The organism is Bradyrhizobium sp. HKCCYLRH3097 (assembly GCF_051167875.1).
GTDB lineage: Bacteria > Pseudomonadota > Alphaproteobacteria > Rhizobiales > Xanthobacteraceae > Bradyrhizobium.
This window is the reverse complement of record NZ_JBNPTX010000009.1, coordinates 1-57671: the sequence shown is the minus strand read 5'-3', so window position 1 is coordinate 57671 and position 57671 is coordinate 1. Positions and strand designations below refer to the sequence as shown.

General features: G+C 65.6%; 43 protein-coding genes (1 of these 43 running past the window's edge). 13 read left to right on the top strand and 30 right to left on the bottom strand.

Annotated elements, in window-relative coordinates; genetic code table 11:
• From ACQR0U_RS21580 to ACQR0U_RS21555, 6 genes are all read right to left on the bottom strand, one after another.
• Positions 1 to 1091 carry the 5' portion of a PepSY-associated TM helix domain-containing protein gene (locus ACQR0U_RS21580; protein ID WP_434872255.1) on the bottom strand. Its footprint begins 40 nt before the window's first position, so only the first 1091 of its 1131 coding nucleotides appear in the window; its start codon is at positions 1089 to 1091; its stop codon lies beyond the left edge, outside the window.
• Between the two features lie 339 nt (positions 1092 to 1430).
• Complete coding sequence (locus ACQR0U_RS21575) at positions 1431 to 2882, bottom strand: aldehyde dehydrogenase (RefSeq protein ID WP_316164874.1); 1452 nt, start codon at positions 2880 to 2882, stop codon at positions 1431 to 1433.
• 9 nt (positions 2883 to 2891) lie between these two features.
• Positions 2892 to 3641: an ABC transporter ATP-binding protein gene (locus ACQR0U_RS21570; RefSeq protein ID WP_315717418.1), complete on the bottom strand. Its 750-nt coding sequence runs from the start codon at positions 3639 to 3641 to the stop codon at positions 2892 to 2894.
• Positions 3634 to 5301 (bottom strand): branched-chain amino acid ABC transporter ATP-binding protein/permease, encoded by a 1668-nt coding sequence (locus tag ACQR0U_RS21565; protein ID WP_315752512.1) that lies wholly within the window; start codon positions 5299 to 5301, stop codon positions 3634 to 3636. Before ACQR0U_RS21565 ends, ACQR0U_RS21570 begins: the two co-directional genes overlap by 8 nt.
• Entirely contained in the window at positions 5298 to 6173 is an 876-nt protein-coding gene (locus ACQR0U_RS21560) for a branched-chain amino acid ABC transporter permease (RefSeq protein WP_315752511.1), read from the bottom strand. Before ACQR0U_RS21560 ends, ACQR0U_RS21565 begins: the two co-directional genes overlap by 4 nt.
• Positions 6174 to 6250: 77 nt before the next feature.
• Positions 6251 to 7465, bottom strand: a complete 1215-nt coding sequence (locus ACQR0U_RS21555) for an amino acid ABC transporter substrate-binding protein (RefSeq protein WP_315752510.1) — start codon at positions 7463 to 7465, stop codon at positions 6251 to 6253.
• A gap of 162 nt (positions 7466 to 7627) precedes the next feature.
• On the opposite strand from ACQR0U_RS21555, the gene ACQR0U_RS21550 reads away from it, so the two are divergent.
• The gene (locus ACQR0U_RS21550) at positions 7628 to 8578 is read left to right on the top strand and encodes a helix-turn-helix domain-containing protein (RefSeq protein WP_315752509.1); all 951 of its coding nucleotides are present in this window, start codon (positions 7628 to 7630) and stop codon (positions 8576 to 8578) included.
• 1062 nt (positions 8579 to 9640) lie between these two features.
• Positions 9641 to 12709, top strand: a complete 3069-nt coding sequence (locus ACQR0U_RS21545; RefSeq protein WP_315752508.1) for an ATP-binding protein — start codon at positions 9641 to 9643, stop codon at positions 12707 to 12709.
• Between the two features lie 8 nt (positions 12710 to 12717).
• Here ACQR0U_RS21545 and ACQR0U_RS21540 read toward each other — a convergent pair whose 3' ends face one another.
• The 3 genes from ACQR0U_RS21540 to ACQR0U_RS21530 form a co-directional block, all read right to left on the bottom strand.
• On the bottom strand, positions 12718 to 15837 hold the full coding sequence (locus ACQR0U_RS21540) for an NAD(P)-binding protein (protein WP_434872245.1): 3120 nt from the start codon (positions 15835 to 15837) through the stop codon (positions 12718 to 12720).
• Positions 15838 to 16194: 357 nt separating this feature from the next.
• Positions 16195 to 17574: a sensor histidine kinase gene (locus tag ACQR0U_RS21535; RefSeq protein WP_315752601.1), complete on the bottom strand. Its 1380-nt coding sequence runs from the start codon at positions 17572 to 17574 to the stop codon at positions 16195 to 16197.
• Positions 17574 to 18296 (bottom strand): response regulator transcription factor, encoded by a 723-nt coding sequence (locus ACQR0U_RS21530; protein ID WP_316175882.1) that lies wholly within the window; start codon positions 18294 to 18296, stop codon positions 17574 to 17576. Before ACQR0U_RS21530 ends, ACQR0U_RS21535 begins: the two co-directional genes overlap by 1 nt.
• 408 nt (positions 18297 to 18704) lie before the next feature.
• On the opposite strand from ACQR0U_RS21530, the gene ACQR0U_RS21525 reads away from it, so the two are divergent.
• Entirely contained in the window at positions 18705 to 20984 is a 2280-nt protein-coding gene (locus tag ACQR0U_RS21525) for a polysaccharide biosynthesis tyrosine autokinase (RefSeq protein WP_316170932.1), read from the top strand.
• Positions 20985 to 21050: 66 nt separating this feature from the next.
• Here ACQR0U_RS21525 and ACQR0U_RS21520 read toward each other — a convergent pair whose 3' ends face one another.
• From ACQR0U_RS21520 to ACQR0U_RS21510, 3 genes are all read right to left on the bottom strand, one after another.
• Complete coding sequence (locus tag ACQR0U_RS21520; protein ID WP_315827765.1) at positions 21051 to 21311, bottom strand: hypothetical protein; 261 nt, start codon at positions 21309 to 21311, stop codon at positions 21051 to 21053.
• Positions 21312 to 21430: 119 nt separating this feature from the next.
• Entirely contained in the window at positions 21431 to 22465 is a 1035-nt protein-coding gene (gene opgC, locus ACQR0U_RS21515; protein ID WP_316226559.1) for an OpgC domain-containing protein, read from the bottom strand.
• Positions 22466 to 22633: 168 nt separating this feature from the next.
• The gene (locus ACQR0U_RS21510; RefSeq protein WP_315827763.1) at positions 22634 to 23842 is read right to left on the bottom strand and encodes a WecB/TagA/CpsF family glycosyltransferase; all 1209 of its coding nucleotides are present in this window, start codon (positions 23840 to 23842) and stop codon (positions 22634 to 22636) included.
• Positions 23843 to 24136: 294 nt separating this feature from the next.
• Between ACQR0U_RS21510 and ACQR0U_RS21505 the strand changes: the two genes are divergently transcribed.
• Positions 24137 to 25528: an O-antigen ligase family protein gene (locus tag ACQR0U_RS21505; RefSeq protein ID WP_315729371.1), complete on the top strand. Its 1392-nt coding sequence runs from the start codon at positions 24137 to 24139 to the stop codon at positions 25526 to 25528.
• Positions 25529 to 25558: 30 nt separating this feature from the next.
• Here ACQR0U_RS21505 and ACQR0U_RS21500 read toward each other — a convergent pair whose 3' ends face one another.
• Positions 25559 to 27610: a right-handed parallel beta-helix repeat-containing protein gene (locus ACQR0U_RS21500; protein ID WP_315717404.1), complete on the bottom strand. Its 2052-nt coding sequence runs from the start codon at positions 27608 to 27610 to the stop codon at positions 25559 to 25561.
• Between the two features lie 181 nt (positions 27611 to 27791).
• Between ACQR0U_RS21500 and ACQR0U_RS21495 the strand changes: the two genes are divergently transcribed.
• The 3 genes from ACQR0U_RS21495 (at position 27792) to ACQR0U_RS21485 (ending at position 31076) form a co-directional block, all read left to right on the top strand.
• Positions 27792 to 28742 (top strand): glycosyltransferase, encoded by a 951-nt coding sequence (locus ACQR0U_RS21495; RefSeq protein WP_315717403.1) that lies wholly within the window; start codon positions 27792 to 27794, stop codon positions 28740 to 28742.
• A 76-nt stretch (positions 28743 to 28818) separates the two neighbouring features.
• The gene (locus tag ACQR0U_RS21490; protein ID WP_434843888.1) at positions 28819 to 30090 is read left to right on the top strand and encodes an acyltransferase family protein; all 1272 of its coding nucleotides are present in this window, start codon (positions 28819 to 28821) and stop codon (positions 30088 to 30090) included.
• A 209-nt stretch (positions 30091 to 30299) separates the two neighbouring features.
• Positions 30300 to 31076 carry an SDR family NAD(P)-dependent oxidoreductase gene (locus tag ACQR0U_RS21485; RefSeq protein ID WP_434843889.1) on the top strand — a complete coding sequence of 259 codons (777 nt, stop codon included), beginning with the start codon at positions 30300 to 30302 and terminating at the stop codon, positions 31074 to 31076.
• Positions 31077 to 31122: 46 nt separating this feature from the next.
• On the opposite strand, the gene asnB is transcribed toward ACQR0U_RS21485, so the two are convergent.
• The 11 genes from asnB to ACQR0U_RS21430 all read right to left on the bottom strand — a co-directional run bounded on the left by asnB (position 31123) and on the right by ACQR0U_RS21430 (position 44967).
• Positions 31123 to 33063 carry an asparagine synthase (glutamine-hydrolyzing) gene (gene asnB / locus ACQR0U_RS21480; RefSeq protein WP_434843890.1) on the bottom strand — a complete coding sequence of 647 codons (1941 nt, stop codon included), beginning with the start codon at positions 33061 to 33063 and terminating at the stop codon, positions 31123 to 31125.
• A gap of 112 nt (positions 33064 to 33175) precedes the next feature.
• Positions 33176 to 34207 carry an NAD-dependent epimerase/dehydratase family protein gene (locus tag ACQR0U_RS21475; RefSeq protein ID WP_434843891.1) on the bottom strand — a complete coding sequence of 344 codons (1032 nt, stop codon included), beginning with the start codon at positions 34205 to 34207 and terminating at the stop codon, positions 33176 to 33178.
• A complete protein-coding gene (locus ACQR0U_RS21470) occupies positions 34204 to 35262 on the bottom strand; it encodes a Gfo/Idh/MocA family protein (RefSeq protein ID WP_316203720.1) in 1059 nt (352 codons plus the stop codon). The genes ACQR0U_RS21475 and ACQR0U_RS21470 overlap by 4 nt, the downstream gene beginning before the upstream one ends.
• Positions 35262 to 36596: a glycosyltransferase family 4 protein gene (locus tag ACQR0U_RS21465; protein WP_434872244.1), complete on the bottom strand. Its 1335-nt coding sequence runs from the start codon at positions 36594 to 36596 to the stop codon at positions 35262 to 35264. The genes ACQR0U_RS21470 and ACQR0U_RS21465 overlap by 1 nt, the downstream gene beginning before the upstream one ends.
• A 107-nt stretch (positions 36597 to 36703) precedes the next feature.
• Positions 36704 to 38203, bottom strand: a complete 1500-nt coding sequence (locus ACQR0U_RS21460) for a lipopolysaccharide biosynthesis protein (RefSeq protein ID WP_315752497.1) — start codon at positions 38201 to 38203, stop codon at positions 36704 to 36706.
• Between the two features lie 187 nt (positions 38204 to 38390).
• On the bottom strand, positions 38391 to 39548 hold the full coding sequence (locus ACQR0U_RS21455) for a glycosyltransferase family protein (protein WP_434843893.1): 1158 nt from the start codon (positions 39546 to 39548) through the stop codon (positions 38391 to 38393).
• Between the two features lie 61 nt (positions 39549 to 39609).
• Positions 39610 to 40929 carry a DUF4910 domain-containing protein gene (locus tag ACQR0U_RS21450; RefSeq protein ID WP_434843894.1) on the bottom strand — a complete coding sequence of 440 codons (1320 nt, stop codon included), beginning with the start codon at positions 40927 to 40929 and terminating at the stop codon, positions 39610 to 39612.
• Between the two features lie 24 nt (positions 40930 to 40953).
• Positions 40954 to 41922 (bottom strand): phytanoyl-CoA dioxygenase family protein, encoded by a 969-nt coding sequence (locus ACQR0U_RS21445; protein WP_315752494.1) that lies wholly within the window; start codon positions 41920 to 41922, stop codon positions 40954 to 40956.
• Between the two features lie 103 nt (positions 41923 to 42025).
• Entirely contained in the window at positions 42026 to 42568 is a 543-nt protein-coding gene (locus tag ACQR0U_RS21440) for a dTDP-4-dehydrorhamnose 3,5-epimerase family protein (protein WP_315752493.1), read from the bottom strand.
• Positions 42569 to 42609: 41 nt separating this feature from the next.
• Complete coding sequence (locus ACQR0U_RS21435; RefSeq protein ID WP_315752492.1) at positions 42610 to 43872, bottom strand: class I SAM-dependent methyltransferase; 1263 nt, start codon at positions 43870 to 43872, stop codon at positions 42610 to 42612.
• Between the two features lie 57 nt (positions 43873 to 43929).
• Complete coding sequence (locus ACQR0U_RS21430) at positions 43930 to 44967, bottom strand: NAD-dependent epimerase/dehydratase family protein (protein WP_315717391.1); 1038 nt, start codon at positions 44965 to 44967, stop codon at positions 43930 to 43932.
• A gap of 378 nt (positions 44968 to 45345) precedes the next feature.
• On the opposite strand from ACQR0U_RS21430, the gene ACQR0U_RS21425 reads away from it, so the two are divergent.
• Positions 45346 to 46446 (top strand): hypothetical protein, encoded by a 1101-nt coding sequence (locus ACQR0U_RS21425; protein WP_316193678.1) that lies wholly within the window; start codon positions 45346 to 45348, stop codon positions 46444 to 46446.
• A gap of 97 nt (positions 46447 to 46543) precedes the next feature.
• Here the strand turns inward: ACQR0U_RS21425 and ACQR0U_RS21420 are convergent, their stop codons facing one another.
• Together ACQR0U_RS21420 and ACQR0U_RS21415 are read right to left on the bottom strand one after the other, a co-directional pair.
• Positions 46544 to 47197 (bottom strand): PIG-L deacetylase family protein, encoded by a 654-nt coding sequence (locus ACQR0U_RS21420; RefSeq protein WP_315717389.1) that lies wholly within the window; start codon positions 47195 to 47197, stop codon positions 46544 to 46546.
• Positions 47194 to 47991, bottom strand: coding sequence for a glucose-1-phosphate cytidylyltransferase (locus ACQR0U_RS21415; RefSeq protein ID WP_315717387.1), 798 nt, complete (start codon positions 47989 to 47991; stop codon positions 47194 to 47196). Before ACQR0U_RS21415 ends, ACQR0U_RS21420 begins: the two co-directional genes overlap by 4 nt.
• Positions 47992 to 48473: 482 nt before the next feature.
• On the opposite strand from ACQR0U_RS21415, the gene ACQR0U_RS21410 reads away from it, so the two are divergent.
• The gene (locus ACQR0U_RS21410; RefSeq protein ID WP_315752488.1) at positions 48474 to 49946 is read left to right on the top strand and encodes an undecaprenyl-phosphate glucose phosphotransferase; all 1473 of its coding nucleotides are present in this window, start codon (positions 48474 to 48476) and stop codon (positions 49944 to 49946) included.
• A gap of 207 nt (positions 49947 to 50153) precedes the next feature.
• On the opposite strand, the gene ACQR0U_RS21405 is transcribed toward ACQR0U_RS21410, so the two are convergent.
• From ACQR0U_RS21405 to ACQR0U_RS21395, 3 genes are all read right to left on the bottom strand, one after another.
• Entirely contained in the window at positions 50154 to 50537 is a 384-nt protein-coding gene (locus ACQR0U_RS21405; protein WP_316170943.1) for an H-NS histone family protein, read from the bottom strand.
• Positions 50538 to 51533: 996 nt separating this feature from the next.
• The gene (locus ACQR0U_RS21400) at positions 51534 to 51941 is read right to left on the bottom strand and encodes a hypothetical protein (RefSeq protein ID WP_315717384.1); all 408 of its coding nucleotides are present in this window, start codon (positions 51939 to 51941) and stop codon (positions 51534 to 51536) included.
• Between the two features lie 442 nt (positions 51942 to 52383).
• Positions 52384 to 52653 carry a hypothetical protein gene (locus ACQR0U_RS21395; RefSeq protein WP_315827888.1) on the bottom strand — a complete coding sequence of 90 codons (270 nt, stop codon included), beginning with the start codon at positions 52651 to 52653 and terminating at the stop codon, positions 52384 to 52386.
• Positions 52654 to 53375: 722 nt separating this feature from the next.
• Here ACQR0U_RS21395 and ACQR0U_RS21390 point away from each other — a divergent pair.
• The 4 genes from ACQR0U_RS21390 (at position 53376) to ACQR0U_RS21375 (ending at position 56899) form a co-directional block, all read left to right on the top strand.
• Positions 53376 to 54485 (top strand): polysaccharide biosynthesis/export family protein, encoded by a 1110-nt coding sequence (locus ACQR0U_RS21390; RefSeq protein WP_315717382.1) that lies wholly within the window; start codon positions 53376 to 53378, stop codon positions 54483 to 54485.
• A 221-nt stretch (positions 54486 to 54706) separates the two neighbouring features.
• Positions 54707 to 55009, top strand: coding sequence for a hypothetical protein (locus tag ACQR0U_RS21385; RefSeq protein WP_315717381.1), 303 nt, complete (start codon positions 54707 to 54709; stop codon positions 55007 to 55009).
• Between the two features lie 118 nt (positions 55010 to 55127).
• Positions 55128 to 56009, top strand: coding sequence for a sterol desaturase family protein (locus ACQR0U_RS21380; RefSeq protein WP_315827753.1), 882 nt, complete (start codon positions 55128 to 55130; stop codon positions 56007 to 56009).
• Positions 56006 to 56899, top strand: a complete 894-nt coding sequence (locus ACQR0U_RS21375) for an alpha/beta hydrolase family esterase (protein ID WP_315813941.1) — start codon at positions 56006 to 56008, stop codon at positions 56897 to 56899. Before ACQR0U_RS21380 ends, ACQR0U_RS21375 begins: the two co-directional genes overlap by 4 nt.
• Before the next feature lie 62 nt (positions 56900 to 56961).
• On the opposite strand, the gene ACQR0U_RS21370 is transcribed toward ACQR0U_RS21375, so the two are convergent.
• Positions 56962 to 57381, bottom strand: coding sequence for a DOPA 4,5-dioxygenase family protein (locus tag ACQR0U_RS21370; protein WP_315827751.1), 420 nt, complete (start codon positions 57379 to 57381; stop codon positions 56962 to 56964).
• Positions 57382 to 57671: the final 290 nt, after the last annotated feature.

Here is a 57671-nt window from a genome sequence, read left to right as displayed (position 1 = left end):
CCGGACACCTTCCTGCGGAAGCCCCGCCGCTTGGCGGCCCACAGATAGAGTCCGCTGCACAGCACGACGATCGTGATGAGATCGAGAACGGCCCAGATGATCTTCAGCGGCAACCCGCCATAGTCACCGAAATGCAGCGGCCGCGATACCTGCAACGCGGTGAGATACCAGGCGAGCTCGGGCGCGACCATCTTGCTGCTGTCCTGGGCATCGACCAGGACCGGCTTGAACATGCGCGCAGTAAACGGCGTGCGGCCCTTGGTCCAGATCATCAGATGCTGCGGGCTGCCGAACCGCGTCGTCGTCGGCAAGGTGATGGACGTCACCAGCCGGTCCGGAAACGCGGTGCGGACGGCGCCAACGGCGGCCTCGACCGATTTCGCTTCCGCCAGCGGCTTGCCCTGATAGGGCGCGAGCAGTGCCGGCATGGTCTTCGCGCGCCAGAGGTCGAACAGCGGCACCGCCAGCGTGTTGATGGTGCCGGTCAAGCCGACCGCGAGCGCCCAGCTCACCGTGACGATACCGAGCAGATTGTGCAGGTCGAGCCATTTGAGCCGCGCCGAGCGATCCCGCACCGTGCCGAACTGCAGGCGACGCATGAACGGCCAGTATACGACGACGCCCGAGACGATGGACGCTGAGAACACCAGTCCCATCAGTCCGAGAAAGAGCTCGCCCGGCAGGCCGGTGAACATGTCGCGGTGGATGCGCAGGATCACGTCCATGACGTCCTGATGCGGCGCTTCCTCGCCGAGAACGACGCCGGTGCGCGCATCCACGGTGAGCCGATGAAACTGCCCAGGCACCAGAATGGCGGTCGGCGACATCGCGACCACGATCAGCGGCTCCGCCTGCTTCAGGCTCACGAACAGCGCATGCTGCTCCGGCAACTGCTGCCTGGCCGCCGCGATCAGGCGGTCGAGCGGCAACAGCGGCGTGTCGGCCGGCATCGCCGGCGCAGCGATCTCATCCTCGAAGAGATGATCGATCTCCTCATGGAAGATCAGCGGAAGCCCGGTCAGGCACAGCATCAGCAGAAAGATCATGCTGATCAGCGACGTCCACGTGTGAACCTGAACCCACAGCCGCATGCGCCCGAACCCACCCTTCGTCATCGACGTTGCACGTGATGAGCCGAACGTCCGGCAAGAGAAGGGCCGCAGCAAACTGAATCGGTCTAAAGCCGTTGGAATTTCTTTAAGGTAGCGCGCCTGTCCGCCGCAACCAGCGGAGCTGCAACGTGAATTTCGATCGCACCTCGCACCGTCGGTGCTCACGGACGGCGCGTGTCGCTGCCGTGAGGGCGCGCGCCGAAGTCGCCCTTGCGCGATGCCCGGATACATATGGAATCGCTTCCGCGTGGCCGCGCGGAATACGACCGGCTCTGGCTGCATCCGACGATGCGCCAGGGCCGGGCCGCAAACGCCGTCTCAGAATGGATAGTGCCGTTCGCCGGTCTGCACCGTGATCCAGCGCAGCTCGGTGAACTCGTCGATCGCGGCCTTGCCGCCGAAGCGGCCATAGCCCGAGGCCTTGACGCCGCCGAACGGCATCTGCGGCTCATCATGCACCGTCGGCGCGTTGACGTGGCAGATGCCGGACTCGATTCGCTTGGCGACAGCGAGCGCGCGGGCGATGTCGCGGCCGAACACCGCCGACGACAGGCCATATTCGGTGTCGTTGGCGACGCGCACGGCCTCGTCGACGCCGCTGACGCGCACGATGGTGACGACGGGACCGAAGCTCTCCTCGCCATAGATGCGCATCGCCGGCGTGACGTGATCGACGATGGTCGCGGGCATGATCGTCCCGCTGCCGCGGCCGCCGGCGGCCAACACGGCACCCTTGGCCACCGCGTCCTCGATCAGGCCGCCGACACGGTCGCAGGCGGCGGCGCTGACCAGCGAGCCCAGCACCACATCGCCCTTGCGCGGATCTCCGTAAGGCAGGCTGTTGGCCTTGGCGGCGAACTTTGCGACGAATTCATCCGCCACCTTGTCGTCGACCACGATGCGCTCGGTCGACATGCAGATCTGGCCCTGGTTCATGAAGGCGCCGAACGCGGCGGCATTCACCGCGGCGTCGAGATCGGCATCGTCGAGAATGACCAGCGGCGCCTTGCCGCCGAGCTCGAGCAGCGCGCGCTTCAATTGCCTGGCACAGGCCATGGCGATGAGACGGCCGACGCGGGTCGAGCCGGTGAAGTTGACGCGCCGGATCGCGGGATGGGCGATCAGCGCCTCGACCACGGCCTGCGCATCCTCGGGCGCGTTGGTCACGACATTGACGACGCCGTCACCGAGACCGCCTTCGGCCAGGCACGCGCCGATCAGCCGGTGCACGCCCGGGCTCATCTCCGAGGCCTTCAGCACCACGGTGTTGCCGCAGGCGAGCGGCATCGCCACCGAGCGGACACCGAGGATGACCGGCGCATTCCACGGCGCGATGCCGAGCACGACGCCGACCGGCTGGCGATGCGCCAGTGCAATGTTGTCGGGCACGTCGGTCGGGATCACCTCGCCCGCGATCTGCGTCGTCATCGCCGCGGCCTCGCGCAGCATGCCCTCGGCGAGATGCACGTTGAAGCCGGCCCAGCCCGCGGTGGCGCCGGTCTCGGCCATCATCAGCGCGATGAACTCCGGGGCGTTGCGCGCCAGCGCATCCGCAGCCGCATTGAGCCGCTTGCGGCGCTCGCCCGGACCGAGCCGGGACCACGCCGGAAACGCCGCCGCGGCGGCATCGGCGGCGCGCAGCGCGTCATCGATCGACGCCGCCGCAACGATGGTTGCGATCTCGCCGCTGATCGGATTGAGCCGCTGGAAGGTGCGCTGATTGGTGGCGGACTGGTCCTTGCCGCCAATCAGGAGATTGATCGCGTTCATGGGGCGCTCCTAGGTCGATGGGGTTGTTGCGGTTGCGGAAGCCGGCGCGCGCGACTGGCCGAGATAGGCGCGCTGGATGTCGGGATTGTTCTTCATCTCGGGCGCCGGCCCCTCGCCGGCATTGCGTCCCTGCTCGATCAGGTAGACGCGGTCGGCGATGTCGAGGCTGGCGCGGGCGTTCTGCTCGACCATGAGGATGCCGACGCCGTCGCCGCGGATCGTTCTCAGCGCCCGGAACACCTCGCGGCTCAAGAGCGGCGACAGGCCGAGCGACGGCTCGTCGAGCAGCAGCAGGTCGGGCCGCGACATCAGCGCGCGGCCGATCGCGACCATCTGCTGCTCGCCGCCGCTCATGGTGCGCACCGCCTGCCCCATGCGCTCGGTAAGACGCGGAAACAGCGCGAGCACGTGCGCCAGCCGCGCGGCCTCGCCGTCGCGGGCGCGCGAAGGATAAGCGCCGAGCTGGAGGTTCTCGGCGACGGTGAGATCGCCGAACACGCCGCGGCCTTCCGGCACCAGCGCGATGCCGCGCTCGACGATCAGATGCGGCGCGAGCGAGCCGATGTCCGTCCCGCCGAGCCGGATCACGGCTCCGGGCGACGGCTGGATCAGTCCCGCGATCGCCTTCAGCAACGTCGACTTGCCGGCGCCATTGGCGCCGAGGATGGCGACGATCTCGCCGCGCGCGACCTCGAGCGCGACATCGGTGAGCGCCTGGTGCTTGCCATAGGCGTGCGACAGCCGCTTGATCTCAAGCATCGGGCTCTCCGAGATAGGCTGTGATCACCGCGGGATCGGCGAGCACCTCGTCCGGCGTGCCGCGCGCGATCACGACGCCCGCGCTCATGACGACGCAGCGGTCGCACAGCGCGCGGATCGCATCCATCACATGCTCGACCATCACGATGGTGATGCCGCGGTCGCGCAGCGAGGCGATCAGCCTGATGCCGGTCTCCAGCTCGGTCGGATTGAGCCCAGCCAGCCATTCGTCGAGCAGCACAAGCCGCGGATGCAGCGCCAGCGCGCGGGCGAGCTCCAGCCGCTTCTGGTCGATGTAAGTGAGATCGCCCGCCGGCATCTCCGCCATGCCATCGAGGCCGACCAGGGCGAGCAGCTCATGGATCGATTCTGCGGCCGCACCGGTCTGGCGCGTGCGGAACAACGCCGCCGCCGCGACATTCTCGGCGACCGTCAGGTCCGGCATCACCCGCACCAACTGGAAGGTGCGGGCAAGCCCGAGCCGCGCGATCCGGTGCGCCGCGAGGCCGCTGATGACGGTGCCGCCGAAGCGGATCGTGCCGGCCGAGGGCACGAGCGCGCCCGAGAGCATGTTGAGCAGCGTCGTCTTGCCCGAGCCGTTGGGGCCGATGACGCCGAGGATCTCGCCGGCGCGGACGTCCAGGCTGACCTGGTCGACGGCGCGCAGGCCGCCGAAGGATTTGCCGACAGTCTCGGCCGTGAGCAGCGTTCCGCCCTGCTCCGGTTTGGCGCCGACCACCTTGGGCTCGCGCCGCCAGACCCGATCGACCAACCCGATCACGCCCCTCGGCAGCACCATCACGATGCCGATGAAGATGAGGCCGAGCACGATGCTGAAATGGTTGGGCAGCGCGGCTGTCAGCACCTCGAACAGCAGCACAAGCGGGATGACGCCGAGCACCGGGCCGATCAGCGAGCCGGCACCGCCGAGCAGCGCCATGATCACGACCTGGAACGAGATCATCGGGTTGAACGCGATCGCCGGATCGATATAGGTCCAGCGCGGCGCCATGATCGCGCCGGTCACCGACATGAACACCGCGCTGAGGATGAAGACCCCGAGCTTCACCGCGGTCGCATCGATGCCGGAATGGCGCGCGGCGGTCTCGTCGGCGCCGATCGCGCGCAGCGCGAGGCCATAGCGCGAGCGCGTCAGCAGAAAGCCGGCGAGGAAGACCAGCGCCGTCAGCGCGCAGAGTTGCCAGTACAGCATCTCCTGGGTGATGTCGCTGAACAGATAGCGGCCGACCGATTTGTGGATGTTGACCTCGTACCAGATCACGAGCTGGCGGATCAGCTCGGCCAGGCCGAACGAGAAGATGATGAAGTAGATGCCGGACAGCCGCAGCGTCGACAGGCCGGTGATGGCCGCGACGACAGCGCCGACACCCGCGGCGGTCATCAGTTGCAGCGGCCAGCTCAGCGTCTCGCCCGTCACCGCCGCCGTATAGGCGCCGATGCCGAAGAACGCAGCGGTCGCCAGCGAGACGTAGCGGGTCGGCCCGGAGAACATGGCCCAGGCGGTTGCCAGCACGGTGAAATAGAGAATGCTGATGCCGAGCGCGAGATAGTAGCCGTTGGCATAGAGCGGCAGCGTGACCGCCGCGGCAACGCCGACGAGCCCGATGCACCAGGCCAGAATCTTGCCGGGGCTGATCACGACGCCGCCTTTCCGAACAGTCCGGTCGGCCGGATCAGCAGCACGGCGAGAAACATCGCAAACGTCGCGGCCAAGGTCAGCCCGGGATCGACCAGCCGCGCCACCGCGGTCTCGACGACGCCGAGCAGCAGCCCTGCGGCCAGCGCGCCCATGACGTTGCCGACGCCGCCCATGATCACGACCACCAGCGCCTTCATCGTGAATACGACGCCCATCGAGGCGTTGAAGGTGAGGAACATGCTGACCAGCACGCCGCCGGCCGCGACCAGTCCGCCGCCGAACGCAAACGCCAGTCCTGCGAGCCAAGCGACATCGATGCCGACCAGCCGCGCGGCATTGGCATCGACCGCGACGGCGCGCACGGCCGTGCCGATCCTTGTCCGCGTCAGCGCGAGATAGACGCCGGTGCCGATCAGTGCGGCGAAACCAAGCGCGACCAGCCGGTTCACCGCGAGCGTCGAGCCGAGCACTGTCACGGGAATGGAGAGATAGCTGTAGCTGTAATACTGCCCGCCGAAAGCGACCAGCATGATGCCCTGGATCACGAACAGCACGCCGAAGGTGACGAGGATGCTGTCGACCTCCTGGGCACCGGCGTCCTTGCCGCGGCGGATCAGCCGCTGCAGCAACAGCCTGTAGAGCAGCCAGTTCAGCAGTCCCGCGGCGGGCATCGCGAGCAGCAGCGCCAGCAGCGGACTCAGTTGCAGCCCGGAATAGAGCGACAGCGTGCCGAACGCGGCCGCGACCAGCGACTCGCCATAGGACAGGTTCATGATGCGCGCCACGCCATATTGCAGCGTCAGGCCGAGCGCGATCAGGGCATACATGCCCCCCAGCACCAGACCGGGCAGCAGGATGTCGAACAGCAACATGGGATGGTGCCTCTTGCGCGAGGCCCGCGGACGCGCGCGCCTTGACGCGCGTCCGCAAGCTCACGACCTCGTTCCGGCTATTTCCACTCGGGCTTCGGCACGACCGCGGCGCGTGCGCCGGGCAGCGAGGCCGGCGCCACGGCGTAGAACTCGCCGTTCTGCCACTGGCCGACGCTCCAGACCTCCTGCAGCAGGCCGTCCTTCAGCTTCACCTTGCCGATGATGGTGTCGAAAGAGCCCTCGCGGATCTCCTTGGCGACCGCGGCACGGTCGACCTTGCCGACCTTTTCGATCGCCTGCTGCAGCACCTGCAGGCTGGCATAGGTGATCGGGCTCGCCCAGCGATCCGGCTCCTGCCCGGTCGCCGCCTTGTGGCGGGCGAGATAGTCCTTGAGCGCGGGCGAGTCGGCGTTCCAGCCGCCGATGCCCATCACGCCGTCGCTGCCTGCCCCGAACTTGCCCTTGAACAGCGGGAACGCCGTGCCGACGCCGACATAGAAGACCTTCGGATTGTACTTGAGCAGTTGCGCCTGCTCGGTCAGCCCGATCGTATCCGGCGGATAGCTGAAGGCGACGAAGGCATCGGCTTTGCTCGCGATCGCATCCTTGAGCAGCGGCTGCAGGTCCTGCGAGCCCATCGGATAGGTCTTGTCGTAGGCGACGGTCAGTCCGGCCTTCTTGAAGGCCTCGCGCCCGGCGGCGGCCAGCTCGATGCCGAACTGGTCGGCCACGCTGACCATCGCGACGGTGCCGCCGATCTTGCCTTCGCTCTTCAGCTTGCCGAGCAGTTCGGCGAGCCCATTGGAGATCTGCGCCGACGTGCCGAGCCAGAAGGTGGCATTGGCCCAGCGCTTGGCGAGTTCTGGCGCCTTGTCGGTCACCGACGTCACCGCGAGATGCGGATAGCCGAGCCGGTTCAAGGTCGGACCGACCGCAAGGTTGAGACCGGTGCCCCAGGGCGGCAGGATGAAGTCGACCTTGTCCTGGTTGGCGAGGCGCTCGATCGCCTTCACCGCCTCTTCCGACGAGCTGCGGTCGTCATATTCGACGATCTCGATCGGCAGCCGCTTGTCGCCGAGCTTGATGCCGCCGGCCGCGTTCACGTCCTTCACCCAGAGCTGATAGTTGGGCAGCGTGGTGATGCCGGCGCCGCCGGCATAGGGGCCGGTCTTCGAGATCGCATAACCGATGCGGATCTTGTCCTGCTGGGCCTGGGCGGCCGATACGGCAAAGCCGGCTGCGATCGCCGCCCCCGCGATCCGCAACACCTGACGACGGTTGGTCGAAGTCATCTCTCTGTCCTCCTCCCATGTTCACGCGCGCGGACCGCGCGGGTGAATCGGTGACGTTCCTCTGCCCCGGCGTCGTCCGCGGTTTTTTGTTTGCGGTCGTCGGGACTTGACGAGGGAAACACCGCAGGCTTGGGTGGCGCAATGGACAGTTCCGGTAAAAGAGTGCACTTTTCTGGGGCGACGACCGCGCGTAACGCCGCGCCTCGGACGCTGCCGCCGGCGGCCCGTGGCACCCCGGCAGCGCTCGGGGCCGAAGCCATCCCCTCGCATTTCGAGGCACGGCGCTGGGCCCTGCGCTCGGATGCCGCGCGGCCGTTCGTCCACCTGCTCTGCCTGACCGCCGGAACGGCCTCGGTGCGCTTCGCCGAAGAAGAAATCCAGATCTGGGCCGGTGCGGCGCTGGTCTGGGTACCGGCGGGAGGGGCCGAGCATCTCGACGTCGCGGCAGGTTCCGCCGGGCATCTCCTGCGGCTGCGCTCCGGGCTCTGGCACCGCCACCTGCCCTCCTCGGCCGAGCCCGCCTATCTCGACCTCGCAGGCACCGAGGCCGTCCTGGCCTTCTCCGTCACGGCTGAGTTCGCCGCGGTCATCGCGCGCTCGATGGCGGCGATTGCAGCGGAGATCGAAAATCCCTCACGGCGCGGCGCGGCCTCGATCATGTCATCGGAGCTGACCCTGTGCGTGCTGCGCTTCTGGCGGCTGTTTGCCGACGAGAGCGCCGGCGAGGCACAAGGCTCCAGCGCCGAGATCCTGAGCCGCTTTCGCCGGCTCGTCGAGGAACGCTTTCATCAGCAGTTGCGGGTCGCCGACTACGCTGCGCTGCTCGGCGTCACGCCGGATCGCCTGCACGCGCTGTGCACCCGGGTGCTGCAGCGGTCACCGAGCGCGCTGATTCAGCAGCGCGTCATTCAGGAAGCGGCGACCCGGCTCGAAACCACCACCGCGACGATCAAGCAGATCGCCTTCGCGCTCGGCTTCAAGGACAGCGCCTATTTCAACCGCTTCTTCGTCAGGCACACCGGTCAATCACCGGGCGCCTGGCGCAAGGGTGTTTCGTCGCAGCGGACCAAAGGCCAGTCACGGACCATGCTCAACTTCGCCGACTGGCCGTGACGGCGCGGCGCGGCCAAGCGCCTCGGTCGTCCTCTTTGTCAGTCCAGGACGACGTGTCAGCGTCGGAGCAGCAAATCCCGAGTTCGGACGGGCGGCGCAACCGCTGGATGCTCAATGCGCAGGGAAACTGATTTCCGCTGCGCGATCAAGCTGATTTGGCCTGTCCAGTCCCCGCGCCGAAAACATTTCTCTTTCGTTTTTCCGGAAATCATGGTTCTATTCCCGCATCCCGTCTCGAGCTGAGGGGCGTATCGCGGTCGTCACGAGACGCGAGGCGGGGAGCGGTGGGCGTGGTGGATTGCAGCGCGGGTTGCTCGCGCCGACGAACAATTCGCCACGCACGGTCAAGTCGCGCGGTCCTGATATCCCGATGCTGATGTCAACTCACGTTGAGGCTTCGCTTCGCGTGGGGATGGTGGCCAGAAAGCCCGGCGCACCAGGGAGAACGCGAAGCAGCCGTTCAGCCATCGCGCAGGGAGGGCCGGGTTTCCGGCTGACCTGTGGTACCTGCCGCCTGCATTTTTTTCGCAGGCGGGCCACGGGCCTCAGTCGAGGTCCGGCCTTCCCTGCGCCCTCACGCTTCGCGAGGGCTTCACGATGCATCACCCGGACGGATCGCCCGCCGCGGGATCGCGCGATCACGCGCGCCCGTCCGCAAGGGAGGCGACCTGATGTTTCACATTGATGTCAAATCGTCGCAGGCTTGAACGGTCCCGCCAGCATCGAGGACACCCGAGGGAGCCGTCCGATATCGTCCCCGCTCCCCGGAGCCATCGCGAGTATGGCGGCACCGTTGCTACCCTGCCACGAATGCGCTATGAGTTGAATATGATCAGCCGGTCCTGGTCGCACGCGAAATGCCAGTACCGCAAACCGATGCTTCGCGCTCGGCGCGCGACGTCGGTCGATACGGGCGCCGCGATCGCGCCCGCATCGCCAGCTCCGCGCTTCGCGCTCATTCGCATTCCGTAGCCGTGTCCGGGAGCCCGAACGCAGATGGATTGTGAAACCTGTGGCCGGCCCAATCCACCGGGCTCGGATGTCTGCGGCGGGTGTGGCGGGGTGTTGCGACAGCCGTCATCCGATACGACGACGAGTTCGCGCCTGCTCGGCATGCATCGCGCCGAGCGGCGGCAGGTGACGGCGCTGATCTGCGATCTCGTCGGCTCCGTCTCGCTCACCGTCAGGCTCGATCCGGAAGATATGACCAGCGTCATCGACGCCTTCCTGACGACCTGCGAAAACGTCATCGGCCGCCATGGCGGCGCCATCACGCAATATGCCGGCGACGGCGTGCTCGCTTATTTCGGCTATCCGCGTGCGGGGGAAGACGATGCGGCCACCGCGATCCGCGCCGCCATCGCGCTGCGCGACGCCGTCGGCCGGCTCGATGCCGCGCAAGGCCAACCACTGCGTCTGCGCATCGGCATTGCCACCGGCCTCGTCGTGGTCAGCGACCTCATGCCCCGCGCCGACGGCCGCCCGGTCGACATCGTCGGCGAGACGCCGAATCTCGCGGCGCGGCTGCAATCGATCGCCGCCCCCGACAGCATCGTCGTGGCCCGGACGACCGAGCGCATCGCGCGCGGCATGTTCGACTTCCGCGATCTCGGCACGTTCGCGCTGAAGGGATTCGCCGCACCGGTCGAGGCGTTCGAGGTGCTGGAAGAAGCCGCCGTCGCGAGCCGTTTCCACGCCCGCATTCGCGGCGAAAGCTCCCCCCTGGTCGGGCGCGACCAGGAGCTGGCGCGTCTGTTCGATTGCTGGGCGGCGGCGCGGTTCGGCAGCGGACAGGTGGTGCTGCTCCATGGCGAGCCGGGCATCGGCAAGTCGCGGCTGGTCGAGGAGCTGCGGCGGCGCGTGGCCGACGTCTCCCAGCTGCAGATGATCTGGCACTGCAGCCCCACCCGTTGTGACAGCGTGCTGTATCCGATCTCGGAACAGCTCGCGCTCATCGCCGGCTTCGACCGCACCGACGGCGCAGCGACGCGTCGCGACAAGCTCGATCGCTTCATGAACGCGCACGGCGTCACCGACACCACCGCGCGCGCCGTGCTCGCCGACGTCCTTGGCGTCGCGCCCGAACCGGACAATCCGCTGCAGACGATGACCGTCGAGAAGCGCTCGGAGGTCACGCGGGAGACGCTGCTCCGGCTGATCGACATGATGGTGCCGACCGGGCCCGCGCTGCTGGTGCTGGAAGACGCGCATTGGAGCGACACGACCACGCTCGAGCTGCTCGATCGGGCGATCCAGCGCGCCGCACAACGCCGCTGGCTGATCGTGGTCACGGCCCGGCTCGAATATGAGCCGCCCTGGGCCGCGAGCCCGAAGGTCACGCGGCTCCCGCTCGGGCGATTGAGTCAGGGCGACGCCGAGCGGATCTGCACCCATGTGGCCGCTTCGGCCGCGCTGCCGGCAGCGACGCTACGCCAGATCGTCAACCGTGGCGAAGGCATTCCGCTGTTCCTGGAGGAGCTGGCGAAGTACGTCGTCGAAGCCTCCGCGGCGCCCGCACGGGACGGCCATGCGAGCGTGGCCATTCCCGCCTCGCTGCAGGACTCCCTGGTTGCGCGGCTCGACCGATTGGGGCCGGCGCGCCGGATTGCCAATCTCGGTGCCGCCATCGGCCGCCGCTTCAGCTACGATCTGTTGTCGGCCATCGTGGCGGAGCCCGAAGCCAGGCTCGGCGAGAGCCTGGATCAGCTCGTCAAGTCCGGCCTCGTGGAGAGCAGCGGCGCGCCGCCCGACAGCCTCTACACGTTCAAGCACGCGTTGATCCGCGACGCCGCCTACGAGTCCCTGCTCCGGCGCGAACGCCAGACATTGCACGGCAGGATCGCCGCGGTGCTGCGCGATCGCTTTCCCGAGACGCGGGACACCGAGCCGGAGTTGCTGGCCTATCATTTCACCGAGAGTGGCGCGATCGCCGAAGCCATCCCGCTATGGGCGGACGCGGGCCGGCGCGCCGCCTCGCGCGCCGCGCATGTCGAAGCGGCGCGACATCTGCAAACGGCGCTCGACCTGCTGCGTCATCAATCCGCCGACGGCGAGCGCGCCGACTTGGAGCTCGAGCTCCTGATCGGGCTTGCCGTCAGCCTCGCTGCCTCGCGCGGCTACACCGTGCCCGAGGTCGGCAAGGCGCTGTCCGAGGCACGGGCGATTTGCGACGCACTCGGCAACACCGCCGGCCTGTTCGCCGTGCTGCGCGGCATCTGCAGTTTCCTGATCATCGCGGGCGATCTCGATGGTGCCGAGGAGATGGCGCATCTGTGCCTGGGAATCGGCGAGCAGACCGGCCTTCCCGAGCATCGCATCGAGAGCGGCGTTGCGTTGGGCTACATTCTCTTCGCCAGAGGCGACCTCCCCGCCGCGCGCCGGCTGCTGGCCGCCGCGGTGCAGCTCTATCAGGCATCGGACGGCGCGCGGCTGCCGCAGCTGTCCTCTCAGGATCCGCTGGTCGCCGGCCAGGCCTCGCTGCTGCAGGTGCTGCATGCGATGGGCGACGATGCCGGCGCGGCCGCCGTCGCCAGCGATCTCATCGCACATGCGCGCCGGCTCGGACGTCCGTTCGACCTCGCCTGGGCGCTGTCGTGGCTCGCCTTCTATCAGCTCGCACGCGGCGACTACGAGGATGTCCTCCTCGCCACCGAGGAGGCCCTGCGCATCTGCCGTGACCATGGCTATCCGCTCTATCAGCTGGTGGCGGGCAGCCTGCAGGCGCATGCCCGCGGCCATCTCGGCAGGACTCCAGACGAGGCGCTGGCGGCGGCATCTGAGGCGTTGCCGGCGTTCCAGACGCTCGGCATGATGCATTTCTCCTGCTTCTATCTCGGCGAGGTCGCCGGTCTGCAACTGATCGTCGGCAAGACGGCCGAGGCGATGCAGACGATCGACGCGGCGATCGACGCCGCGCGGCGCTATGGCGACGGCTATTTCCTGTCGCCGCTGCATCGGCGGCGCGCCGAGATCCTGGCCGCCCTCCCCGACACCGCACCCGGCCAGGTGACGGCCGCGCTACGCGAGGCCGTCGCGGTCGCCGAGGCGCAGGGCGCGTCGGCGTTCCTGCGCCGGGCGGCGGCGCGGCTCGCCGCCATCGACGATGACGCGCCGAGGCGACAATCGGCGTGACGACCTGCTCAGGCCATGGGGCAGGCCCTGGCGACGGTGAAATCGATCTCGGCCCAGATGCGCGTGGTCGCGGTCAGCACGAGCTTGCCGTCGACGGGCGTGCCGAGCCCGAGATCGCGAATGAACGGCAGGCTATCGAGCGCGCTCATCTCGATCGACCAGTTGCCCGACTGCAATTGCCAGCTGCGCAGCCCCGTCAGGTCGAGCGCGCCGTTCAACAGCGTCTTGTAGCTCGCCGCGGTGAGACTGTCCGCCGACCGCGCCTGCTTGAGATAGAACACGGGGATCGGCAGGCCCCAGACGCCGCCCAGGAACGACGCCATGCCCGGCCCGGTCACGAGCTGCTTCATTCGCTCTTGGTCGGCCCCGGCACAGAGCTGCCGGAATGCATCCGCCGGAGAGCCCGCCGCGGTCGGGGTCGATCCCGCCGTGCCTTCGATTCGGATGATGCGCTGCTGGGAGGCATGGGCCTCGGGCCCGTAGCAGGCAATCGCCAGTCCCGAGACGTCGAACGGATCGTTCGATGGTGCGCTGATCGGCTGAACGATGGTCGCGTGATATTTGGGAAAGCCCCAGACCTCCTGCCCCGCAACGACCGACCAGGCATTGTCGACGAACAGATAGGCCGGCACGAAGCCGATCGTTTTCGGCAGCACCGCGCCGCGCTCATAGCTGCCGACCAGGAGCCACAGCCCGACATCGGTCTCGGACATCGTGCCCTGCTCCGCGAAGGGCGGCGTGGCCGCCTGGCTCTTGCGCACCTGGATGACGTTGACGAAGGCCATGTCCAGCATCACGCGGAACTGGTCGCGGCCCGCGACGCGGTTGAAGGAGCGGTCGAGGAACCGCTGGCAGGCGCCGAGGTCGGCCGGTACGGCGAAGCCGTAGAAGGTCGAGTCGTTGCAGATATAGGGCGCCGGCGGAAGCGTGATCCATCCGGCGTAGTTGACGTAGGCGTTGGTGATGTAGGGTTCCGGACTGGTCGAGACGATCGGAATGTAGACGCCGGACAGCGCCGAGGCGGCGGCGAGGCCGGACATCGCCGCGACCTCCACGCATCCGGCGTTGATCTCGGGCACACGGGTCCAGTCGCCGGCGAGGAAGAGATTGTCGTAGCCGGACTTGCCGGGCTCCATGCGATGCCGCAGCGTGCCCGGCAGGCTCAGCACATAGCGCTCGCTCGGATTGATGTTGGCACGCCAGAACTGGAAGTCGAGCCGCGCCGATCCGCTGATGTCACTCGGCGCGTGCAGGAGATCCCAGCGGAACGTGCTGCCGCTGCCGATGTTGGTCCACAGCGTATCGAGCCAGGACGTCATCCAGTCCTTGGATGCGTTCTTCACATAGTCCGCGGCAAGCTGCTCGTCGTTCGGCGCGCTGTCGTCACTCATGATGGCGCAGTAATAAGCGATCGAACGTGGCCCCGGCGCCGGCCAGTCCTCGGCCGGCAGCAATTGCGACATGTCGGAATAGGTGTCGAGCGGCGGCTTGCAGGTGGTGACGATCGGTCCCATCGTCTCGAGCGACGGTCCAGGCGCCACATAGGGACCTCCGAGATCTCCGACCGCGCAGTCGAGCCAGAGCTGCAGCGCCATCGTGCGCACGGTGGGGAGATTGCCGACCATGTCGGCCCAGGCCGGCTTCTGCTGCATCAATGGCCGGCAGATCTCATCGAGCGCGCCGACCGAGATGCCGAGGACCACCTGGTCGAAATCCTCGCCGAGCTGCAGGCTGAGCCGGGCCGCCGGGGGCGGCTGCGGCGGGTTGGGGGGACCATAGGCGTTCTCGAAATTGTAGCCCTTCAGCGCGTAGTACTCGCCGTTCTCGATCTCCTGCCATTTGGGCTCGGACGGCCAGCACCAGTAGTCCTTCACCAGGACCAGCGGATCATATCTGCTATCGACGAACTCGACCTGCTTGTCGATGTGGATGGTCGCGATGTTGCTACCGTCCTTGGTCGGCTCGAGACTCGTGACCTTGTGAAAGAACTTGAAGTTCACGCCGCGCCGCGCCAGGAGCTGGTAGATCGGCGTGCAGATCGTATCCCCCATTCCGACGACGGATTTATAGAAGAACGCCCCCTTGTAGGTGAAGAACAGCCGCAGCAGTCCCTGAACGGCCGAGCAGGCCGACACCTGCTGCTGCGACGGCTCGCGGGAGCCGTTGCGAAAGGCGAAGATGTATTCGTAGAGAGCGGTCACGATGGCGTTGTTGGCGGCCTCTTCATCCTGCTGCGCCAGAAAGCTGCGGAATTCGTATCTGTCGAGAACCTCCAGCCCGTCCGTCAGGCAGTCGTTCTCGATGATGCCGAGCAGCATGCAGATGCCGAGATTGGCGAGGATCAACAGCCGGCGCAGGCCTTCCTCGAGGCCGTCGATCGTCTGGTGCTCCTTGACGATGCCGCGGAACGCATGGAGCAGCGCCGCCATGTCGCCCTGGGCATCGCGGCGGATCGCTTCGACGTCACTGTGCAGCTTCTCGCCGACGCGGTGGGCCAGCAGCAGCAGCGGATGGCCCTTGCCATCAGGCGAGACGGCCGCCAGCCGGACCTGCCGCTCGGCGGGCATGGCGGCGATCGCCTTCGCCAGCTCGGCATTCTGGTCGCCCGGCCAGTCCTCGAGATAGTAGTTCAGGTTGAAGATGATGCTCGCGATGGTCCGCAGCAGCAGGGTCGAGAGCGGTGGCACGATGTTGTCGGCGGGCGCCCACAGGCTATCCCTGCCGGGATAGACCGATTCATCGACATCCGGCTGAAACCAGAACGGCCAGGGCAGCCATTGGCCGTCGGTGTACTCGGCGTAGAAGATCTCGTTCTGCCGCTTGAACGCATCATCGATCGTCCTGATCGGATCGCTCGGCGGTGCATCGAGTGCCTTCAGCGCGGCACGCAGGATGGTGAAGGCATTCTCGTAGAAGCCGGCCCAGATATGCAGTCCGTGCTCCTCGATGCGCTGGCCCTGCTTGGCGTTGCGTCCGCTGGCGGTCTTGCCCCCGAGACGCCAACCGAGCTGATAGAGAGTGATCTCGTAGCGCTCGCCGCGCGGATCGATCTCGCTCAAGGCGAAGGCCGCGCTCAACGCGCCGATGCCGCCGCCCAATATCGCCACGCGGGTCTTTCTTGCTGCCATGTCGATGATCCCCTGACCTCGGACGTTCTCGCCCGGGCGAGCCGGAACGACGTCGTCCATCGGCGCACGGGTCCGCGATCCGCGCGGCCCGTGCGGTTGAATGACATTCGGTACTATGGGTTTACAAAATCGGCGCCACGCCCAGTTCAATCCGCGTGGCGATGGAATGAGGATGCATCGAATACCTATCACAATCTCCACGCGATCATCAAGCGGGCGCATCGTCGACATCGCGTCAGGCGAAGACGAGGCCGCCGCATCGTTCCCACCGGCTACGTCGTCGTCTCAACTTTTACGAGAAGAACGACGGGCTGCCACCGCTTAAAGACAGCGCCCCGATCGCGACGCTGCCGTCGATCACGTCAGATCGGAATGCACGTCGCCGGGCCCGTCGAGAAACAGCGGCAGCCGCACGACGATGCGGGCGCCGCGCGGCGCGTCGGTGATCGCGATGCTGCCGCGATGGGCCTCCACCAGCGTCCGCACCACCGCCAGTCCGAGCCCGGCTCCGCCGGTGCCGCGATTGCGCGACGTGTCCAGGCGCGTGAACGGCTCCAGCATGGCCTTGCGCTGGTCGCGGGGAATCCCCGGCCCTTCGTCGTCGACCGTCAGCACGGCGTGCTCCGGCTGGCGTTGCAGCGAGACATGCGCCGCCTCGCCATATTTGAGCGCGTTGTCGATGATGTTGGCGACGATACGACGCAGCGCGACGCGGTCGCCCAGCATCAGCTGCTCGCGCCCGTCGCCTGCATGGTCGAAGCGCACCCGCGCCTGATGCGCGCGGCGATCCTCGACCTCCGCGCGCACCAGTTCGTCGAAGGCAACGAGCTCCTGCGGCAGTTCGCCGGCACCCGCCCGGCTCGCAAGCAGCGCGTCGTCGAGCAGGCGGATCATGTCGGAGATATCGATCACGGCGCGCTGCCGCTCGGCGTCATCCGGGATCTGGTCGACGCGCAGCCGCAGCCGCGTGGCAAAGGTGCGAACGTCGTGAGCAATGCCGCCGACCAGCGCCATGCGCGCCTGCATCAGATCGGCAAGCCGGTCCTGCAGTCGCCCGAACGCCGTCACCACGGCGCGAACCTCGGGCGCATTGCGGCGAACGTCCGGCAGCGGCACCGCCGCCCCGCCGGGGTCGACCCGGTCGACGGCGGCCGCCAAGCGCGCCAGCGGCCGCGTCTCACGCTGCATGATCAGGAGCGCAAACAGCGCGACCAGCGTACCGAACAGGCCCGCGCCGAAGCCGATCGGCAGCCCCTGCTGGGTCAGCACCAGCGACGCGCGCGAGTCCACGACGAGAACATCGCCGCCGTTCAGGCCAATGCGAAACTCCAGGGCATTCTGCGGCGTCCGCGCGAGCCTGGGCAACCACCGTCCCTCCGGCTCCGGCACGAAGGTGATTGTCAGCGGGCGCGCACCGAGCGCACCGGCATAGGCGTCGCGCAATCCGGACCGGACCGGCGCGGGCTCGGTGCGCGGAAGGCGGACCGCCGCGTCGGGTCCGACCAGCCGGACCTCGAAGCGGTCAGAGGACACGGCATCGACGACCCTGCCCCGCTCAGCCCCGGGTGTTCGTTCGATCAGTTCGGCGAGCGCGGCCAGCCGCGTCGGCGGCGGCGTCGCGCCTTCGAGGTCCGCGGTCCGGGCGCGGTAGAATCGCGCCAGGGTGACGATCCAGATCGCGAGCAGACCAATGATGACGATGAGGCCGATACGCATCGCAAGCGTCAGCCGCATCATCACGCCACCGGCCTCACCGTCGCCGTGAACAGGTATCCGCCGTTGCGGACGGTGGTGATCAGGTTCGTTCCCGGGCTTGCGGCATCGAGCTTGCGCCGCAGCCGCGAGATCAGCATGTCGACGGTGCGGTCGAACGGCTCGGCGGAGCGGCCGCGCGTCCAGTCCAGGATCTGGTCGCGGCTCAACACCCGCCGTGGCCGCTGCACGAAGCAGGCGAGCAGGTCGAACTCCGCCGAGGTCAGCTGGACCGGCGCGGCCTGCGCATCCACGATCTCGATGCTGCGGGCATCGACGTCGAGTACGAACCGGTCGAAACCGAAACGCCGGCTCGCGTCACGCGGTGGGCTCGCCTGGGTGCGCCGCAGCAGCGCCCGAACGCGGGCCAATAGCTCGCGCGGCCCGAACGGCTTGACCATGTAATCATCGGCGCCGAGCTCCAGCCCGACCACGCGATCGATCTCGTCGCTCTTGGCCGACAGCATCAGGATGGGAATGTCGTCGCTCTGCCGCAGCCGGCGGCAGATCGAAAGCCCGTCCTCTCCCGGCAGCATCAGGTCGAGAATGATGAGATCGGGCCGCAGCCGCCGCAGCACGGCATCCATCGCCGGCGCCGTGGCGGCGACCTCGATCTCGAACCCTTCCCGGCGCATGAAATCGCTGACAAGCCGGCTGATCTCCGGGTCGTCCTCCACCATCAAAAGCGTGGCCGCAGGCATGCTCATCGCCAGGACTGATGCCCAAAACCCGTAGCTTGGCAATGGGCCGGGAGCGACTGTTACAAGCCGTTACGCGGCAGCCAAATACCGGTATGCGGCCGACCGCGGCGCCGGCATTGGCCGGCCGAGAAGGCCGCCGCAGGCGCAAGGCATGTCGCCGGCGACATTTAATTTTGCAGAGCCACTTGCTGAGCAAAATCAGATTTAATATAAATTAAATCGCGCGGCACTCCCAGATCATTTAATGGTTATAAAACAAGATCCTCGTTCTCGCAGGCAAACCGGGCGGCTCTGACGTCCGAAGCGCAACTGAAAAGCCCCACAAACATGCTGCACAATCCCAACGCGAGCACGGTTACCTACCCCTCCCCACAGGAGCAAGGTTGGGAACGTAGCGGACCCGGACCGTTCGACATGGCGCTGGGATTCCTGCGCCGGCACTATCTGGTGATTGCGATCACCACCGTGCTTTCGCTCCTGGCGAGCTTCGCCCTGCTGAAAATCCTGCCGCCCACCTACTCGGCCGACGTCAAGATCATGCTGGGCACCACCTCGAAGGCCGCAGTCGTCCAGCCGCAACCGCCCGTTCAGGACGAGCCGCCGCTCGACATGGAATCGCAGATCGAGATTCTCAAATCGAAGTCGATCGCGACAGCGGTCATCGACAAGCTCAATCTGGCGGACGATCCCGACTTCAACGGCAAAGCCAGCCCGCTGCATGGTGCGGTTGATGCGGTTCGCCGCCTCGTGGGTTCGGCGCCGCAGCCGAACGCGCCCTCGATGGACGATCTCCTCGACGAATTCCAGCGCAGAATGAACGCCTTCAGAATTGGCACGAGCACGGTCGTCGAGGTCGATTTCAGCGCCAGCGACCCCAATCGGGCGGCGATGATCGCCAACGCCATCGTCAAGGAGTATTTCGATCAGCAGTTGAAGGCGGACGCGAACGAGCACCGCACAATCACCGCCTGGCTTCACGACCGCCTGCAGGATCTCGGCAACGACGCGACCGCGACCGAACGTTCCGTGAACGAGCTGAAAAGCCGGTACAACATCGTCTCGGCCGACGGCAGGTTCATGGACCAGCAGCAGGTCACCGAGCTCACCAACCGTCTGGTGGCAGTGCGCACGCGTACCGCCTCGCTGATGACCCGGCTCAATCGGTTCGACGACATGCTCGCGACGAGCAGTGCCGATATGACGATCGACCGCGTAGCCGCGGTCTCCGACTTCTCCCCGGCAGAGCTCAGCGGCAATGTCAATCCGCCCGACGGTCTCTCCTTGAGCAATTCGAACAGCACGCTCATCATCAACAGCTTGCGTCAGCAATACCTCGATAACGCCAAGCGCGAGTACGAGTATTCCGCCAAATATGGCAAGGATCATATCGCGGTCGTCAATATTCGCGCGACGATGAAGAGCATCCGCCAGGCCATCGTCGACGAGGTGCGGCGCCTTGCCGACGTCGCCAAGCACGATTACGAGGAGTCCAAGCAGCAGCAGCAGGAGATCGAGAAGCAGCTGGCACAGGCCGTTGTCCGGTCGCAGGATACCAGGGCGGCCGAGCTCAGCCTCCGCGAGCTGGAGACCAGCGCCAAGAGCTATCGCACGCTCTACGACACCTTTCTTCAGCGCTACATGGGCTCAGTCCAGCAGGGCTCCTTCCCGATTGCGAAGGCGCGGGTGATCTCAGCGGCCACGCCGCCGAAGAAGAAGATCAAGCCGAAGTCCATCGTGCTGATGGCGCTCGGCCTGTTCGGGGGCCTGGCGCTCGGCGGCGGCCTCGGCCTGCTCGCAGAAGTCAAGGACCGCAGCTTTCGGACGACCGACCAGGTCGAGGATCGCCTGCGCCTGCCCTGCCTCTCGGTCGTCCCTCTGCTCAAACGAGGCGAGGTCGACCGGTTCACCAAGAAAGCGACGGTCAACGCCGTTTCCAAGGTCGAACCCGATTCCAGCCCGCGAATGGTGACGAGAGGCCCCGGGACCTGCTGGGCCGCATCCGCCATGCCCACATCGCGCTTCGCCGAATCCATCCGCTCGTTGAAAGTCGCCATCGACCAGGATCCAAGCCCGACGTCGCGGAAGGTCTTCGGACTGACGTCCGCCCTGCCCAACGAAGGCAAGTCGATCATCGCCGCGTCGCTGGCTCAGCTCATCGCAAATTCAGGCAAGCGTGTGATCGTGGTCGATTGCGACCTCAGGAATCCGTCGCTTTCCGCCATGCTGGCCCCCGATGCCAGCACTGGGATCGCCGACATCGTCCTGGGAGGATGCCAGCTCGCAGACGCAGTCTGGACCGACCCGCTGACGCGCCTGGATTTCCTGCCGGGAACGGGTGCCACGCAGCGCGACACCAGCGACATCCTCGGCAACGAGCAGATGCGCAAGCTGTTCGAGCAGCTGCGGGCAGCCTATGACTACGTCATCGTCGATCTTCCGCCGCTCGCGCCCGTTGTCGACGCGCGCGCCATCTCCGCGCTGCTCGACAGCTTCGTCCTCGTCGTGGAATGGGGGCGCACGCCGGCCGAGGTGGTCGAGCACGCGCTGAACACGGCTCCCAACGTCTACGATGCTCTGTTCGGCGTCGTGCTCAACAAGACGAACATGAAGGCGCTGAAGCGCTACGCCAATCATTTCGGCGACTACTACAACCACAAATATTACGCCCGTTACGGGAGCGTGATGGCCGAGTAGGTCGATCAGCGCGCGCCGGCCGGTGCGCGCCATAGGCCGCGGCCGGCAACGGAAATCGATCGACGGTCAGCGCTGGTGCTCGGGGCGAATGGAGGGATGGGCGATGCCGGCACGCTCCAGAGCGCTGCGGACATAGACGCCCGAGAGATAGCCCACCTGGACTGCAATCAGACCGGCGCCGGCATAGAGCGCGGCCGGCAGCCCGCTGATGATCGACGCCGCGATGCACTCCATGAAGACGATCGCGGCGAGCGCCAGCAGCGTGCGAACCGTGAACATCGTCCCGGCAACCACCCCGGCTGTAAAATGAAGCGCGATCACCCACATCAGTTCATGCCTCCTCGGGCGTTTCGAGAGGCTAGCGGCCATTGGTTAGCGATGAGCTAAGCCGCCCGGGAGGATTCGAACAAGCGCATCAGGGCAACACTTTCAGGCGAAAGATGCGGCTACGGCCCGCTGAGCGGGTGCAGCATTGTCTGGCGGTTCAGCCAGTGCGCCCGGTAGAGCCAAAGCACCGCGGTGACCAGGACGACATCGAACAGGCCCATCACGGTCTGGCCGTAAACCTGCGGGTGGACGCCGCCCAGGAGGAGCGCGAGCTTGACCGATTGCCGCACCACCTCCGACCCGAGGAACGCGATCAGCGAGTTCTGGCCGACGTTGAGGATGAGCGCGACCGCCGGCGATCGCCGGGTGCGCGCGAACACCGCCCACAGCAGCGCCAACAGCAGCGGCAATGTCCAAAGCAGGTTGAGGAGCTTGTCGAACCGATAGGGGTATTTTTCGCCGTTGCTGGGAAAGCCGAGGCTGTAATCGAGCAGCAGCCCGAAGGTGAAGATCCCCGCCAGCGCCGTATAGAACGCGGGTCCGATCAAGCGGTTGGACCGATGGAGATCTCCGAGCCAGATACCGATCACGAAGAACATCTGCGCCTGGAGCGAGAACAGCAACAGAATGATGGCGGGACTCTCGAGCTTGGCTGCCGTGCTCGTGTTGCTGAACCAGGTGGAGGCCACGAAGATCGCAGCCGACGACGCGAGCACCAGGAGCCTGCCGCGCTTGAACATCGGCAGGATCACCGGCAGCAGCAGGAACATCAGCCCGTAGAACTTGAGGATTGTGATGGCGGTCGGCTCGGACTGAAACGTCAGCACGTCGAAAATCGCCTGCCCCACCGGCTCTCGCTTGTTCCCCAGAACAGCCATGCCGACCGCGACCGGCACCGAGATGACGAAATAGGCGGCGAGCACCTTCAAGCCGCGGGCGAGGAGCTCTCCGTGCCTCTCCTTGTGCAGATAGACGTACCCGACCATGAACCCCGAGATCACGACGAACAGCTCGGCGAAGGGGTTGAATTTCGTGAACAGATCGACGGAGTCCGGAAAGACGTTGGCCGTGTGATGATAGAACACGAACAACATCGCGCAGCTTCGATAGAAGTCGATCAGAAGCTCGCGCCTCTTCTGGCCTGCTGCGCTCACCGCTCAATCTCCGAACACACGTCGCTCCATGGGCGACGGTCAGCCGATGGGCGCCGGTCGGACTGACGGCTCAGGCAATCCTTCGCAACGCGGGCAAGCGTCGCGGCGGCGATCATCGAACCACCGACTGCTGAAGCCGTGATGCGACCGATGACAGGCCTCCCTCTCTCATTGCTGGTCCAGACCGCCGAAGCGGAAGATGCGGGCCATCAGCGGCGAAACGCCCACGAAGGTCGCGGTACAGCCCTGGGCTTCCAATTGCTTCCTCAGCATGAGCAACAATCCAAGGAAGCGCGCATCGATGGCGCAGACGTTCGAGAAATCGATCGTGACCGGCTTGCGGGACGCCGAAGCGGCGCGGAACACCGGAATGGCCCGGTCTACGTGACGCGCATCGGCGGGCCCCGACAGGCTGAGCGTGACCGCGCGCGTCCCATAGTCCTGCGTGATGGTCAGCGCCTCACCCCGCTCATGCGTGCGGCGCATCCACCAGGTCCACACCACGAACGGCAACACGTGGGTGAGCATGAGGCCGAGCATCGCCGTGCCATCGTTCCAATAGCGGCGCCAGAGATAGGGCTCCTCCTTGATGCGCCACAGCCACTCGAAGCCTGATTGGCGCAGGATCGCCGGTGCGCGCTTCACCGTCCCGGCCTGGAAGTTGAGCGCGGCGCCGAGGTGGGCGCGAACTGGAATCTCGAGGCACTCATGATTGCGCTGCAGCCATGATTGTCCCTTCACGCTGCTGAGCGAGGCAACCAGGAAGTCCGCCCCGCTGGCATTGATCTCGTCGATGATGTGATCCCGGCTCAACTCCTCGGCCGACAAATAGCCGGGGTTCAACCAGCCCACGCACTGCAATCCCGCCGACTGGCCGTTCAGCGTCCGGGCGGCCCGTTCGGCGGCCCCCTCCGGGCCGCCGAAAAGAAAGAGCTTCAGCGCGTTTGCCGGCGCGGCCTCCGACTTCAGCGCGTCGAAGATATCGGCGCCGGCCGTCCGGCTCTTGATCGGAATCCCAAGCAGCCTAGCGATCCAGACCACCGGCATGCCGTCCACCGTGCAAAGATCGCTCAGGATCAGCGACTCCCTGAAGCTCCTGTTCGACTGGCTGGCGACCAGGAAGTTGAGATTGGGAGTCGAGATGAGAAGCCGGGTCCTGCGTCGGGCAGCGTCGCGGATGCGGCGCAGTACGCCGCGCATGCCGATGGCATCGACCGGTATTCCGAGGACGCAATAGACGTCGCGCGCGAGGTCGTCGGGAATCGCGGCGTCGGCCAGGGCGGCAGCATCGACCTCCGGCCGATCGCGACCCGCCCCGGAGCGCCCCACGCGATAAAGGGGGGATCCCGGCTCCTGCAATTCATGCGTGGTCAGCATCCGCCGCTCTCCCTCAATCTGCCCGCCGCACGAGGATTCCGGGTTGCGGATCCCTGCCGCACCTCCCCGACCGAATAACGTGCGACCCAAAAGCCACTATTTAATTTTAAATCACACCATTTATTTAATACGGTTTATTTGTAAATGCCAGGGCAGATTTGCGGCGCGGCTGCAGCAATACCTTCCCGGCGCACGTCGAAGTCCTTTTATTTAATTGCATCTCCGGATAATGTTCACGGACGGTATTCCCGGCGGCTGCCGGGGCCGCGCCGTTCGAATATCCGGGTGAGATCGATGCCGAGAATTTCAGCGACGACGTCGATGTCGGCCGGGCCGCGCGCCTCCGCGGGGACGTTCGATGTCTGTGCGCTGATTCCGGTCCTCGCCTTCGCCTACTCGTCCCTCATTCAGCCGCTGATCTATTTTGGCTTCCCGCCATCGCCCGGGCTCCAGGGCCTGCTCGAGAGCCGGATCGAGAACCGGATCTTCTGGCCTGTCCTCGCGGCCATCGCCATCGTCGTTGCGATGCAACGCCTCGCCCGCGGCGAGCGGCTTGCCGCTGCGCCCAACATCATCAGTCTCTGCGTCTATTTTGGATTGGCCGGCGCCAGCATCGCGTGGGCATTCAAACCCGAATTCGCCTTCGTCCGTTTCGTCCAGGAAGCGATGGTCCTCACCGCCATCGTGCTGCCCGCCCTGCTATCGAGGCCGAGCGCCGACATCCTGCGCGGCGTGTTCCTCTGCTTTGCAGCAGGGGTGATCCTCAATGTTCTGCTGATCCCCGGCGGCTACGCGACCTACGCGCAGTACGGCAACGCGCTGGTCGACATCGGTTACCAGGGCTACTTCTCGGGCAAGAACCTGCTGGGCGAGTTTGCCGCCATTGCGTTCCTGCTCTCGGTTCACGAGTTGCTCTATCCCGGAACGCGCCGCGCGCTCGGGATCGTCGTTGCCGTCGGTGCCATCGTCCTGATCTTCTTCTCGAGCTCGAAGACCGCGCTCGGCCTCGCTCTGGTCGCCCCGATCCTGGCCATCCTGACGCTGGCGCTTGCGAGAACGCTGCGGGTTGCACCGCTTCTGATCCTGGTGGCGATCATCCTCGGCTACTTCGTGGTCGGCGAGCTCGCGGGCTTCACGACCAGCCGCATCGCCTATCTGCTGACGGGTGATTCCAGCTTCACCGGCCGAACCACCATATGGGCCTTCTCTAACTTGGAGATCGCGAAGAGGCCGCTCCTGGGATGGGGCTATCAGAGCTTCTGGCTGGTCGGTGCCGACGCACCAAGCATCACCGATGCACCCGGCTGGGTGAAGGCCATGCCGAACTCCCACAACGGCTACTACGATGCGATGCTGGAACTGGGCTATGTCGGTTTTGCCTTTCTCCTCGTGTTTCTGGCGGCCACCGTTCACGTCATCGGCCGCGTGATGAAGCACGACTACAAGCGGGCGTGGATCCTGCTGTCCGTCGCGCTGTTCGTCATGCTCTATAACCTGCTCGAAACCCTGTGGCTGCGCGCGTTCGACGTGACCTGGGTGGTATTCGTGCTCGTCACGGTCGAGGCCGCAAGATACTGGCGGAGGTCGCAACAGAGCATGCCCGCCGCTCAGCCGGCGAACAGGCGGTCGGCTCGTTGGAGCCGTACACGGCCGGCTTGGCGGCCACGGCTCGGCGTCCGCACCTGACGGGAGGCCCGTTGAAGCGTCACGCCAGCGCTATTGCGTTGATCCCGGCGCCGCCGCGAATGGCGCGCCCGCATCGAATCTCGCCTTGGCCGGTAACGTATGCAGCTTGGTATCCCCGGTTGGGTCCACCCAGGGCCACGGATGACTGCCGAAAAAGCCGGGCTTGGCTCTCAGATACAGCGACGCCGGCAGCGGCTGCGCCGCGAGAGCGTCCGTCCAGACCACCTTGCCGGTGAGATAGTCGAAATTGCCGCCGCGGATCACCGTGGCCAGCGTCTTCGGATCAGGCGCCATGGTCCATCGCTCCGGGTCGTAGCCAAGCACCCAGACGTTGCCGACACCGCCCTGCCCCCAAACCGCCGTTCCGGCCCGCATCGATGGATCGTCGTAGCTCCAACCGCTCATGCGTCCAGGTCGGCCCAGCACATTGCCGGCGAACGAATCCCACCACGAGCCATAGGCGAGACCGACGGCTCGAACGCCCGAACGATCGACGAAGCGCTGGCGCTGGCCGGTGAGATGGTTGCGGAAAAAGGTCAGATAGATCGCGTTGCCATGGGTGTAGTCGCTGTCGGCATTGTGGGACAGATTGCCTTCGAACAGGACGTGATGGGCGCCGGCCATGTGCGACGCGTTGATGCCGACCTCGACCCAGCCGGGATTGTCGAAATCGAACGAGTCGTCGGCATAGTTATAGCCGACGACGCTGCCGGCGCCGGACGACCGGAACACCATGTTCTTGCAGACGTCGACGAGGATGTTGTTCTCGATCAGGACCTCCGAGGAGCCCGTCGCCAGGCTGATCGCGTATCCGGCGCCGCCCGGCTGCGGCCACGAGCCGGCGTGGATGTAGGAGTCGCGGAGCTCGACCCGGAACGAATTGTCGATCGCCACGCCCTCGCCGAGCCATTGCGTCACCTCGACGGATCTGGCCCAGGAATAAGCAGCGGCTTCGAACCGCAACGCGCCGTCCGCCCCGCCGACGATGCTCAGATCTTCGACGCCCACCTTGGCAACGTGGATGTCGCGATTGTTGGCGGCGTGGCGACCGCTGTTCGGGTCGGTGCTATAAGGCGTGAGCTGCGCTTGGTGATCCCGGCGATAGCTGATCGTGAGCGGCGAGGTGAATGTCACCGTGCTGCCGGTCACCGAGGCGATCTCCTTGATCTCGGCGGTCGCCCGGTCGGTCCGGGCAAACCACGACATCGACTTCGGCAACACGCCGGGAGCCTGGTCATAGGGACCTCCGGCATTGGCACCGGCATTGTCGTCGCCCGGCTGAACCGGATAGTGCATGTTCCAGGCGACGCGGTCGCCTTGCCAGACCTTCGCTCCTGCTGGAAAACCCGCCGGCGTCGCCTGCCACGATGCGCCTGAGACCTCGTCGAGCAGAACGAAATCGCCCGGCTTCAAGGCCGCGGCACTGGCGAGGGCGACGGTCGACGTCCCCTGATCGCCGTCCGCCAACAGGTCCTGCGACGCGCTGCTGTCGGGGCCATTGTTCCAGCGCGAAGGTCCGACGATGATGACAGGCTTGGCGTCGTAGCTGTACGAGCTCGGGTCGACCGGCGTCAGGATTCCCTTGGTGCCGGCAATCACGACCGGCGTTCGTGCCCGCGCACCGTTGGTTTTCACCAGCCTGGTCGCGCCTGCGCCGGCGCCGCGCAGCGTCACTGGCCGGCTGATCAGGAGCGGCTCGTTGACGATGAACGTCCCGGGGCCGAGCATCACCACCTGGCCGGCGGGTGCAGCGGTCAAGGCAGCCTGAATCGCGCTGCTGTCGTCTCTCCCACTCGGAGACAGCGTGCGGTAAATGATGGTCCGGTTCGGAATACCGCCGGCTGACATCAGCCCGGGATTCCAGGCGGCGAGACGCTCCACCGGCAGCAGATTGCCGGCCAGTGACGGCCCGGTGGACGCGGTCGGCTCGGCGGCCGCGGCAACGCCGCGAAGGAACAGCAGGGCAAGCGCTGCCGTGAACAGCGCCCGGATGCAGGCGGCGTCGATCCGGCGCGTCACGCGCGCGACCGGCCGGGACGAAGCCTGGGTGCAGCCGGGGATCACGAGGCCGATGTCATCCATGGGAACCTCTCGCAGGACCGGTCACACAGCCAAAACGGGCGCCGATTTAAAAACACCATGACTTTGACACGCGCCATGACATAATATTAATTCACGATTTAATTTATTGAAAGGCGGCCGGCGACGCCCTGCTCGGCAGAGCTTCGTCCCAATCTTCCGCCTTCGGCAAGGGATTTGATACGTGACGCCATCGCGCCGCTACCTGCTCATCTCGCCCTGCCGGGACGAGGCCCAATATCTCCGCCGGACTCTCGACAGCGTCGCTGCGCAATCGGTGCCGCCGGCGCTGTGGATCGTGGTGGATGACGGATCGACCGATGACACCCCGGCCATTCTCGACGAGTACGCCCAGCGCCTGCCCTATCTGCGCGTGATCCGCCGCGCCGACCGCGGCGGACGCAAGGTCGGACCCGGCGTGATCGAGGCATTCTATGCCGGCCTGGAGAGCGTGCGGCTGGAGGATTTCGACTATCTCTGCAAGCTCGACATGGACCTCGATCTGCCCGCGCGCTACTTCGAGCTGCTGATGGAGCGGATGGAGAGCGATCCGCGGGTCGGGACCACCTCGGGCAAGCCGTGGTTCGTCCACCCGCAGACCGGCGCCTTGGAGCCGGAGGTCTGCGGCGACGAGATGTCGGTCGGGATGACCAAGTTCTACCGCGTCGCCTGCTTCCAGGAGATCGGCGGCTTCGTGCGCCAGGTCATGTGGGACGGCATCGACTGCCACCGCTGCCGCATGCTCGGCTGGATCGCCGAGAGCATCGACACCGAAGCGCTGCGCTTCATCCATTTGCGGCCGCAGGGCGCCAGTCACAAGGGCATCTGGACCGGACGGCTGCGCAAGGGTTTCGGCCAGTACTTCATGGGAACGTCGCCGCTGTATCAGCTCGCGGTGGCGGTCTATCACCTGCCGGCCTATCCCGCCCTGATCGGCAGCACCGCGATGCTGTGGGGCTATTTCCGGAGCTGGCTGACGGGCCTGCCGCGCTACGACGATCTCGAATTCCGCCGCTTCCTCCGCGCCTATCAGCATGCCTGCCTGCGCCTGGGCAAGCGCGCCGCCACGGCCCGGATCAACGCGGAGCGGGCGCAGCTCTGGCGGGCCAGCCACGCCGCGGCCGACACGCGATGACGCTCGGCGGCCGATCGCCGCGGCACTGACACGACGACGACGAAGCTACGTGTTTCTCCGACCCCGTCTGGACAGCATGGCCAAGATTCTCGAGCTCAGCCGCCTTCGTGCCGCTTCCGCCGTGCCGCCGATGACGGCTCCCCACAGCGAGGCGACCTCCCCGGCAGCGTCCCGCAGCACGAACGCCCATGGCAGCGCATCCCCGCTCATTCCATCACTCGACGGCATCCGCGCGCTGTCGGTGCTGATCGTGGTCCTGGGCCATTCCGGACTTCAGGCCATGGTCCCCGGCGGCTTCGGCGTCACCATCTTCTTCTTCCTGAGCGGCTTCCTGATCTCCACGCTGATGCTGGCCGAGCATCAGCGCACCGGCGCGCTCGACGTTCCCAGCTTCTATGCGCGGCGCGTGTTCCGGCTGATGCCGCCTCTGCTGCTGTCGTTGGCGATCGCCTACGGCCTCACCGCCGCCGGCCTGCTGGACGGCGGAATGACCGTCAAGGGCCTGGCGGCCCAGGTGCTGTATTTCGCCAACTATTACGGTCTGTTCTTCGATCCCGGCAATACGGTGCCCGACGGCACCGGCATTCTCTGGTCGCTCGCGGTCGAGGAGCACTTCTACATCGTCTATCCCCTGCTGATGACGCTGCTGCTCGGATCGGCGCTGCGGCCGCGCACCATCGGCGCGCTGCTCGGGCTCGTCTGCCTCGGCGTCCTCGCCTGGCGCATCCATCTCGTGCATGCCCCTGGGTTCTTCTCCGACCGCACCTATTACGCCTCGGACACCCGCATCGACTCGATCGCCTATGGCTGCATTCTGGCGCTGGTCATGAACCCGGTGCGGCAGCGCTCTGCCTCGGGGCGGATGTCGGCGGCGCAATGGGCGCTGCTGGCCGGCGCCGCGGCGGCGCTGCTGGCTTCGCTGGTCTACCGTGATGCGGTGTTCCGGGAGACCGCCCGCTACAGCCTTCAGGGGCTGGCGCTGATGCCGTTGTTCTACTTCGCAGTCCGCTTCGCCGACGCGCCGCTGTTTCGTCATCTCAACCGCTCCTGGGTGATGACGCTCGGCACCTATTCCTATGCGATCTATCTGATCCACAACGTCGTGATCCGGACGATCGACAGGAACCTGCCCGCGATCGCTGCCAAGCCCTATCTGCTGTTTCCGCTCGCGCTCCTGATCTCCGTCATCTACGCGGCGGCGATCGAGCGCTTCATCGAGCCGTATTTCAGGCAGCTCCGGCGCAAGTTCAGGCCGGTGCTCGCTACCGGCCAGGCTCAAGACACGTCTCGTGCAGACTGGCCGCTTGGCAATCGTCTCGCCGAGAGTCCGACAACACGCGCATCGTGAGCGCATCGGCACCCCTTCACCGTTCCATCGGCTGCTGCACAAATGCGTCAAATTGTGCAGTTTAACTGGATTAATTACACATTTAATACTCCGACCCGGGCCAATGAATACTTTCGGGGGACGGGTGGATGCGGATCGCGAGCGCGGTTGCACGACGAATTCGACGACATACGCTCGGTCCCCTGCCGGACGATCCGGCACTGCGACCGTTGAGGTCCCCGCTCCAGATCAATCTCTCGGGCAAGGTCGCGCTGGTCACGGGAGCGGCGGGAGAACTCGGCCGTCCGATCGCCCGGACGCTGGCGGCCTGTGGTGCAAAGGTCGCCATCCATTATCTGACGGCGCGCGCTGCTGCGGAGAGGCTGTGCGAGGAGCTGAACGAGCTCCGGCCGCAGCACGCCTGCACCATTTCGGGTGACGTAGCCGAGCTCGAGGATGTGCAGGCCATGCGCCGCGTCACCGAGCGTGCGCTCGGCCCCGTCGACATCGTCGTGAACAATGCCGTGACGTGGTACGATGAACGTCCCGTCGTCGAGCAGACGCCCGACCAGTTCGACAAGGTGTTTCGCTCCTCGGTCCTGCAGGCCTGGGCGACCGCGCGGGTGTTTTCCGGCCCGATGATCGAGCGAAAATGGGGACGCCTGATTTCTCTCGGCACGGAGATGACGAGCCTGGCCTTGCCCAACCGCGCGCCCTACACGGCGGCCAAATGCGCCATGGACGGCATGATGCGGTCCCTGGCGCGGGAGCTCGGACCGCATGGCATCACGGTCAATCAGGTCGCCCCGGGCTGGGTCGTCTCCGACAAGGACCGCCGTGACCGTGATGAGGTGCAGCCGCTCTACGAGCGATCCGTGCCGCTCGGACGGCGCGGCTACGATCAGGACGTCGCCAACATGATCGCGTTTCTGGCCTCGGACCTCGCCGGCTTCGTGACCGGCGTTCGCGTGCCGGTGTGCGGCGGAATCGTCATGCCGGAGGCCTGAGCACGCGCGCCTCGATGCGGCCGGTTCTCGTGATGTCGATCGCGCGTCAGCGGAAGACGCGGTGACGGTGGCACCAGCGCACGAACACGTAGATCGACCATATGCGCGACCAATAGATCCCCGGCGCCCCATCGAGGAAGGCGCGCCAGAGGCGCTCCACGGCCGTGGGGTCCAGCCCCACCGGCGCAACGGCCTGCGGGTCCCGCAGGGTCCGGTCCATTGCATCCTGCAGGCCGCGCCGAATCCAGCGATCGAGCGGCAGCACGAAGCCGCTCTTCGGCCGGTCGAACAGCGACGGATCGAGGCCACGCAGGCCGATCCGCCTGAGCATCGCCTTGCTTCGCAGCGGCGCGTAGCGCGTCGCATCGGGCAGCCGGTCGACGCTTTCGAACAGCACCTGATCGACCAGCGGCACCCGCTGCTCCAGCGAGGCCGCCATGCTCGCCACGTCATTGTCGCGCAGCAGGCGCTCGCCGAGAAACAGGCGCTGCTCCATGACGCTGATCGCCGACAGCGGAGTGCGCGCGCGCGTCTCCGCGGTGATCTTCGCTCTCATCGCGGCCGGCAGCCCATCTGTCAGCGTATCGACGAGATCAGGCGCGAGCAGCTCGCGCTGAAAACCGGGCAGGAACAGCGCATAGGCCATCTGGTAGAGGGCCAGAAGATCGTCGCCGCGTCGAACCATCTCCGGGAGCTTGGCCCAGCGCGTCTGCGGCGCCACCGTACCGCGCGACGGCGACAGCATCTGCGCGGCCAGCTTCGCCGCAGCGGCTTTGACGCCGGCCGGCACCCAGGCCGTGCGCTCCGACCATCGCTGCAGGATCGGCAGGTCGCGAAACGACGTATAGCCGCCGAACAGCTCGTCGCCGCCGGTCCCCGACAGTGCCACCGTGAAGCCTGCGCCGCGGATGGCGTGCGACATGAAGTATGAGTTCAGGCCGTCGAAGGTCGGCTGGTCCAGGCTGTCGAGCGCGGCATCGAGGTTGTCGACGAAGTGCTGCTCCGTCAGCACCACCTCGTGATGCTCGGTGCCGATGGCGGCGGCGATCTGGCGCGCGATCGGCCCCTCGTTCAGCTCCTGCTCCTCGAAAGCCAGCGTGAAGGTGTGGATCGGACCCGTAGCCGCGCGCTGCGCCAGATTGGCCATGACCGAGGAATCGATGCCGCCCGAGAGAAACACTGCGAGCGGCACGTCGCTGGCGAGATGCAGCCTCAGCCCCTCCTCGAGGATCTCGGCAAGCTGATCCTCGTCCATCGTCGGGTCCGGAGCCCGCTCCGGGATCGACCAGAAATCCTCATCGCGGATGATGTTGCCGACGCCGTCGAACGTGGTGAGATGGCCTGGAGGCAGCAGTTCGACGCCCTTCACCGCCGTGCCGGGACCGACCACGAAACCGTTCCAGACGCCGCTGGCGACGGCCTGCGGATCGAGCTGGGCCCTGCCCAGAAGGCCGGATGCCAGCAGAGCACGCAGCTCGGATGCGAAGGCCACCGACCAGCCGGCGTCGGGTTTCGACGCGCGGGCGACGTACAGCGGCTTGATGCCGAGGGGATCGCGCGCCAGCAGCAGCCGGCGCTCCTTCGGATCCCAGCAGGCGAACGCGAACATGCCGCGCAACCACGCCACCGCCTCCGGCCCATGCAGGCCGAGCGCGCGCAGCATCACCGCCGTATCGCCGGTCGAGCTGAACTGCTGGCCGCCGGCGACCAGCCGCTGCCGCAGGTCGGCAAAATTGTAGATCTCGCCGTTGAAGACGATGACATGCCCGGTGACCGGATCGGTCATCGGCTGCACACCGGCGGGCGACAGATCGAGGATCGCGAGCCGGCGGTGCGCCAGCAGCGCGCCCCAGCCACGCTCGTCCGCGGGCGAGGTCCAGACTCCCCCGGCATCCGGACCGCGATGGAGCATGGCATCGTTCATCCGCTGCAGCGCGGCGCGGTTGTCGTCGTCAACCCGTCCGATGATCCCAGCGATGCCACACATCAGAACATTCCGTTTGAGACGCGCGACGTCAAAACGACCGACGACACGGAACGGCCTCGCGCGCGAGATCGCGTGCGACCAGACCTCGGGCATCGCAGGACCATCTCGGCCCTCAAATGGAAGCAGCCGTTCCGGACGACCAGGACGCCGGCGCTGGCGCCGAAGCCGGCAGCGGACCGTAGGTCCGCGCCAGGCATTGTTCGTAGTCGAGCGGCGGCGTCCAGCCAAGCGTCTCCCTCAGCTTGCGGTTGTCGAAGCGCAGCGGCTTGAGCATCGCGTCGAACTTCTTGGGCGTCAGGATCGCCGGCACTTTGGTCGCCCGCCTGAACACGGTCGCAAACGCCAGCCGTACGATGCTGCTGGCGAGCCAATGCGGGATGGGCAACCGGAGGCCGCGCTCGCCGGCGCCGCGCATGTAGTCCGACAGATAAGTCCAGACCCGCTCGCCGGGACCGTCGACGACGTTCAGCGTCTGGCCGATCGCCCGCGAATCCGTGGCCGCCAGCGCGAAGACGTCGGCGCAGTTCTCGACATGGGTCATGGGGATGCGGGTCAGCGGCCCGATGACGACGTGGTGGCGTCCGATCTGCTGGCCGAGCGCGGCGAGATAGCCGTGGCCGCGTCCCCAGATGAAGCCGGGACGCAGCACGGTGAGATCCCAGCCGTTCTTCTCGACGTAGCGGCGCGTCACCCGCTCCTGCCACCATTTGGCGACGGTGTAGCCGCCGCGGGTGTACACGTCGGGGGTCTGCTGCAGCGGCGCGCTTTCGTCGAGGACGTCGCGGGTCGCAGTGTAGTCGTAGACCGAGAAGCTGCTGCACAGCACGAGCCTGCGACAGGCGCTGCCCGCCATCGCCTCGAGCAGCCGCTCGGTGCCGCCTACCGTGCCGGCGAATTGCGCATCCTCGCCGCCGGCGACCACGGCCGCCAGATGGATCAGCACATCCACATTCTCGAACGCGCGAACAAGGTCGCGCGAGGTGCGCAGGTCGGCCCTGACGATGTCGACCGACGACGGCCAGCCAAGCGCGTCAACGCGCGTCGCCGGACGCACCATGGCGCGAACCTCGATGCCGCGGGCCAGCAGCGCATCGACGACATGCCGGCCGAGAAACCCGTTGGCGCCAGTGACCAGGGCTTTCATATCGCCAGCTTCCTCATGCCCGCCTGCTCCGTCGGCTTCATCGCTTCGACCATCCGATTGACGGCCAGGACGTCCTCGATCGTGATCGGCAATGCCGTTCCCGAGCCGAACGCCTGATAGGTGCGCGCCAGGCACTCCCACAGCCCCTCATAGGCGCCTGGGCCCTTGAACTTGCGCAGCAAGGTCGAAAGCGCCGCGCGGCGGATGTCGCGGCCCTCCTCCAGTCCGCTGAAGAACGGGCGCAGCGGCTTCGGCACGTTGCGCGGGCCATCGAAGGTCAACCGCGTTTCGAACAGATTGGCGGTCGCCTGCATCCGCTCGCCATAGACCCGCAGCCAGAACGCATCGGGCTGCGCGCTCGCGCTGAAGCCGAGCGTCGCCGTGCCGCGCTCGGCCTCGACCACACAGCGAAACTCGTCGAACGGCAGCGGAGAGGTCTTGCGCTTGCTCCAGACCGTCTCCGCCTTGCGGTGTGGGCCGACGAAGGCATGCGACAGCGAGGCGAGATGCGGCAGGAAGTCGGCGATCGCACCGCCCGCCAATTTGAGCGCCGGATGCGGCGAATTCGGATCGGCAAAGCCGTCGGGGCCGAGGATGTCGAGGCAGATCAGCACGTCGACATGGGTCACGGCACCGAACTCGCCGGTCTCGATGCGACGGAGTATCTCCTGCGGCGCCCGGTTGAAGACGTAGTTGTAGTCCTCGACGACATGGCGGCCGGTCTGCTTGGCGCGCAAGGTCAGGGTCTGCAGCTCGTCGAAGGTCGAGGTCGCGGGCTTCTCGACGATCACATGCGCGCCGGCCTCGAGCGCGTCCATCGCGAGCCGAAAATGCGAGGTCGGTGGCGTCGTCACGTGCACCACATCGGGCCGCACCGTCTGCAGCATCGTGCGATGATCGGTGAACCAGGACGGGATCGCGTAACGCTCGGCCGCGGCCTCCGCCGTTGCCGGCGACAGGTCGCAGATGCCGGCCAGTTGAACGCCCGGCAAGGTGTTGAGGCAGGCGAGATGCTGGCGGGCGATCTGCCCTGCCCCGATGAGCACGGCCTTCATCACGAACGGGCCTCCAGGATCTCGCAATAGAAGTTTTCGAGCGCCTGTGCGGCCGCGCTCCAGGCATATTTCTCGACCGCGACCTGCCGCGCCGCGCCGCCGATCCGCACCGCAAGATCGGGCTCGGCGAGCAGCCCGTTGACCGCATCTGCAAAGGCGTCGGGCTCGTCTGCGATGAGGATGTCGCGGCCGGGCATCGCCTCGATGCCCTCGGCACCCAGGCTGGTCGAGACGATCGCCTTGCCCATCGCCATGGCCTCGACGATCTTCAGCCGCGTGCCGCCACCGAGCCGCAGCGGGACGATCACCGCCGCTGCCGCGGCGAGGTGCGGCCGCAGGTCCGGCACGAAGCCGGTCAGTTCGATCCGCGGCCCGGCCAGCGCCGTCAACGCCGGCGGCGGCCGGCCGCCGATGATCTTGCAGCGCGCATCCGGGTGCCGGGCGGCGATACGAGGCCAGATGTCGTGTACGAAATGCGTGACCGCATCGATGTTGGGCACCGTCGACAGCAGGCCGAAATAGACCAGCGTACGGCCGTCGGGCGCGGGGTCGGTGCTGCGCGGCTGATAGAACTCGACATCGGCGGCGTTGGGGATGACCGCAGTGCGGGCGTTCGGAATGTCGTCATGCAGACGCTTCTCGTCGTCCGCGCTGCAGAGATAGACGCCATCGGCTTCGCGATAGGCCGCGATCTCCTCGCGGCGCAGCTTGCGCCAGTTCGCACCGGCGTAGAGCCGACGGCCCAGGCTCGCGCCCGTGGCCGCGAACTGCCGCGCCAGATCGTAGGCGATCTCATGCGAATCGATGATCAGCCGCGGCGGCGTCGCACCGGCCGGCGCCTGACGGAACAGGCAGTGGCCCAGATAGGGAAATTCGAGATTGACGACGTCGAACCGCGTGGTCCGCAGCACCCGATCCAGCACCCGCTGCAATTCCGGCAGGGCCACGCGCAGCCGGTCGAAGCTCCGCACCGAGACCAGCGAGCGCAGTTGCAGCAGCCGCTTCGCAAGACCGTCACGGCCGTAAGGGTTCGGCACCAGCACCACGTCGCGGCAATAGGCCTGCATGGCCCGCCGACACTCCTCGATGTCGAAGGCGTCATCGACCATCATCACCGCCGTGAGGTCGTGGCGGCGCGCGAGCTGGGTCATCAGCCCGTGCATGCGCGCCTGTGCCCCGAACCGCGGCGGGCTCGCCGGCATGTGCGAGACGCTGAGAATGCTGAGCCGCCGGCGATCGGCGAAACCGGACGCGGACCATTCGGGGTCGCGCTGCGCCGACGGCGCAGGCTCCGCCTCCATCACATCCAAGCCTGGGTGGTTGTCGCTGGTCATGACCATTTAAAACATTTAAATCACGGGACATTTTATATGTGGCATTTAACGATTGCGATAGTTAATCGCGGCACGAGGGCGGGGTTCCGGGCTCCTTTCGCTCCCTCTCAACGCTTGCCGATGAAGTCCCGGACGATCGTACCTGCGATCCTGAGCGGCTCGCGGACCCGGAACACGCCGACAACGATCGCGAGATAGAGACAGCCGCAGAAGCAGCCGGACAGGATCATGCGCACGAGCGCGGGATAGGCTCCGAGAAACGTCGCTTGCAGCCACCAGCCGGTCGCTGCGGTTGCGACGGCGCCGATGGTCTGCGCTCCGACGGCCCGGACCACGAGCTCGGCACCGATCCCGATCGGACGTCCGGCATACATCACCGACGGCAAAGCGATCAGCGAGTATCCGGCCACGACGCCCCAGGCCACGCCGACCGGACCAAACGGCAGCCCGGCCAGCACCGCGACGACCTGCGCGACCAGAGAGATGATGCCCCAGGTCTGCCAGCGGTCCGCCCTCCCGAGCGACAGATGCAGCCAGCCCTGCGAGCCCTCGACGACATGCGAAATGCCGCGCAGCGCGATGATGCTGAGCAGCGCTCCCGCAGCCTGCCACTTCTGCCCCAACAGCACGACGGTGAGGTCCTCCGCCGTGACGGAGAGGATCGCCGCCGCCGGCATCAGGAAGAAGGCCAGGATCGACAGTGCCGCCTCATACTTCTGCCGAAGCGCGGCCGGATTTGCCTGGAACTTGCTCAGCGCCGAGCTTCCCACCGCATGCGTCTGATTGAGCGCCGCATAGATCGAGTTGTCGTAGAGGTTCATCGCATTCTGGTAGTACCCGACCTGATCGGGCCGGTAGAGCAGACCGAGCGCGATCCGGTCCACCGCCCGCGACAACGTATAGGCCACCGTGAATCCGACGACGTGGAGGCCAAAACGCACCATCGATCGCACCTCGGCGTCGAACACCGGCGCGCTGGGCCGCCAACGGCAGGCCGACCACGCGGCGACCACGACGCAAATCGATGTCACGACGGGGCGAATGACCAGCGCCCAATAGCCGTAGCCCTCGAACGCCATGGCGACGGCGGCAACCGTCCCTGCCAGCGTGCCGAACAGCTGGATCCGGCCGATGCGGCCGAACTGCAGCGTGCGCCGGAGCAGCGCCATGTGCTGGTTGGTCAGCCCGGACAGCACGAAGGTGATCGCGACGCAGAGCGCGATCGGCTCCAGTCGCGGATCACCGTAGATCCAGGCAATCAGTGGGCTGGATGCCGCGACGACGATCGCCACCGCAACGCCGATGCCGGTGCTGACCCAGAACAGACCGCTGACCTGGGCCGGAGTGATCCTGCTGCGCTGGGCGGTGGCATCGAGCAGGCCGAAGTCGATCAGCAGCGGCGCGAAGCTCGTCAGCACGGTGACGATGGCGACGAGCCCGAAATCCTCCGGCGCAAGCAGCCGGGCCAGAACGATGGCCGCTCCGATCTGAAGCACGGAATTGCCGTATTGGATGACGATGGAAATCAGGCCGCCGCGCAGCGCGCGGCGTCCGAGATCGCTCGACTCCCGATGTTCCTCGAAATAGGCGGCGACGGCTTCCGACATTTCCGTTCAATCGCTTTCAATCATCGTAACCAACCTTCCGATTCCCAGTCACGGGCCAAACAGATCCGTCCAGGGCCATGAAAATCCGACCATCGAAAATGCAGCCGGTATAGAATCGTTCGCGGCCGAGATCGGAGGCCGCGGGGAGCGATGACGTCTCCTTGTGGCTGAGAAAAGGATTGAAACGTCACTGCGCCAACAATACCGGCTTGCGATTTAACTCCTGCTCGCGCGTGATCCCTGGACCGGCCGCCATCGCGGCCAGCCTCTTCAGCCGATCCTTGCGGGCAGCGAGGCCCGGCATCGGCTGCAGACCCGTGGCCTCCAGGATCGTCTCCCACCGATACACCCAGTCATGCCGCATCAACGTCTGGGCCATGCCGGTTCGCCGCATCCGGTCCTGGCGGACCGGATCGTCGTCCAGCTCCCTGATGACCCGGTCGATGTCGGGCGATGTATGCGGCACGTCGATCATCACCTCGGGCCAATCGAACAGCCGCGGAAACAGCTCGTTGTCGGGACGCTCGCCGAGCATGATGGCTCCCGCCGCCGCGCCCTCGAAATACCGATAGCCGAACTCGACCTGCCGCCCGGTCTCCTGCGGCTCGTCGAACTTGCCGGGATTGACCAGAAAATACCTGCTCCTCTTGGCGAGGTTTGCCATCTGCGTCCGGTGCTCCCGGAGATCGATGGCCTGGCTGCCGCCGATCGTGTCGTGGAGATAGAACAGGCCGCTGTCCCGCGCCATCGCGAGCAGTGATTGGTGCGTGACACGGGAGCGGCGCCCCATGCTGAAGACGTCGATGACCCTTGCGGGCGGATCGGGATAGGGACAAAACCGGATCGCATCGATGGCGAGCGGAAGATGCACGCATGCCTTGCCGATCTCCTCGCTGAGCGGCTTCACAGTACTGATCTGGAACGGCATCACGACGTCGAACTTGGCGAGGATCTTCAGGAAATGCCGGTGCTTGGCGGTCTCCTTCACCCAGAGCTCGTCCAGCAGACACACCGAGGTCCTGCACGCGCCTCTCAGATCCTCGATCGCATCGAACATGATCAGGTCCTGCGGGAATCCGCAGATCGCGAACAGAACGTCGTATTGCTGTTGCGGCTCGATCCGCGCCAGCCCGGGATTCAACAGCACGGGCGCGTGGTAGCCCAGCCGGGTGGCGAAGCTCGCCCGTCGGCTCCACGGGTCGAGCACGGGCGCAAACATCTCGGCTGAATCGACCTCGCAGATGATGTCCTCGAACTCGACGTGAGGACCGCGATTGAGGGCTTTGCCGAAGATGTTTCGAAGTGAGAAGACGGCGATGCGGGGCTTGGCCGGCTGCGAACTCATGACGCCTCGCTCTGGTGTTGTTGGATCACTTGCACGGTGCTGTGCGGAGAAGGCGGCGACGTCACGACGATGAAACCGGCGTTTGGATGAGACCCGCGTCCAGCGCGATCCGTGCGGCGGCATCGATGCGCGCGAACGGAACGTCGGCCCGGATCGCCATGTCGAGCAGGCTGTGCTTGCCATCCGCAAGGTTGAGGACCCACAGAAGGTCCATCTGCGTCGCACCGCCTGCCTCGCGCTGGCCGGCAATCGCGCGATACAGGCCGCGCCGTCCCAGTTGCGGCTCCCCTCGCCCATCGACGCGCTCATAGATGCAGTCGCGATCGAGCAGATCCAGCACCTCCTCGATGACCGCGTAGGATTGGTCGAGACAGTCCGGCTTGACGAAATTCAGATTGTCGGCCGAGGTGTGATATTCGGGGAACGTGCCGTGCACGCCGCGCATCAGGCACCCGACCGGCAGATCGAATCCCGGTGAGCAGAACTGCCGCTCGTCATATCCATAGGGACTGAATGGCAGAATCTCATGCGGATGGCCGGCGTGCTTCAGGACATGGGCGACGGCGCGATCGATGCTCGCTCCGCTCCGGCTCTGCTTGTAGTGAAATCCACTGGGATCGCCGAGACAGGTGAGGACGAGGCCGTGTTCGACATGGCCGAGATTCCGCTCGTTGCGGTCGAGCCACGCGAGCGCGCCGATCGTTGCCGGCAGGAACAGAAATCGGTACCCGAGCCGGTGTGTCCGCTGCGCCTGCCGCATCGCCAGCGCCGTCATGACGGCAATCCCTGAGAGATTGTCGTTGGCGAGACTCGGGTGACAGATGTGACAGGTGATCAGGACTTCCTTGTCCGTCTGTCCAGGGACGAAGAATTCGCCATAGGTCAACGATCCCAGCGAGAGCTCGCTGTCGATCTCGACGCGGTAGCTGTCCTCCGTCATTTCCCGCCACAGACGGTCCGGCAGGCAGAAGCCCCAATCGTCGGCATAGTAGCCGGTCCGGTATGGAATGAGATCAGGCTGATCCGGCAAGCTATGGACGTGCTTGGCAAGCTCGGCACGGCTGAGCACTGCCTGGACCGGCTTGCTGTAGCCCATCACGTGCAGATTGTTGTCGGCGAAGTCGACGAGAACGCGGCCCGACAGGGTCGAGATCGTCGCGCGACGAATGTTCCACTCCGCCGGCACATGCCAGTCCAGGACGGGCGTCCCGGAGGGTACCTCGTGAATCGTAAGACCCACATGACGCGCGACAATGCCGAGCGTCTGCCGGACACCCGCCCCGGTGAGGCTGCGATTGATCGGAAACAGCTCAGCGACCAGATCGTGGAGATCGATCGCCGGCATTCTCGGACCAGCCGTGGATTTGAGGATGTCCAACATGGCGCGTCGACCCTACACCATCATTCAGGCCGACGCCTGGGCGGCATCGGCTGCGAGATCGCCGGTCGGCAGCGGCACGATCGTCGGCTGGTAGACCAGATACTCCGCGGGAGCTTCCACCTGATCGTATGGCGCGACGACCTCCTCAGGCAGCCGCGCAAGATCGGTCACCCGCAGGAAGTCGCGCAGGCTCGTGCCTGTCGACTCCGAATCGACGTTGATGGCGCCGCGCCGGCCGCTGACGTCGGCAAAATGCACGGTGCGGAAATCGATGCTGAACCGCGTCACGCCCGAGGTGTTCGGCACCGACGAATGCAGATGCGCTCCGGAGAAGATCGTGACGCCGCCGCTCGGCGCGATCACCCGTATCTGTGGATCCAGTGCAATCTCCTGCTCCGGCTTCGGCTGCACCCGTGTATCAGTCTTGATGTGCCGCGCCGCCGATGCGCGTGAGGTCCGGTTCCACTCGTAATAGTTATAGTTTCTGGAGCCGTTCTTGATCGCTTCGTCGAAATAGCGCGGGTGGAATGCAAGGCCGTTGTCCGGCGCAATGTCATACACCGGCAGCCACCAATTGAGCTGGCACGGCGGCGCCGAGTACCAGGTGTCGCGATGAGGGTGGAATGCGAATGCGATCCCGGTGGTGAGATAGTCGTCGCTCGTTGCCGACCGCAGCCGCGGCACGTCGAAATAGGTCAGCTCGGGATCGCAGCCAAGCTCGCGGAGCGCTCCCTGCACCAGCTCCTTCGACCGGGCGTGATGAATGAAGAATGGCTTCAGCCTGACGAGAATCTCGACGTAGCGCTCGACAGGAAGCTCGAATTGCGCCGTCCGCGGATCGTAAGGATGAAACGCCTCCTCGATCAGCTCCCTGGCGAACGCCACCAGCGCATCGAGCGAAGGCGTCGGCGAGTACAGGAACAGCGCACCCTCGTACAGTTTCTGGCGCCGCTCGTCATCGGGCATGATGGCATCAACGAAAATGTTCGTCATTCCGTGATCCTCCTCGACAAATCGTCAGAACCTTCGAGGCGATCGGGCCGCTCCGGAGCCGCCAGATTCCTCCCCCAAGACACCTCGCTGCCGCCGTGCTGCTTCACCACAGCCCCCGTTCGGCAAGCGAGGGCCAGGCAGCATCCTTGGCCGACAACACCGTCACCGGCTGCGGCCATCGGATGCCGATCATCGGATCGTCGTGCCGGAAACCGTCCGAGAGCTCCTCGACATAATCCTCGCCCATCAGATACTCGACCGTCACGTCGTCGGTCAGCGTCTGGAATCCATGGGCAAAGCCCGCGGGGACGTAGAGCATCCGCGCCGTCGAGGGACCGAGCTCACAAGCATAGACCTCGCCGCGCGTCGCAGACTCCGGCCTGATGTCGACGATGACGTCGTGGATCAAGCCGGCGCTGCAGCGGACGATCTTGGCGTCAGGCTTCGGCGCACGCTGGAAATGCATTCCGCGGACGGTGCCGCGGCGTCGGGTCACCGAGCTGTTGCCCTGCACCGGGACAAACGCGATGCCCTGCTCCGCAAAGGTCTTCGCGCACCAGGTTCGCGTGAAGCTGCCGCGCTCGTCGGACCGAACGGTCAGCTCGATCAGCCGCGCATCCGAACGTCCCAGCTGGACAAACCTCATGGCTCAAAACTCTTCGCGCAATCGTGCGGCAATGCCTTGCTCTACTCCTCGATGGTGGCCTTGGGGACCGGCACGATGAAGCGGCCGCCCCAATCGCGAATGGCCGCCATCTGCGCCTTGATCTCGCTCTTGATGTTCCACGGCAGGATCAGGACGTAGTCGGGCCTGGCTTCGAAGATCGCTTCCGGCGGCAGGATCGGAATGCGCACGCCCGGCATGTAGCGGCCCTGCTTGGACGGGGCGCGATCGACCGTGAAGTCGAGAAAATCGGTGCGGATCCCGCAATAATTGAGCAGCGTCACGCCCTTCGCCGGGGCTCCGTAGCCGACGATCTTCTTGTTGTCGCGCTTCAGCGCCGTCAGCAGCTCGAGCAGCGCCCGCTTCGTCTCTTTGACCTGCTCGTTCCAGGCCATGTAGATCGCGTCGTCATGCAGCCCATAGGCCCGCTCTCGTGCCAGAACATCGGCGACGTTCGGGCTCTCCGCATGAGCGGCGCCCGCGTGGCAGACGAAGAACCGGATCGAGCCGCCATGCGTTTCCGGGAGCTCGACGTCGAACACCCGCAAGCCCGCTTGGGCGAAGATGCGCAGGCCCGCGATCAGCGACAGATAGGAGAAATGCTCGTGATAGATGGTGTCGAACTGATGCCGCTGCATCAAGGTCAGCAGGTGCTGAACCTCGAAGGTCGCGACGCCCTCGGGGGCCAGCAGGATTTTGACGCCGCCGACGAAGTCGTTGATGTCGGGAACGTGTGCGAGCACGTTGTTGGCCGTGAGGAGATCGGCCGACCAGCCCTCCTCCCGGAGGCGGGCCGCATAGTCGCGGCCGAAGAACTCGACCCGGGTCTCGATGCCCTTGGCGCGCGCGGCCAGCGCAACGCTTTCGCAGGGTTCGACGCCGAGGCAGTCGATCCCCTTCTGGAGGGAGTATTGCAGCAGATACCCGTCATTTGACGCGATCTCGACATGCCGCGAGGCCGGACCGAGCTTGAAGCGATCGGCCATGGCTTCGACGTAGCACCGCGCGTGCTCGAGCCACGAGGTGGAGTGCGAGGAGAAATAGGCATAGTCGGCGCGGAAGATCTCGGACGCGGCCAGGAGGTCGCGTGTCTGCGCCAGACGGCACTCGCGGCAGACGAAGGTCTCCAGCGGATAGAACGGCTCCGCGCGCATGTAGTTGGCCGGATCGATGTAGTCGTTCGCAACCGGCGAGGCGCCGAGGTCGATCAGCTTGAGGGTCAGGTCGTCGCCGCAGTGCCGGCACTTGGGCGCGACGCCGACGGCGGTGGGAAGGGTCAGTTCCATGATGTCTCCGTCACTACTGTCTTTGCCGGCTGAGGCGAAGCGTCCGCCCCGGCGCGATCACGTCCATTGCAACCTGTCGTTGATCCTGGCCGTCTCCATGTGGTCCTGCAGGACCTTGAGACGGATCAGATCGGACGAGCGAAACTCGGCATCCTTGAACTGCATTCTCTTGAGACCATCGACCAGGTTCTGGATCGACTGGTCCAGGGTGACCTGCGGCTGATGATCGGGGGCGAGGGAGCGGTACAGGCCGAAATCGACCTTGTAGGAGCGGCTGTCCACCGGCGCGGAGGTGTTGATCGACACGCTGGTCCCCGGCACGCGCGCAGCCACCGCGTTGGCGAGATCCTTGACCTGGTAGTTGCGGTCGTCCGAGCCGGCATTGACGGTGAGGAAACGGCCGCCCGTCGCCGCCGGCCTGTCGATGGCCCAGTCGATCGCCCGCGCCATGTCGGCGACGTCGATCAGAGGACGCCACGGGGTGCCGTCGGAGAGCACGCTGATCTGGCGACGGGTGAGCGCGCAGGCCACGAAATCGTTGAGGACGAGGTCGAGCCGCAGCCGATCCGACATGCCGCAGGCCGTCGCAAAGCGCAGACAGGTGATGGTCATGCCGGTGTCGATCGCGGCGAGCTCCTGCTCCGATCCGATCTTCGACTTGGCGTAGGCCGTGATGGGATTGAGCGGATCGCTCTCCTTGCGCGGCGGTCCGTCGGCGATGCCGTAGACGCTGCAGCTCGACGCGAACACGAAATTCTTCACGCCGGCCGCCGCAGCCCTCCTGGCGAGCGATACGGTGGCATTCTGGTTGACGTCGAGCGTCACATCCTGGAAGCGATTGCCCATCGGATCGTTGGAGATCGCCGCCAACTGGACCACGGCGTCATAACCGCGGAGGTCGAGCGACATGTCGCGGACGTCGCCATGGATCTGCTCGTCGAGACATCGCTCCGGAACAACCGGCGCTCCGGTCAGGCAGTGCGCGAAATAGGCGTTGTCGAAGCCGTGCAGCGTCGCATCCGGGCGCTGCGCCCGCAGATGCCGCGCGACGACCGGACCCACATAGCCCATGTTTCCGGTGATCAGTACCTTCAAAATCGCACCCTCTATGCCACAAGCCAAAACAAGAATTTAAATCATCCTGTAGTGGATTATAATTTAATATTCTAGCCAGCGTCCAGTGAATCCGTCGGCAAGCGACGCCGCCCGCCGATTTCTCCGGCACGGCGCACAAAACTCCGGGAAAACCCGTGTATTTACCCCGACCCGCCTGATGTTACGATCACCCGGCCGGCGCGGCATCAGGCACCCTCTTGATTTAATTAATTCGCTCAATTAAATAATGCCGCAAAAGGAACAAATGTTGATCGCAGACCTCGGCAGCTTTAATTCGATCCCTGCAAATGAGGCATCCCGCGCGGGATGCCCCGCCCGCCTCGATGACGCATTGATTGAAGCATTGAAAGACAGAGCATGACACTATCCGCTGGCGACTGGGTCGAAGTGCGCAGCAAGGAAGAGATCCTGGCGACGCTCGATGCCAACGGGCGCCTCGAAGGGTTGCCGTTCATGCCGCAGATGTTCAAATGGTGCGGCCAGCGCTTCCAGGTCTACAAGCGCGCCCACAAGACCTGCGACACGGTCACCGGATACAACACCGGAGAGTGGCTCGGACGGCGCCTCCCCAACGCGGTGCATCTCGAGCATCGCTGCGACGGCGAGGCCTATGGCGGCTGCCAGGCGGCCTGCCTGATCTTCTGGAAGGAGGCGTGGCTCACCCCGGTCGATCCGGCCAAACCAGCGTCGGCCGGCCCGGATCGCGCGGCTCCCCTTCCGCCGCCCGGCGGCTGCACGGTGCGCGCGGTGTGGGATGCGACCAAGTCGCCGGACCAGCAGCCGGGAAAGGGCCCGCGCTACGCCTGCCAGGCGACCGAGCTGCCGACCTACACCCAGCCGCTCAAATGGTGGGACGCCCGGCAATACGCCGAGGACATCGCGTCCGGCAATGTCTCGCTCGCGAAGATGTTCCGGGGCTTCCTCTACTTCGCCTATGTCGGCGCCACCATGGCGCGTCGTCCCCGGCTCGGCCGGCCCGCGCGCTGGATCTACGACCGCGTCCAGTCGCTGTGGGGCGGCGTACCGTTTCCGCGCAAGCGCGGCGATCTCCTGACGGACAAGGACGCGCCGATCGCCGATCTCGGGCTGCAGCCCGGTGATCTTGTCCGCGTGCGCCCGCACCAGGACATCCTGGCCACCATCGACAAACAGACCAACAACCGCGGCATGGGCTTCGACGCCGAGATGGTGCCCTATTGCGGCAAGGTGTTCCGGGTGCGAACGCGGGTCGAGAAGTTCATCGACGAACGCACCGGCTACATCCGGCGGATGAAGACGCCGGCCGTCATCCTCGACGGCGTCTATTGCCAGTCGCGCTACAGCGAGAACCGGTTGTTCTGCCCACGCGGCATCTATGCGTGGTGGCGCGAGGTCTGGCTGGAGAAGGTGCCGGCCACCGCAATCGAGCGCCCGCCGGCAGAGGAGATCATCGAACTTCCCCGACGGGCGGCCGGCTGACCGCCGGGCGCAGCGACGCATCGCGGTCAAGCGCCGATCATCTCCTCGCCGATCGGATATCGATGCGCCCTTCGCGGCGAGCGCCTTCGGCCGCCGTTCACCCCAGTGACAGCTTGCGCGCGACGAATGCCTCGGCATAGCGCTCGGCGGCGCGGCATTCCATGCCCCGCAGTCGCGCCAGTCCCATGAACGTTTCCGGGTCGAACCATTGCTTGGAGCGCTGGCTGCCGAAATGCGCCATCAGCAGCGCGACCTTCCGCTTCATGATCCGCTCGGAGACGGGCATGTAGACATTGGGCCGTCCGAGATCGCCATCCCATTTCGGAATCTCGTACTCCAGGACGAGATGATCGCGGAACGTGTTCCAGACCAGGCGGTTGACCTGCCGATGGTCCTGATGGGCGTCGTCGCGGCGGTGGGCGAGGATGACGTCGGGATTGATGCGGCCCTTGAGCTGCTCGAACCAGGCCTTGATCTCCTCGCCCTGCTCGGGGAAGAAGCCGTCGCGGAACTGCATGATCTCGAGATTGCGGCCGGCGGCCTCGGCGAGGAAATCGTCGGCAGACGCCCGCGCCTCGACGCCGCGCTCGCCATTGCCGCTGAGCACGCACCAATGAACATCCAGGCGGATGCCCTGATCGAGCCAGGACAGCAGCGTGCCTCCGGCGCCGATCTCGATGTCGTCGGAATGCGCACCGAGGCACAGGACCGACAGCCGGTCACCGCGACCGGCGAGCTGCAGCGCCCTCATCCGTTCACCACAGCCGGAAGGCTGGAGCCGAGATGCCAAGGCGTGTCGCCGCGCTCGATCATCTCCTCGAGCACCTGGCGGTCGCGGAGCGTGTCCATGGCCCGCCAGAACCCTTCGTAGCGGTAGGCCATCAGCTCGCCGCGGTCGATCAGCCGCTTGAACGGCTGCACGACCAGCTCATCACCCTCCTCGATATAGTCGAAGATCTCCTTGCGGAAGATGAAGTAGCCGCCGTTGATCCAGATGTTGGAATCATTGCTCGCCGCCATGCGGCCCACGGTGCCGTCAGCGTCGAATTCGGCGAGGTGGAAGCTGATCGGCGGATGGATGGCGATGAAGCAGCCGATCTTCCCGCTGCGCTTGAAACGATCGATCATCTCCGGCAGCGGCGCGTCCGTCAGGCCGTCGCTGTAGTTGGCGAGAAAGATCTCCTCGCCCTCGACCATGTGCCGGACGGCCCGCAGTCGCTGGCCGATGTTGCGCCAGATGCCGGTGTCCACCAGCGAGACCCGCCAATCCGGTGGGCGATCGCCCAGCAGCTCGACCTTCCTGCCGAACTGCGAGATCGTACAGTCGGTGGTGGACGCCTGATTGTAGTTCAGGAAATACTCCTTCACCACATTGGCCTTGTAGCCCAGGCACAGAACGAAATCCCGGTGCCCGTACTGGCTGTAATACTGCATGACATGCCAGAGGATCGGCTGATGGCCGATCGGGATCATCGGCTTCGGAATGCTGTCGGAATATTCCCGGATCCGCGTCCCGAGTCCTCCACAGAACAATACGACCTTCATGGCGCGACGTCCTTCGGGTTCTCGATCGTTGAAATGAGCATCATTATCTTCCAATCTCGCCGGCCGGCCTCGGAGACGGCTCGCCGTGCCCTCGTTTCGCCCTCCCGACTGCGCGAGGAAAACCTCCCCTGCATTCGGTCCGCTGCGAACGTCACCCGCGTCGCGGGCTCCCGGCTCCGGATTAATAATCCAAATATATTTCTTTTTAAATGCCGTTCTTGGCGGCCGACATTAAAATACTCGCTTCACGAACATTAAATCGCCACGCCGGCATTGCCAGGACCGCCTTGGAGGGGCGCGAGCGGCCTCGTTTCCGTCCTTCAGAACCGGCATTCCGGTGTCACCGGCCTCGCCGCGGTATCGGGAGATGATCCGGCGGCGCGAATAAATCCCAATGGCAATTTTTAACTGTTTAAATTAAATAGCAAAACATATAATGACGGCTAACCGCTATTTAACCGAGTTTCGAACACCGACATCCCATGCATTACGTGGATCAGCCCGAGACTCTCGACCGAAACGGAATGCCGACCGTCCTCGTGGAACGGCAATTCCAAGGGCGCAAATGGCCCGTCCACTACGACTCGGTGGAGCCCTTCGCGATCGTGGCGGACATCGCAACGATCACCATGTCGAGCGTCCTGTCCGGGTTTCTGTATCACCTGCAGGATGCGGCGGGCGCCAACGACGTCAGTAAATCGCTCGGCCTGGCGATCCTCGTGTCGGCACTGTTCGTCTCGCTGATGAAGATCCGCGGGATGTACCGGCCGGCCGAGCTGCTGATCCTGCCGCGCCAGATCCGCGCGGCCTGCCTGACCTGGGTCACGGCGTTCCTCGTGTTGGCCGGCGCGCTGTTCGCGCTCAAGATCGGGAGCGAATTCTCACGCGGCAGCAGCATCGTATTCGCGATGCTCGGGCTCGTGGCGCTGATCCTGCATCGCCGGACCACCGCCTATCTGCTGGCAAAGGGGCTGGCGGAGAGACGGTTTTCGGGCCGCAACATCGTTCTGATCACCGATGAAGCCAGCAAGGACAACCCCGGACTGACCCAGGTGCTCACCGACACCGGCTTTCGCGTCCAGCGACACTTCCTGCTTCCCGAGCCCGACGCGGATCCGGATCAGCGACAGCGGATCGTCTCCAGCGTGATCGACTATGTGCGCGGCTCCGACATCGAAGAGATCGTCGTCGGCGCCAATCCCGAACCCTTGTCCGACCTGCGCACGCTCGGCGCCGAGCTGAGAGTCCTGCCGTTTCCAGTGAGTTTCGTGCCGCTCGGAACGGCGTCGGACCTCTTCAAGCGGCCGTGCCGCGAGCTCGGCAATGCGGTCTGCATCGAGCTGCAGCGCGGCCTGCTGAGCCCGCTCGAACACGCCACCAAGCGGCTCATGGATGTCATGCTGGCGGGCATCGCGCTGGCATTGATGTCGCCGCTGCTGCTGCTGGTGGCGATCGCCATCAAGCTCGACTCGGCCGGGCCAGTGCTGTTCCGGCAGCAGCGCTGTGGATTCAACGGCCGATCTTTTCAGATCTACAAGTTTCGCACGATGTCCGTTCTCGAGGACGGGCCTTCGATCGTCCAGGCCCAGATCGGCGACAGCCGGTTCACCCGGCTCGGGACCTGGCTGCGCCGGACCAGCATCGATGAGCTGCCGCAGCTGCTCAACGTCCTGGACGGCAGCATGTCCCTGGTCGGTCCCCGCCCCCACGCATTGGCGCACGACAACGAATTCGACAAGCTCGTGCGCAACTACGCGTTCCGTCGCCGCGTCAAGCCCGGACTGACCGGCTGGGCGCAGGTGCATGGCTGCCGCGGCCCGACGCCCACGCGTGCGTCGATCGAACAGCGCGTCGAATTCGATCTCTGGTACATCGACAATTGGAGCCTGTCGCTCGACATCGCGATCCTGCTGAGGACGCCGATCGAGCTGATCCGCGGCAACAATGCCTATTAGGCGCATTCGCAACGGATGATGATCGCGAGCCCATCGGCGGAGCCGTGCGGGCAGATCGGACCGATTTCAGGGTTTTGGCCGGCGGATCGCAACATGGGCGTCAGACCGCTCACATGTCGCTCCCCAATGCAGACAGGGCGAATCAGGCGCCGCATCGACGCGGCACGTCGCTCAAACTAGGAACGGGCCTGACTGAAGCTACCTCGATCAGGCGCGCTGACGGCGACTTTTCGAAGCGGCAGCCCCATTGATCGCAAACTCCTCGATCCGATGCCCGGTCTTGATCGCCGCCACCAGCCAACGCGGCTGCTTGCCTCGGCCGGACCAAGTCTCGGAGGTCTGCGGATTGCGATACTTCGGCAGCACGCGGGGATATTTGCGCCGCGCCTTGCCGCTCGTGGTGTAGGACTGCCCACCCTCGCTGCCGGCACCTTCGATGGCACCGCGGCTGCGGTTGAGAACCGCCAGTCGACGTTCGAGCTCGCGCTTCTCCGACGTGATCCTCACGGCGAGGATCTGACTGATCTGCTCGTGGAGAGACCAGAGGTCATCGAAGGACATCGCCTCGAAATCGATCTTCTTGGTGGACATACAGCGACCTTTGTCTGTGATCTCTATCCTGCCGGATTAACGTCATATAATTCGGTATTTCGTTCCGCAAGTGGCTCGTGGTCGGAAAAACTGAATATTTGAGTTATACCACCCCGGCCAAGCCAAATGGTTGTAACTCAAATAAAGTGCAACCTGCAACCCCGTTTCCGAAACGATGTCGCGCCGCCTTCGAGATTGCGGCAGCATTCGTCTGCACGCCGGAAGAAGCCGCCGAATCAACACGATTCTGCGACGAATTCGCAGCATATTACGGCAAGACCGCGTCAAAGTGACGTAGTTTCGATGATCGAACTTGCGCGTATTTGATAGCTGATATTCTCCCCACGCCATGGTTTTCAAAGCTGCCGCGGCGGACTTACAACCTATTCGAGCGAGCCCCCTGATAACCCGGACCGAGATATTTTTGCATGCGCACAAAATCTCGCGAGCGAGTTTAATTGAGCACGCCATCGTGAATATGCCGCAAAGCCGCCGACATTGTTCCGGCGAATCAAACGCCTTCCCCAAATATTGAACCCTTCAGGAGCGTTCGCGCGAATCAGACTCGCTCACGTCGCGCCGACAGCATCCGGGGGGCGCGCGGCGTCAGACGGGCACACCATCGGCAGCGGAACTAACTGCCGCTGCGATCGGCCGTGAGGTTGAGGACGGCTGCGGACACCCGGCGGCCGATCCCGGCACCCGTTGTCCAAAGTCATCGCTCGTGGGGGCTACGTCAGAGGCCCGTGCGCCAGGTGAAGCGGCAGCATCGCATGGTTCGCCGCGATATGGTTTCCGGCCCGTCTCGGAGCGCCGTCTTGCGGGACACGACGGCTGAAGAACGTCCAGATGACATCCGGCCGTCGAGCGCCACCGACAGCCGCACTGGGCGACCTGATGCGTCATCAGGGGTCAATGCCGAGCGGCTGTCGCCTCGCGCCGGCAACCGGCGCGGCCATGACGGCCGGCCGGCGCGGCGATCAAATTCCGATGCGATTATTTCTGCTGCCTGGTTCGACCCGGCACCGCCGGCCGGGGCGGAATCAAGTGCGCCGTCCCGCGGCCGTGCCGCGTGGCCATCGGGCGACGCCTGGAAGCCGTGGACTTCTTCGCGCGTTTGCCGAGGCTGCTGCTGATGGATTGGATCTCATCGAGCAAGGCATCACAAAGCTCGATCTGCGACCGCAGCGCGGATTGCTGCGAACGGCCCGACGTTGGCCGGCCGAAACGTAATTTGGCAAGGCGTATTTTATTCAGCGATTTCAGGACGGCCTTCAAAGCGCTACCGCCGCCACCCATCTCAATATCCTCAATCAACGCGGCACCAAGCTCGTCACACAAGGACGGACCCCACTCGTTGGCGAGTTTCGAGGGCTTCTTCGCCGAATGCCGCCGAACCGTCATCGCAACGATGCACGAATTCGATTTTCGGCATTAAATTAACCACTCGCGACAAGTTAATTTACCATTTGACATCAAGACATTAAATACTTCTAGCGCTCGCTGCGGTTTGCAGTAAAATGCTACCGCATTGCCAGAAAGGTATTTTTAAGTACCTTTCGTCCGGTACAATTGAAGCTTTAGTTTGTTCAGTCTACCCTTTTATGTCTCCGACCGTGCAGAATCGTCTCTACACAATTAATTTAATTCTAGATTACGTAAGAATACGGTGCGGAGCTGCCCATTTAATCGTCTGCGCGATGATCGACGCTCCCCGAACGCGGCGGGACCGGCCGAGCACCGCCCTTATCGGCCATCGCGGCCGCCATCTTGCGCCGAGATTGACCATGACTCGGCCGAGCGGAGCGTCCAGCGCCGTTCGGAGACGTCGAGGAAGGGGCCCAGGTTACCACAACATGGGCCGCGCCGGCGCCCCGCACACCAGCGCGCGGCGGTACAGCACGCCCCGGGGCGTCTCGACGGCGACGCGCCGAATGCATCCGGGATGAAGCGCGAGATTGTAATGAAACGGAGTGGCCTCGAATGCCCCGTGCAGCCGGCAGAGTCGGCTGAGATCCGGCCCGCACTCCGTCAGCGGATAGAGGCCGCGCGCCGACGCGGGATCGGATAGGCCCGTGAGGGCGATCGCGAAAGCGCCTGCGGCGATCCTGATCACGTTCGACAATTGCGTGCTCCGTTGCAAACAGCCTCAAAGGCTGGCGCAGCAGCATAGACTTGATCGGCGGCCTAGGACAACCGGCCGCCCGCATGCGGTCCCGCCGCCCGCACGGCCTTCGAATCTCGCCGATTACAGAGGCGCCTGGGCGGCGCGGGTTCGCCTCCCTCGGCTGTCCGGCTGCCTCGGCTCACCGACGCGCTGCGCGGACTGCGATGTCGTCGCGCCTGCTCGAGCGAAGCGACTCAGGCTAACCGTTGCGCAACGGCTTTGTGCTTAAAATTGCTCGGGTTCTGTTAGGTCGAATGGATCATCCCTCCACCATGGGACCCTCCGGCGGCGTCGACAGCCTTGAGTGGTAATATGGTAATGTCAGACTGTGGCCTAATTGGCACGGCCGGGCAAAAGCGGACCAACCGGAATGGCGGTGCGCTTTCGTCCGGTATGGCCGCCGGGTAGGTTGAAACAAGTGGGACGTTCTCCCTTCTTGGTGAGGGAGCAGCGTGGGGAACGTATTTTTGCTGTATTTGGGGAAGCGTTTGAAAGCCTTGATCAAGCCGCCCGGGTCGACCGGTGGCGGGGCTGCTGTGCGCAAGAGCGCAGCGGGCCCGAAGGGCTTTCGTGGCCTTCGCCGTGGCTCGCGCGCGCTCTTAACTCTGGCGATCCTGGCGCTTCTGCCAGCCTGCTCCCTGCTTCCCGGGACGGGGCCGACCAGCGACGCAGTGAGCGACAATGCCACGGCCAGCGTGCGGTCGAATACGGCGCTCCCCTATGCGCTGGTCGACGTCAGCCCCGAGACGATCGGCTTCCTGTCGCAGCCCAACATGGTCACGTTCCAGGGCGTGTTTCCCGACAAGCGGCCGAAGCCGGTGCAGCTCGCCGGCATCGGTGACGTGCTGAACGTGTCCATTTTCGAAGCCGCCCCAGGCGGGCTGTTCACGCCGGCCACGGCCGCCGGCGCCCGACCTGGCAACTTCGTGGATCTGCCGGCGCAGGCGGTGGACCAGCAAGGCAATATCCGCGTTCCCTATGCGGGCGAGATCGCCGCCGCCGGCCGGACGCTGCCGCAGATCGAGCAGGAGATCGTCCTCCGGCTGCAGAAGCGCGCCCTCGAGCCGCAGGTCGTGGTCAGCCTGAACCAGCAGCATTCCAGCGTGGTCAGCGTGCTCGGCGACGTCAACACGCCGGGCGTGCTGGCCCTCAACAGCGTGGGTGAACGCCTGCTGGCGGTGATCGCGCGTGCGGGCGGCCCGAGGCACGAGGCGATCGAAAGCTACGTGACCCTGCAGCGGGACGGCAAGCGCGTGCGCGTGCTGCTCAGCCGCGTGGTGCAGGATCCGCGCGAGAACATCTTCATCCGCCCGAACGACGTCATCTACATCACGCGGGAATCCCCGACGTTTACGGCCCTCGGCGCCCTCAACCAGAACGTCTTCGGCTTCAATTCCGAGATTGCGTTCGATACGGAGACGCTGACGCTGGCCCAGGCGATCGGCAAGGCGGGCGGCCTGAACGACCAGCAATCGGATCCCGCCGAGGTCTTCCTCTATCGCTACGAGGAGCGCCCGCTACTGCAGAAGCTCGGCATCGATACCAGCCGCTTCATCTACGACCGCATTCCGACCATCTACCACGTCAACCTGCGCGATCCCTCCGGCATGCTGCTGGCTTCGGGCTTCCAGATGCGCAGCAAGGACGTGATGTACGTCGCCAATGCCAAGGTGGTCGACTACTACAAGCTTCTGACCCTGATCAACAACACGGCGACGACGACGTCCAACACGGCCACCGCGGTGATCAACGTCAACACGGCGACAAAGACCCGGTGGTGAAGCGCAACGGCGGGCCGGTAGCGGCCTGAACGGGAGCGGCGGGCCGGAGTCCGCCCCGCTCGAGGTTGCGGCATCGGACGGCCGTCGTGTGACAAGCCGTGACAATCCAGCCAATCGCCGCGACCAAACGACACCGGCGGTGCATCCGGCCGCGACATCGAACGCGCAGTATCCCTCTGCAGGCGACACGATCGCCCGCGCGAACGAATTGGGAGACTGACGTGAAGACATCCATCGCGACATTTCTGCTCGTGGCAGTCCTTTCGGCGGCAGCAGCGGTCGACGCGAATGCCTGGACCCGCAGCGGCTCGGTCACCGGACCGCGCGGCACCACCTCATTTGGCGGCTCCGGTAGTTGCTCCGGGGGTGCCTGCGCCTGGCAGGGTGGCGGCACGGGTCCCGCCGGCCGCAGCTGGTCGCGCTCTGGCTCCGCGAGCTGCAGCGACGGCAGCTGCACCCGGCAGGGCCAGGGCACGGGACCGCGCGGCAATTCCTACAGCTACAGCCGCACCGTCACGCGCTGAACGGACGCCGCGGCGCCGCTGGCCGTGGTCCTCCCGAAGCAATTGACATCGCCGGTCCGCTTGCTGTTCCGGAGCGGACCGGCGCGCCGTCTCCATCCGATGACGCCGGACACGCGCCATGCCCATCCTCCCTTCCCTGCCCCCATCGACCCGCATGATCGTGCTGCTGACGGCGGTCGGCTTCATGACGCTGGAATATGGGCTCGGCCGGCTCGCCGGTCGCGAGACTCACGACCTGCGCGAGACCGCGGCCTCGTTCGCCATCGCGGTCGGACAGCACCTCATCCGCGCAATGGTCGCGCTCGTCGCAGCCGTTCCCTTCATCATCGCCTATCGCCACAGGATGTTCGATTTCGATCCGAGCCGGCCGCTGGCCCTGCTCGCATTGTTTCTCGCCAGTGAGTTCGTCTATTATTGGCACCATCGCGCCTCGCATCGGGTTCGCTGGCTGTGGGCCACGCATGCCGTGCATCACTCTTCGACGCATCTGAACCTGACGGCGGCCATTCGTCTCGGCTGGACAAGCGAGATCTCCGGACATTTTCTGTTCTATCTGCCGCTGGCGCTGCTCGGCTTCCATCCGCTCGCGATCATCGCCATGCTCGGCGTCAATCTGCTCTACCAATTCTTCATCCATACCGAGCTCGCACCGCGTCTCGGTCCGCTCGAATATGTGCTGAACACGCCGCGACATCACCGCGTTCACCACGCGGCCAACGCGTCCTGTCTCGATCGCAATTATGGCGGCATGCTCATCATTTTCGACCGGCTGTTCGGTAGTTTCGCCGAGGCCCCGGCCGGCGAGACCTTGCGCTACGGCCTCGTCGGCGTTGCGCCGAGCGTCAATCCGTTGCGGATCGCATTTGGCGAATGGCTTGCGATCGCCCGCGATCTCGCGGCAGCCCGGAGCTGGGCGATGCGGCTGCGCGTGCTGATCGCTGCGCCCGGAGAGAAGCTCCACCAAGGGGAGTCCCCCGCCAGCCGAGAAGGATGCTCATGATGTCACATCGCCGATCATTCATGGCCGCCATGGCGGCCGCTCTGCTCGTGTCGACCACGGCGCTCGCCGCCGAGCGCGGCATCATCCTCGATACAAGCGACGGTCCGCGTCATGCGCTGGTGATGACCACGGGCAGGACGCCACAGCCGACCGTGATCGTGCTCCATGGCGCGCTCGGCAGCGGCGCCGGCACCGCCCGCACGACAGGCTTTGCCGAAGCCGCGAGAGCCCATGGCTTCGCCGCGGTCTTTCCCGACGGCGTCGACCGGCAATGGAATGACGGCCGCGACGGCCGCTCCGGCGGTCCCGATGATGTCGGCTTCATCCGCAACTTGGTCCGGCAGCTCGTCGCCGACGGCACGGCCGATTCCCGGCGCATCTATCTCGCCGGCATCTCGAATGGCGGCATGATGAGCTTCACCCTGGCCTGCAAGGCGCCGGAGCTGTTTGCCGGCATCGGCACGGTGATCGCCAACATGCCTGAAGGCATCGAGCCCTGCACCGCGCGGCCGGTGCCGGTGGTGATGATCAACGGCACGGCTGATCCCATGGTGCCCTATCGCGGCGGCGAGGTCGGGCTGCGCGGCGGGCGCGGCCGGGTGTGGAGCGCTGAAAAGACGGCGGAGTTCTTTGCGCGGCGCGACGGTTGCAGCGCACGCCAGGCCGTGGCGCTGCCGCATCGGGATCTCGCCGGCGACACCTCCGTCACGCAACTCAGCTGGCGCGATTGTCAGGTGATCGGCGGCGTGTCGCTGTATCGCGTCGAAGGTGGCGGACATGCCCTGCCCGGCCGCCGCCCGCTGGCGCCGCGCCTGCTCGGCCCGAGCAATTTCGACATCGATGCCGCCGAGGTCATTCTCCGCGCGTTCGATCTCGCGCGCACGCTGTAGTCCGGCAAGTCTGAAGGCTCCGAGCGTGCCGAGACGGAGCGGTCACCAGTGGGCACGCGAGCTCAGGCGGCGATCGTCGGCGTGGTGTTCGGTTCGCGCGGCAGCTCTGCCTCGCCGTGCGAAGGAAGATTCTCACCGCGGATGCCGAGCGGCGGTCCGATCCACAACGCGTGCGCGGTGTGATCGGCCAACGGCTCCGTCGTATTCGGATGCACGAGCACGCTGAGGCGGCCATGATTGAGCATCAGCCATGGCACCAGCGCTGGAAACACGTCGACCGCGAAGGCAACTTGATACATCGGCCGCTCGTGAGGCCCGACCAGCGCGTCATGCCAACGCCCGAGCGTCACGAGGAAGCGGTCGGCCATCCACTGCCGCAGCTGTGCCGCTTCGGCTCGAGTGGCATCATCGAAATAGATGTGGGCATGAAAGCTCGCAATTGCGCTCAGGCGATGCGACTGCGCTGCCGAGGTCGTTTCCATCCGCGCCTCTCGATCGATTCAACCGCGTTCGATCAATTCAATCACGTTGGCCGCACAGGCGAACCGATGCGGCGTGGTCATCCTAGCATCGCAGCCTGCCCTCGGTCGCGCCGCGAGTCATCGCCGGCGGACGCTGGCCTCGAGATCTCGGCGGGGCTCGAGCTTCGACCCCGGCAGCATGTCGCCGCGCGAACGACCGCATCAGGACAAACGACAACGCCGCGCTGAGGTTTCAGCGCGGCGTTGTTGTTTTGGGTTGTGAAGAGGGGATGTCCTTTGCAGGCCTGGCA

What these genes read in the sequence shown, in the direction of transcription:
- ACQR0U_RS21575 (WP_316164874.1), bottom strand. Translation starts at nt 2,882, where the DNA reads ATGAACGCGATCAATCTCCTGATTGGCGGCAAGGACCAGTCCGCCACC.
- ACQR0U_RS21570 (WP_315717418.1), bottom strand. Translation starts at nt 3,641, where the DNA reads ATGCTTGAGATCAAGCGGCTGTCGCACGCCTATGGCAAGCACCAGGCG.
- ACQR0U_RS21560 (WP_315752511.1), bottom strand. Translation starts at nt 6,173, where the DNA reads ATGTTGCTGTTCGACATCCTGCTGCCCGGTCTGGTGCTGGGGGGCATG.
- ACQR0U_RS21555 (WP_315752510.1), bottom strand. Translation starts at nt 7,465, where the DNA reads ATGACTTCGACCAACCGTCGTCAGGTGTTGCGGATCGCGGGGGCGGCG.
- ACQR0U_RS21540 (WP_434872245.1), bottom strand. Translation starts at nt 15,837, where the DNA reads ATGGCAGCAAGAAAGACCCGCGTGGCGATATTGGGCGGCGGCATCGGC.
- ACQR0U_RS21535 (WP_315752601.1), bottom strand. Translation starts at nt 17,574, where the DNA reads ATGATGCGGCTGACGCTTGCGATGCGTATCGGCCTCATCGTCATCATT.
- ACQR0U_RS21530 (WP_316175882.1), bottom strand. Translation starts at nt 18,296, where the DNA reads ATGAGCATGCCTGCGGCCACGCTTTTGATGGTGGAGGACGACCCGGAG.
- ACQR0U_RS21525 (WP_316170932.1), top strand. Translation starts at nt 18,705, where the DNA reads ATGGCGCTGGGATTCCTGCGCCGGCACTATCTGGTGATTGCGATCACC.
- ACQR0U_RS21520 (WP_315827765.1), bottom strand. Translation starts at nt 21,311, where the DNA reads ATGTGGGTGATCGCGCTTCATTTTACAGCCGGGGTGGTTGCCGGGACG.
- ACQR0U_RS21510 (WP_315827763.1), bottom strand. Translation starts at nt 23,842, where the DNA reads ATGCTGACCACGCATGAATTGCAGGAGCCGGGATCCCCCCTTTATCGC.
- ACQR0U_RS21505 (WP_315729371.1), top strand. Translation starts at nt 24,137, where the DNA reads ATGCCGAGAATTTCAGCGACGACGTCGATGTCGGCCGGGCCGCGCGCC.
- ACQR0U_RS21500 (WP_315717404.1), bottom strand. Translation starts at nt 27,610, where the DNA reads ATGGATGACATCGGCCTCGTGATCCCCGGCTGCACCCAGGCTTCGTCC.
- ACQR0U_RS21490 (WP_434843888.1), top strand. Translation starts at nt 28,819, where the DNA reads ATGGCCAAGATTCTCGAGCTCAGCCGCCTTCGTGCCGCTTCCGCCGTG.
- asnB (WP_434843890.1), bottom strand. Translation starts at nt 33,063, where the DNA reads ATGTGTGGCATCGCTGGGATCATCGGACGGGTTGACGACGACAACCGC.
- ACQR0U_RS21475 (WP_434843891.1), bottom strand. Translation starts at nt 34,207, where the DNA reads ATGAAAGCCCTGGTCACTGGCGCCAACGGGTTTCTCGGCCGGCATGTC.
- ACQR0U_RS21470 (WP_316203720.1), bottom strand. Translation starts at nt 35,262, where the DNA reads ATGAAGGCCGTGCTCATCGGGGCAGGGCAGATCGCCCGCCAGCATCTC.
- ACQR0U_RS21465 (WP_434872244.1), bottom strand. Translation starts at nt 36,596, where the DNA reads ATGACCAGCGACAACCACCCAGGCTTGGATGTGATGGAGGCGGAGCCT.
- ACQR0U_RS21460 (WP_315752497.1), bottom strand. Translation starts at nt 38,203, where the DNA reads ATGTCGGAAGCCGTCGCCGCCTATTTCGAGGAACATCGGGAGTCGAGC.
- ACQR0U_RS21455 (WP_434843893.1), bottom strand. Translation starts at nt 39,548, where the DNA reads ATGAGTTCGCAGCCGGCCAAGCCCCGCATCGCCGTCTTCTCACTTCGA.
- ACQR0U_RS21450 (WP_434843894.1), bottom strand. Translation starts at nt 40,929, where the DNA reads ATGTTGGACATCCTCAAATCCACGGCTGGTCCGAGAATGCCGGCGATC.
- ACQR0U_RS21445 (WP_315752494.1), bottom strand. Translation starts at nt 41,922, where the DNA reads ATGACGAACATTTTCGTTGATGCCATCATGCCCGATGACGAGCGGCGC.
- ACQR0U_RS21440 (WP_315752493.1), bottom strand. Translation starts at nt 42,568, where the DNA reads ATGAGGTTTGTCCAGCTGGGACGTTCGGATGCGCGGCTGATCGAGCTG.
- ACQR0U_RS21435 (WP_315752492.1), bottom strand. Translation starts at nt 43,872, where the DNA reads ATGGAACTGACCCTTCCCACCGCCGTCGGCGTCGCGCCCAAGTGCCGG.
- ACQR0U_RS21425 (WP_316193678.1), top strand. Translation starts at nt 45,346, where the DNA reads ATGACACTATCCGCTGGCGACTGGGTCGAAGTGCGCAGCAAGGAAGAG.
- ACQR0U_RS21420 (WP_315717389.1), bottom strand. Translation starts at nt 47,197, where the DNA reads ATGAGGGCGCTGCAGCTCGCCGGTCGCGGTGACCGGCTGTCGGTCCTG.
- ACQR0U_RS21415 (WP_315717387.1), bottom strand. Translation starts at nt 47,991, where the DNA reads ATGAAGGTCGTATTGTTCTGTGGAGGACTCGGGACGCGGATCCGGGAA.
- ACQR0U_RS21410 (WP_315752488.1), top strand. Translation starts at nt 48,474, where the DNA reads ATGCATTACGTGGATCAGCCCGAGACTCTCGACCGAAACGGAATGCCG.
- ACQR0U_RS21405 (WP_316170943.1), bottom strand. Translation starts at nt 50,537, where the DNA reads ATGTCCACCAAGAAGATCGATTTCGAGGCGATGTCCTTCGATGACCTC.
- ACQR0U_RS21400 (WP_315717384.1), bottom strand. Translation starts at nt 51,941, where the DNA reads ATGACGGTTCGGCGGCATTCGGCGAAGAAGCCCTCGAAACTCGCCAAC.
- ACQR0U_RS21380 (WP_315827753.1), top strand. Translation starts at nt 55,128, where the DNA reads ATGCCCATCCTCCCTTCCCTGCCCCCATCGACCCGCATGATCGTGCTG.
- ACQR0U_RS21375 (WP_315813941.1), top strand. Translation starts at nt 56,006, where the DNA reads ATGATGTCACATCGCCGATCATTCATGGCCGCCATGGCGGCCGCTCTG.
- ACQR0U_RS21370 (WP_315827751.1), bottom strand. Translation starts at nt 57,381, where the DNA reads ATGGAAACGACCTCGGCAGCGCAGTCGCATCGCCTGAGCGCAATTGCG.